General features: G+C 61.4%; 36 protein-coding genes and 1 pseudogene. 15 read left to right on the top strand and 22 right to left on the bottom strand.

What is annotated here, in order from left to right:
- A pseudogene (locus B2V90_RS05995) lies at positions 1–451 on the bottom strand (transposase); the annotation flags it as partial.
- A gap of 105 nt (positions 452–556) precedes the next feature.
- Between B2V90_RS05995 and B2V90_RS05990 the strand changes: the two are divergent.
- Together B2V90_RS05990 and B2V90_RS05985 are read left to right on the top strand one after the other, a co-directional pair.
- Entirely contained in the window at positions 557–958 is a 402-nt protein-coding gene (locus B2V90_RS05990; RefSeq protein WP_293920301.1) for a recombinase family protein, read from the top strand.
- 168 nt (positions 959–1,126) lie between these two features.
- The gene (locus B2V90_RS05985; RefSeq protein ID WP_293920299.1) at positions 1,127–2,116 is read left to right on the top strand and encodes a zinc ribbon domain-containing protein; all 990 of its coding nucleotides are present in this window, start codon (positions 1,127–1,129) and stop codon (positions 2,114–2,116) included.
- 397 nt (positions 2,117–2,513) lie between these two features.
- On the opposite strand, the gene B2V90_RS05980 is transcribed toward B2V90_RS05985, so the two are convergent.
- The gene (locus tag B2V90_RS05980) at positions 2,514–3,362 is read right to left on the bottom strand and encodes an oxidoreductase (protein WP_293920296.1); all 849 of its coding nucleotides are present in this window, start codon (positions 3,360–3,362) and stop codon (positions 2,514–2,516) included.
- Positions 3,363–3,410: 48 nt separating this feature from the next.
- Between B2V90_RS05980 and B2V90_RS05975 the strand changes: the two genes are divergently transcribed.
- Positions 3,411–4,010 (top strand): TetR/AcrR family transcriptional regulator, encoded by a 600-nt coding sequence (locus tag B2V90_RS05975; RefSeq protein ID WP_293920294.1) that lies wholly within the window; start codon positions 3,411–3,413, stop codon positions 4,008–4,010.
- 201 nt (positions 4,011–4,211) lie between these two features.
- On the opposite strand, the gene B2V90_RS05970 is transcribed toward B2V90_RS05975, so the two are convergent.
- From B2V90_RS05970 to B2V90_RS05945, 6 genes are all read right to left on the bottom strand, one after another.
- Entirely contained in the window at positions 4,212–4,514 is a 303-nt protein-coding gene (locus tag B2V90_RS05970; RefSeq protein ID WP_293920292.1) for a polyhydroxyalkanoic acid system family protein, read from the bottom strand.
- Positions 4,515–4,750: 236 nt separating this feature from the next.
- Complete coding sequence (locus tag B2V90_RS05965) at positions 4,751–5,053, bottom strand: hypothetical protein (RefSeq protein ID WP_293920289.1); 303 nt, start codon at positions 5,051–5,053, stop codon at positions 4,751–4,753.
- Positions 5,054–5,096: 43 nt separating this feature from the next.
- The gene (locus tag B2V90_RS05960) at positions 5,097–5,942 is read right to left on the bottom strand and encodes a hypothetical protein (RefSeq protein ID WP_293920286.1); all 846 of its coding nucleotides are present in this window, start codon (positions 5,940–5,942) and stop codon (positions 5,097–5,099) included.
- A gap of 615 nt (positions 5,943–6,557) precedes the next feature.
- Positions 6,558–8,507, bottom strand: coding sequence for a TonB-dependent receptor (locus B2V90_RS05955; protein ID WP_349681209.1), 1,950 nt, complete (start codon positions 8,505–8,507; stop codon positions 6,558–6,560).
- A gap of 62 nt (positions 8,508–8,569) precedes the next feature.
- Positions 8,570–9,652, bottom strand: a complete 1,083-nt coding sequence (locus B2V90_RS05950; RefSeq protein WP_293920284.1) for an amidohydrolase family protein — start codon at positions 9,650–9,652, stop codon at positions 8,570–8,572.
- A 25-nt stretch (positions 9,653–9,677) separates the two neighbouring features.
- On the bottom strand, positions 9,678–11,417 hold the full coding sequence (locus B2V90_RS05945) for a sulfatase-like hydrolase/transferase (protein ID WP_293920281.1): 1,740 nt from the start codon (positions 11,415–11,417) through the stop codon (positions 9,678–9,680).
- A 246-nt stretch (positions 11,418–11,663) separates the two neighbouring features.
- On the opposite strand from B2V90_RS05945, the gene B2V90_RS05940 reads away from it, so the two are divergent.
- Positions 11,664–12,311 (top strand): TetR/AcrR family transcriptional regulator, encoded by a 648-nt coding sequence (locus B2V90_RS05940; RefSeq protein WP_293920278.1) that lies wholly within the window; start codon positions 11,664–11,666, stop codon positions 12,309–12,311.
- A gap of 38 nt (positions 12,312–12,349) precedes the next feature.
- Here B2V90_RS05940 and B2V90_RS05935 read toward each other — a convergent pair whose 3' ends face one another.
- From B2V90_RS05935 to B2V90_RS05915, 5 genes are read right to left on the bottom strand one after another with little or no spacing between them, the layout of a single operon-like run.
- Positions 12,350–13,930, bottom strand: a complete 1,581-nt coding sequence (locus B2V90_RS05935; RefSeq protein WP_293920275.1) for a bifunctional 3-(3-hydroxy-phenyl)propionate/3-hydroxycinnamic acid hydroxylase — start codon at positions 13,928–13,930, stop codon at positions 12,350–12,352.
- Between the two features lie 3 nt (positions 13,931–13,933).
- Complete coding sequence (locus tag B2V90_RS05930; RefSeq protein WP_293920272.1) at positions 13,934–14,665, bottom strand: SDR family NAD(P)-dependent oxidoreductase; 732 nt, start codon at positions 14,663–14,665, stop codon at positions 13,934–13,936.
- Between the two features lie 14 nt (positions 14,666–14,679).
- The gene (locus B2V90_RS05925; protein ID WP_293920269.1) at positions 14,680–16,632 is read right to left on the bottom strand and encodes an acyl-CoA synthetase; all 1,953 of its coding nucleotides are present in this window, start codon (positions 16,630–16,632) and stop codon (positions 14,680–14,682) included.
- Positions 16,629–17,588 carry a fumarylacetoacetate hydrolase family protein gene (locus B2V90_RS05920; RefSeq protein ID WP_293920266.1) on the bottom strand — a complete coding sequence of 320 codons (960 nt, stop codon included), beginning with the start codon at positions 17,586–17,588 and terminating at the stop codon, positions 16,629–16,631. Before B2V90_RS05920 ends, B2V90_RS05925 begins: the two co-directional genes overlap by 4 nt.
- 35 nt (positions 17,589–17,623) lie before the next feature.
- Positions 17,624–18,700 carry a VOC family protein gene (locus B2V90_RS05915; RefSeq protein WP_293920264.1) on the bottom strand — a complete coding sequence of 359 codons (1,077 nt, stop codon included), beginning with the start codon at positions 18,698–18,700 and terminating at the stop codon, positions 17,624–17,626.
- A 293-nt stretch (positions 18,701–18,993) separates the two neighbouring features.
- On the opposite strand from B2V90_RS05915, the gene B2V90_RS05910 reads away from it, so the two are divergent.
- From B2V90_RS05910 to B2V90_RS05885, 6 genes are all read left to right on the top strand, one after another.
- The gene (locus B2V90_RS05910) at positions 18,994–20,541 is read left to right on the top strand and encodes an amidohydrolase family protein (protein ID WP_293920262.1); all 1,548 of its coding nucleotides are present in this window, start codon (positions 18,994–18,996) and stop codon (positions 20,539–20,541) included.
- A 143-nt stretch (positions 20,542–20,684) separates the two neighbouring features.
- Positions 20,685–20,945, top strand: coding sequence for an EF-hand domain-containing protein (locus B2V90_RS05905; protein WP_293920259.1), 261 nt, complete (start codon positions 20,685–20,687; stop codon positions 20,943–20,945).
- Between the two features lie 131 nt (positions 20,946–21,076).
- The gene (locus B2V90_RS05900; protein ID WP_293920256.1) at positions 21,077–21,802 is read left to right on the top strand and encodes a response regulator; all 726 of its coding nucleotides are present in this window, start codon (positions 21,077–21,079) and stop codon (positions 21,800–21,802) included.
- A gap of 20 nt (positions 21,803–21,822) precedes the next feature.
- Positions 21,823–23,157, top strand: coding sequence for an ATP-binding protein (locus B2V90_RS05895; RefSeq protein WP_293920254.1), 1,335 nt, complete (start codon positions 21,823–21,825; stop codon positions 23,155–23,157).
- A gap of 71 nt (positions 23,158–23,228) precedes the next feature.
- Positions 23,229–23,729: an RcnB family protein gene (locus B2V90_RS05890; RefSeq protein WP_293920252.1), complete on the top strand. Its 501-nt coding sequence runs from the start codon at positions 23,229–23,231 to the stop codon at positions 23,727–23,729.
- A gap of 185 nt (positions 23,730–23,914) precedes the next feature.
- Positions 23,915–24,773 (top strand): IS5 family transposase gene (locus B2V90_RS05885; protein WP_293920250.1). Its coding sequence is split into 2 segments (ribosomal slippage): positions 23,915–24,340 and positions 24,342–24,773, totalling 858 coding nucleotides; the frame shifts between segments, so codons are not numbered across the junction.
- Positions 24,774–25,148: 375 nt separating this feature from the next.
- Here B2V90_RS05885 and B2V90_RS05880 read toward each other — a convergent pair.
- Genes B2V90_RS05880 through B2V90_RS05870 form a run of 3 tightly spaced genes read right to left on the bottom strand, consistent with a single transcriptional unit; the run spans position 25,149 to position 26,112 of the window.
- Entirely contained in the window at positions 25,149–25,391 is a 243-nt protein-coding gene (locus B2V90_RS05880) for a carboxymuconolactone decarboxylase family protein (RefSeq protein WP_293920248.1), read from the bottom strand.
- A 46-nt stretch (positions 25,392–25,437) separates the two neighbouring features.
- Positions 25,438–25,626: a carboxymuconolactone decarboxylase family protein gene (locus B2V90_RS05875; protein WP_293920246.1), complete on the bottom strand. Its 189-nt coding sequence runs from the start codon at positions 25,624–25,626 to the stop codon at positions 25,438–25,440.
- Between the two features lie 30 nt (positions 25,627–25,656).
- Positions 25,657–26,112, bottom strand: coding sequence for a carboxymuconolactone decarboxylase family protein (locus B2V90_RS05870; protein WP_293920243.1), 456 nt, complete (start codon positions 26,110–26,112; stop codon positions 25,657–25,659).
- Between the two features lie 174 nt (positions 26,113–26,286).
- Between B2V90_RS05870 and B2V90_RS05865 the strand changes: the two genes are divergently transcribed.
- Positions 26,287–27,198, top strand: coding sequence for a sigma-70 family RNA polymerase sigma factor (locus B2V90_RS05865; RefSeq protein ID WP_293920240.1), 912 nt, complete (start codon positions 26,287–26,289; stop codon positions 27,196–27,198).
- 38 nt (positions 27,199–27,236) lie between these two features.
- On the opposite strand, the gene B2V90_RS05860 is transcribed toward B2V90_RS05865, so the two are convergent.
- The 3 genes from B2V90_RS05860 to B2V90_RS05850 all read right to left on the bottom strand — a co-directional run bounded on the left by B2V90_RS05860 (position 27,237) and on the right by B2V90_RS05850 (position 33,231).
- On the bottom strand, positions 27,237–28,466 hold the full coding sequence (locus tag B2V90_RS05860; RefSeq protein ID WP_293920236.1) for a tyrosine-type recombinase/integrase: 1,230 nt from the start codon (positions 28,464–28,466) through the stop codon (positions 27,237–27,239).
- Between the two features lie 392 nt (positions 28,467–28,858).
- Positions 28,859–29,770, bottom strand: a complete 912-nt coding sequence (locus B2V90_RS05855) for a DUF5655 domain-containing protein (RefSeq protein WP_293920233.1) — start codon at positions 29,768–29,770, stop codon at positions 28,859–28,861.
- The gene (locus B2V90_RS05850; protein WP_293920230.1) at positions 29,767–33,231 is read right to left on the bottom strand and encodes a class I SAM-dependent DNA methyltransferase; all 3,465 of its coding nucleotides are present in this window, start codon (positions 33,229–33,231) and stop codon (positions 29,767–29,769) included. The genes B2V90_RS05855 and B2V90_RS05850 overlap by 4 nt, the downstream gene beginning before the upstream one ends.
- Before the next feature lie 103 nt (positions 33,232–33,334).
- Between B2V90_RS05850 and B2V90_RS05845 the strand changes: the two genes are divergently transcribed.
- Positions 33,335–34,165 (top strand): DUF3883 domain-containing protein, encoded by an 831-nt coding sequence (locus B2V90_RS05845; protein ID WP_293920228.1) that lies wholly within the window; start codon positions 33,335–33,337, stop codon positions 34,163–34,165.
- Positions 34,166–34,362: 197 nt separating this feature from the next.
- Here the strand turns inward: B2V90_RS05845 and B2V90_RS05840 are convergent, their stop codons facing one another.
- Both B2V90_RS05840 and B2V90_RS05835 read right to left on the bottom strand, forming a co-directional pair.
- Positions 34,363–35,796 (bottom strand): serine/threonine protein kinase, encoded by a 1,434-nt coding sequence (locus B2V90_RS05840; RefSeq protein WP_293920225.1) that lies wholly within the window; start codon positions 35,794–35,796, stop codon positions 34,363–34,365.
- A 186-nt stretch (positions 35,797–35,982) separates the two neighbouring features.
- Complete coding sequence (locus B2V90_RS05835; RefSeq protein WP_293920223.1) at positions 35,983–37,245, bottom strand: phospholipase D family protein; 1,263 nt, start codon at positions 37,243–37,245, stop codon at positions 35,983–35,985.
- Positions 37,246–37,887: 642 nt separating this feature from the next.
- Between B2V90_RS05835 and B2V90_RS05830 the strand changes: the two genes are divergently transcribed.
- From B2V90_RS05830 to B2V90_RS05820, 3 genes are all read left to right on the top strand, one after another.
- On the top strand, positions 37,888–39,180 hold the full coding sequence (locus B2V90_RS05830; protein WP_293920220.1) for a SidA/IucD/PvdA family monooxygenase: 1,293 nt from the start codon (positions 37,888–37,890) through the stop codon (positions 39,178–39,180).
- A gap of 69 nt (positions 39,181–39,249) precedes the next feature.
- Positions 39,250–39,516 (top strand): CopG family transcriptional regulator, encoded by a 267-nt coding sequence (locus B2V90_RS05825; RefSeq protein ID WP_293920217.1) that lies wholly within the window; start codon positions 39,250–39,252, stop codon positions 39,514–39,516.
- Positions 39,509–42,406 carry a YecA family protein gene (locus B2V90_RS05820; RefSeq protein WP_293920214.1) on the top strand — a complete coding sequence of 966 codons (2,898 nt, stop codon included), beginning with the start codon at positions 39,509–39,511 and terminating at the stop codon, positions 42,404–42,406. Before B2V90_RS05825 ends, B2V90_RS05820 begins: the two co-directional genes overlap by 8 nt.
- Before the next feature lie 580 nt (positions 42,407–42,986).
- Here the strand turns inward: B2V90_RS05820 and B2V90_RS05815 are convergent.
- On the bottom strand, positions 42,987–43,306 hold a 320-nt coding region (locus B2V90_RS05815; protein WP_293920211.1), incomplete at its 5' end, for a hypothetical protein.

Genomic DNA, 43,306 nt, shown 5'->3' with positions numbered 1-43,306 from the left:
TATTGCTTTGCCAGTGCGATGATGTCCTCCGTCAGCGCCTGCTCGTCATCCGCCCCGCGCGGCACCTTGCGCTGCGTCGATCGATGCTGACCCAGCACCCGGCATATCCGTCGCTCGGATACCGGAAACTCTCGTCGCACATGATCAATGCAGCGTCGCCGCCGCGCGGGGCTTAGAAGTTTCCCTTGGCCGCCTCCTGCAGGATCAGCTTGTCCAGCGTCAGGTCCGAGATCGCCCGGCGAAGACGCTGGTTCTCTTTCTCCAGATCCTTCATCCGCCGCGCCTGATCGGTCTTCAGGCCGCCATATTCCTTCCGCCAGCGATAATAGGTCTGCTCGCTGACCGCGATCCGGCGGCAGGCTTCGGCCGTGCTCGCTCCCTGTGCCAGCACAATCTCAACTTCACGCAGCTTGCCGATAATCTCTTCCAGCTTGTGCTTCTTGCTCGGCATTCATCGTCCCTTTCGTGGTCCAGACTATCATAGTCTTTGGGCCACTCAGCAGGGGGCAGATCACAATGACGCCGCCACAGGAGAGGCAGCGAGAAAGAGCCGCCTATGAAACCTTCTACCAATCTACAAAAATGCATTGCTTACTGCCGCGTCTCCAGGGCCGACCAAAAGCTGAACGGTCATGGGATCGTCGGGCGAGCGACCACAGCGCGGGAATATGCCCAGCGGCGCGGCTATGAATTCGTCCGCGTCTTTGAGGACGATATAACCGGCAAAGTGCTCAAGCGCCCCGGTATGGATGACATGCTCACTTTCCTGCGCAAGCAGAAGGAACCCTACGTCGTCATCATCTACGATCTCGCGCGCTTGGCGCGTGATCTCTACGTCCACTTGGCTCTCCGTAAAGCGATAGCTGAAGCAGGCGGCGTTCTCGAATCTCCCACGCTTGAAATCGGCGACGATCCCGAACGCGAGTTGTCGGAGAATATCCAGGCATCGTTCAACTAGCATCATCGGCGGACTAACGCGCGGCAGACAGTCAGCCGGATGCGGGCCCGGACGCAGAACGGCTATTATTGTCTGCGGCGTCCCATTGGGTACAAATATGAGCTGACTAGGAGCGAGGGTAAAATCCTCGTCCTCGACGAGCCTGTCGCGTCGATCATCCGCGAGGGCTTGGAAGGTTATGCCTCTGGGCTGTTTGAAACCGCGACAGAAGTGCAGCAATTTTTCAAAGAGCATCCCTCCTTCCCGGAGCACCGCCGAGCTTCTCTCGGGCGTAACGCGACCATGGAAATCCTGAAGCGTCCAACTTACGCCGGATACATCACCGCTCCCGAATGGGACCTGCATATGGTCCCTGCGCGGCATCCAGCGCTTATCATCCTTGCGACGCATCAACGCATCCTTGATCGCGTTTCCGGCCGTGCGAAAGCGCCCGCTCGGAGCGATCTGAAAAAGGAGTTTCCGCTTCGTGGTTTTATTAACTGCGTCTGCGGCAACCCTTTGATGGGTTGCTTCTCCACGAGCCGTTCGGGAGCACGTCACGCATACTATCTCTGCCAGCGAAAAGGATGCACCGAATACGGCAAGTCGATCCGCCGTCAGGTCGTCGAGGATGAGTTCGAGCGGCTGCTTACCCAGATGACGCCAACTCCGGGATTGATCAGAGTCGCTCATCATATGCTTCAAGACATGTGGGATTCTCAGGCGAGCCGCGTCAGGGAATCGGCGAAGATCATCAAGGCAGAGCTGGCCAAAATCTCGCAGAGCATCGAGCAGCTTGTTGATCGGGTGGTCGAGGCGAACAGCCCTGCCCTTGTCGAAACCTATGAGAAGCGCATTCAGGCGCTTGATCGCAAACGCGCCCTTTTGGTCGATGAACAGGCCAACCCGCGAGGCTCACGCGGCAGCTTTGACGAACTTTTTAGAACCGCCCTCGATTATCTCGCAAACCCGCAAAAACTATGGGTGTCTGACCGCATTGAGGACAAACGGGCAGTCCTGAAACTGACCTTTGCCGACCGGCTTACCTATGCGCGAAATGAAGGCTTTAGAACCGCAATTCCGACCTTACCTTTCGGTATGTTGGACACGCTGAAAGGGCCGGAAATGGGAATGGTGCCAGAAGAGCTTGACTGGCGTTCAGTCAAGCAACTGATCTGACAAGCAGAATCATTGATCCTTTTGATCGCCGGAGCCCCCTATAGCACATTCTTTATTCGTGGAAAAGGCTGGATTTACTTGGACGTTAAGTTCGAGTCCTGACCGTGTTACTTTGATGTGAAGGCGATGACCTTCTGTCAGGACAGTCGGGACGTAAGATAGGTCGGTTGGGGACAGGCAGCGGTGAGGCAATCAACCTAGGAGAGCTGCTCTCGCGGGCTGTTGCCGGGCACGGCAGCTACCGACCACACTACGACGTTCCGTAACGGCGCTGTGAGCGGCAAGTTTTGCTAAAACCTGCCGCCTACTTCACGAAATCGGTATGGCAGCGACCCGCCATATATCTGGCGCTTTGGCCCCCAGATTCCTTCCGCGAATTGGAATCTTTTCGGCAGCCTCAAAAGGTATCGAATCCGGTCGATCGAGAAAGTGCCTCCCATCGAATAACTTCCGTACGCATATCGCCGAGTTTCTGCTCCACCAGTTCAACCGCATCTTCGCCCAGAAACAACCTAACCGGTGGATTCTTCTCCTCAACGATTGCCAGCAACGCTTGGGCCGCCTTGGCCGGATCGTTCGGCTGGTTGCCGCTCTTGGCATGCCGCGCAGCCCTTATGGGGTCCATCACCGCGTCGTAATCCGCGATGCTACGCGGCGTCCGATCCATCGAGCGCCCAGCCCAGTCGGTGCGAAACTGACCGGGTGCCAGCGTCGTGACGCGTATGCCAAATGCCGCGACCTCCTTGCCCAGCGCTTCGGAAATCCCCTCCAGCGCGAACTTGCTGCCGCAATAGAAGCTGATCCCCGGCATGGTGATGAACCCGCCCATGGAGGTGACATTGACGATATGCCCGCGACGACGTTTACGCATGCCTGGCAAAACCGCCTGCATCATCGCCACCGGACCGAACACATTCGCGGCAAACTGCCGCTGGAGATCGTCCATCGACGATTCCTCAAGCACGCCTTCATGGCCGTAGCCAGCGTTGTTTACCAGCACATCGACAGGACCGACATCGCGCTCGGCCGCGGCCACTACCTCAGGGATGGAGGCAAAGTCTGTCACGTCAAGCAGCAGCGGGCTTGCGCGGTCCGGCGCGAGTGAAGCGAAGGCGTCTGCGTCTTCCTGACGTCGCACCGTCCCGATAACTTGGTGGCCGGCCGTTAAGGCACCTGCGGCAAAGGCTCGGCCCAGCCCGGAGCCGACGCCACTGATGAGAAAGACTTTCTGGCTATCGTCTGTCACGCATACACTCCTACAGTGCAAATAATTATATCATGATATATATAACTGATGAGTGAAAACAAGATGGAAACAGGGAAGAAGCGCAGGGGTGAGCCGGTGCGCCAGCGCGTAATCGATGCGGCAGAGCGCCTCCTGCGCGATGGCAGGGCAGAGTTCTCGATGCGTGACCTTGCCTGCGAAGCCGGGGTCAGCTTCGCGACGCCATTCAATCAGTTCGGCAGCAAGCCAGCCATCATGCACGCACTGTCGGCGCGACGGATCGACGCTATGTTGACGCGCTTGGACGCGTCGCCACAGCCGCCGCATGCCGCCGATCGTGTAGCGATTGCCGTCGACATTGCCGTCGCGGTCATGCTCGACGAGCCCATCGTGAACCGCGCGGTGATGGCGTGGATCGGAACCGGCAGCGTAGCGTCGGGCGAAGTCAGATCCAACTCCACCGCCCTTTGGGCACAAGCCCTGGGCGACGGCGCGGGGCTGACTTCGCTCCGCCGGGATGAGGTATGCCGAATCCTGCCCGCGCAACTCGCGCTCGCGTTCCGGGGTGCGCTGTCTTTCTGGACCGCTGGCGAACTCGCCGATGAGGAACTTGGCCCGGCTGCGCGGCAGATCGCTGATACGCTTCTTCGCGCCTACTCATGCGATTGATGCCGGCCGACCAAAACGAAACTGGCCATACCCGATGCATATCGCTCTCTGAGGCCAGCAGCCTAGTTCGCGACTGACGACCAATCTGCCAGAGCAGCAGAGCATCGTTCCCTGAGGTCGATCAATGGGATGGCGGTCCAGGGAGAAGTTCGTGTGGACAATGCCTGGACCGAGGCAGTGCTCTCTTTAGCCAGACGACCGTCAGGTTGGCTTGTCGAGCATCTTTTGCGCGCTGCTTTTCATGAAATCGGAGATCGGGCCCGACATCATTTTGAGCATCATCGGGACAGAGACGGTGCCGCGCACCAAGGCTTCTTCCACGACAAGATGGACGGGCACGTTTTGGCCCATGGCGGTGATCGTCATGTCCAGCATGGTTTCGGAAGTCCATGTCGCATCCACCGTTCCTCCGCCTGGAATATGCTGTTCCAATTTGGGCAGGCCCGCATCGATGCGGCGCTTGGCTTCGCTCGCGCCTAGGTTGTGGGGGATTTCGATATCCATGGTTGATCTTTCCTGTCAGGTTTGGCGGATGGGTAGTAGCCAGCTCAGCTGCGAGGCCACGTTACTGACATCAGTGTAAGTTGTCTAGCATGCCCTAGATGACGTGTTTTGGGCAGGTGCTTGCGCATCTTCCTCAATACGCCAACGGATCGACAGCCGATAAACGCACGGCGGCATGTGCAGTGCCAAGTCCCGCGACGAGGCGCCACGCGTGAGGAAGGACAGAGGAAAATAGCTCATTGGGAATAGCGTTCGCTTTCCGCCATCAGCGGGTTGATGCGATGCTGGCTCATAAACTGGTAGAGGGCGCAGAGCAGAGACTGTGCCGCGGGGACCGGCATGCCGACCCTGCCGACGACCACCCGTTCCAATGCCGGATCGGGACGGGCATGATCGGCTCGAGGATTTTCCAGCGTGATGGTCACGATGCCGTTGACGAACGAAAGACCTGACAGGCCACCAGCGAGGATTTCTGGGGCGAACATATTGTCGATCAGCGGCGCTTCTGGCTCCGGCTGGATCGGCGGATGCATTTTCATGATTGTGCCTTTTACGAGAAAACCAGACGATGGTGGCCGCCGATCACCGGCCGCCCCGATCGCCCGCCATATCGGCTGGGGGTGCAATGACAGGAGCGATCGTGTCGGCTCTGGTGGTAGCGGGAAAATCGGCGGGGATGGCCATGCCCGCAAGGGCGAGCCGAAATGCGAACGTATAGGGCCTGCCGTCGAAGCGAATGGTGACGCGGATATCGGCCGGGCTTGTGGCCCGGTGCCCCAAGGGCAGGACGACCATGCCGCCAAAACTGCTGTCTGGATCGACCGTGGTGGTCTGGAGGATCTGCGTGCCCAGTTGCGCCAGCGTGTAGTCCAGCTTTCGATCGATGCCGCGGATCACCACCGCGCCGCCAACCACCGCCGCCGTCGCGCCGATGATGGCGGGCGTATCATCCTGCCAGTGGATGGCTTGGGTGTAGCCGCCTCTTGGGCCGCGCACATGGCGATAGTAGGTGCCCTCGTTCGAGGCGGTCGAGGCGACACCTGCCAGGACGCCGGCGAACAGCGCGGTTCCGATCTTCGCATTGCGCGCCCGCCGTTCCGCGTCGTCGGCGAGTTGGGCATAGGTGGGGAGCGGCATGGGAACGCCGTTCACCATCGCCCCGATATTTTCGATACCCAGATTGGCCGGGCGCGGGCCATGGTTGAACACGGCCACGGAGAAGGCGACCTGCCCCTTTTCGACCGGCAGGGGCCGAATTTCGATGGTGGCAGTCGGCGACCGGAGCGAAATGGTCGCGCGGCCGCGATCATAGCGCGCGGTTTCGACGCCAAGATGCTGGGGATAAAGGATGAGGGGCGGCGTGGCCTCCGCCATGGAGGATAGGCTGGCAAGCAGCATCGTCGCAACCGCGACAGAGCGATGGATCATGATGGGGCCTTTCGGAAATGGGGGACGCGATGCGGACAGGGGTCGGGGTCCGCATCGCGTCGGCGCAGGTCGTCCAGGGGGAGGAGCAAGGGACAACGACCCGCGCGAGCGGAAACTGGGATATCGAGGGGCGCAGCCGTAAGGCGCTTGAATGTTCTAATCGCTGTCGTGAATGCTGGGCCGCATGACCGCCTCCTTCATATCTGGAGCGGTTATCGTGCCCTTGCGCAACCGGCGTTTGCGGCCTTTGTAAATCTTTGTGACACAGCCATGATGGCAGGCGCGCAGGACAATGGCGGGGCCGAAGATCGGCGGCGCGCGACAAGAATGAAGGCGCGCCGTTGCAGGGCGCGCCCATGGAGCATACGGGTTCTAGAAGGCGAAGCGGACGCGCACACCGAGTTCGCGCGGGCGCCCCATATCATATCGGACGACCCCGACCAGCGCGAGGAGGTTGAGGCCGCCGGTCAGATATTCTTTGTCGGTTAGATTGGTGCCGAAAAGGGCGAGTTTCCAGCGACGATCCGACGAGCTATATTCGATCTGCCCGTTGAGAAGGCCGTAGGGCGCGAGGCGGACGGCATCAACATCACTGGCCGCGCCATATTGAGCGCTTCACCAGCTATAGTCGAGGTTGAGGCGCGTGACGGCCCCCGACGCGTGATCGACATCATAGGCGGCCCCGATGGAGTAGAACCATTTGGGCAGGCGCGGAAGCGGACTGTCGAGCGTGACCCCGACACCCGGATTGAGATTGTCGAATGCCCCTTTCATATAGGCGGCGGCCAGTCGCAGGCGCAGGTGCCGGGTGACAGCGGCGAACCCCTCCAACTCCAGACCATAGATGTGCGCCCGACCGGCATTTTCGAGGATGGAGGTAGGCAATGGCGCCGCCGGCGGCGGCGGGGTATATTGGCGATTGATCTGCATATTCTTGTAATCGGTATAGAAGATGGTCGGATTGATCGTCACGCGGCGATCCATGAAGGCCATGCGTGCACCGCCTTCGTAGGAGGTAGCGGACTCGCTATTGAAGCCGATCGCATCGGCATTGGACGGAATGATGTTAAAGCCACCCGACCTGGCGCCACGACTGACCGACAGGTAGCTCATGATGTCATCGGACCAGTCATATTGCAGGCGGGCCATCGGCAGGACGGTGGTTTCGCTCAATGATCCTGAATCGGAAGCACCCGATACCGGCAGCAGATTCTGCGTCCTGATCGAGATGTCTTCGGATCCTACCCTGACGCCTCCGGTCAGTTTCAGTCGCGATGTCAAGCCATAGGTGACATTGCCATATCCCGAAATCGATTCCCGCTTGTTGGTGTAGGCCGACCGGCTTTCAACGATCAGGCCTGCGGCATTGGGCGCCAACTGACCGGTCGTCGCTGAATATTCCTCATGATAATAGAAGACGCCCGCGACATATTGAAGGCGATCGCCCAGCAGGCTGCCCTGCGCCTGGAGTTCCTGCGAATAGGACACCACCCTGCTGTCGCTATACTGACGGCCGCCGGCGGGTGTGCCGTCGAGATCGTTGCTCCAGGTGTCGTCAATGGCCGAGCGGCCGCTCAGCAGTTTGAGCGTCAGATGATCATTGACGTCCCATTGTCCGGTGAAGCGAAGATGTTTGGCGCGCGCGTCATCGAAATCATCGACCGGCAATCCGCCATAGTTGCAATATACGCACGGGGACGCCAGCGACTGATCGAAGCGCGGCTGGTTGGTCGGACGCGCGTTCCAGCGGGCGGCCAGCACGCCGCTCGTCGATATGGTCGGGATATAGGCCGTCGATCCACGGCTGGAACTGTCGGAATCCTCATAGGACAGATCGAGCGTCAGCGTGTCGATGGGGCGATAGCGGGCCTGGATGCGGATCAGGTCGTTCTTGGTCGATCCGCCCTTGTCGTCGTCGGCGACATGATCGACATAGCCGCCGGTTTCCATATGCGCGCCCGACAGACGCACCGCCAGTTTGTCGCCGATCGGGATGTTGAGAGCGCCGATGATGTCCTTTCGATCGAAACTGCCAAGGGCGCCCTCGACAAATCCGCCAAATGCCTGCTCCGGCCGGGTCGTGGTATAGCGCACGGCGCCACCGATGGAATTGCGCCCGAACAAAGTACCTTGTGGGCCGCGCAATACCTCCACCTGCTCGATATCCATCGCCCGCAGGACGTTGCCCGAAATACCGGGATAGTAGAAATCGTCGATGTAGAGCGGCACCGACGGCTCGCTGCCATTGCCCGCGCGCATCTGGCCCAGGCCTCTGATCCAGAAGGTAGCGCTGTTGGCGCCCGGACCGTTCGTCTGGGAACCCACCGACAGGCCAGGCACCAGCGTTTCCAGTCCCCTGACGGATTGCACGCCCCGTGACTGAAGTTGTTCGGCGGTGATCGCCGTCACTGCCACCGGTGTATCCTGAAGATTTGTCGAACGCCGTTCGGCCGTCACCACGATGTCTGGCACTGTGGATTTGGTGGGAGACGTGGCCGTTTGCTGGGCATGGGCCAGTCCAGGAGCCAGCAGACAGGCCGCCGACGCCAGCAGGTGCGTGCGCATGATTTCATCTCTCCATGTTCTAGTGGCGCCAGCGCTCCGGTGGCGCTGGGGTCATTCTTTGGTTAGCGGTTGCGTATTCGATCCACGAAACCCAGCATCGGTCGCAAAGCCGCGCCGCGCATGCGTTGTCCGAACGTCATCGATCGGTGCATGTCGGGGGCCAAGGGCGTTTCTCTGGGGGTTGCAAAGCGGGGGAACAGCGACAGGGCGTTTGCGCGGTAGACCGCGTTTCGTTCCCCCATGTGCCAGAGAGGCAGCGTGTCGATCTGATTGACCTGAAGCGCAGTGACAGGCGCGGGCGCGAAAGGAAAATCGCTGCCGAACAGAATGTGGCTGTGATCGACAAGCTGGCCTAGCGCCGCCATTGCGAAGGGAGAGGGCGACAGCGCAGTGTCGAAATAGAAGCGGCGCATATAAGTGAGAACGCCCTGCGGCGCGCGATCGGCAAAGGCGGGCATCAGGTTGGCCAGCGACAATCGCCAGGCCGCATAGGGCAGGAAGCCACCGGCATGCGCCAATATCCAGCGGATCCGCGGATGACGTTCCAGTACGCCCATCAATATGAGGTTGAGCGCTGCCCGCGTGGTGTCGCAGAGAAACTCCATCAGGAAGCCGGGCATATCGAGACCGAGTATCTCGCTGCTCGGGTGAAGATTGGGGTGGATGAAGACGATGGCCGACCGCCGGTCGAGTTCGGCCATCAACTCCTCAAACCGCGGGTCACCCAGGAACACGCCGTCCACGCTGCCCAGCAGCACGATGCCGTCCGCGCCCTGCACGTCCAATGCATGGATGGCCTCTGCACATGCGGCGGCAGGAAAAGGCATCGGCAGGATGGCGAAGGATCCAAAGCGACCCGGATGACGCACGGCCATGTCGGCGGAAAAGTCGTTACACGCCCGCGCCAGTGACTGCGCCGCCGCTTCATCGGCGAAGCGGACGCCCGGAGCGGACACCGACGTAATGGCCCTCCCGATGCCGTGGAGGTCCATGATGTCGAGCGATTGCTGCGGACTCCATCTGGGCACCGGACCCCCGGCCATGTCGGTCACGCCATGGCGTGCAAGCGCGTCCAGCAGGGCCGGGGGCAGCACATGGTGGTGGACGTCGATGCGGCCGGAAGAATGCGGTTGGGCGGGCGTCATGCGTGTCTCCGCGTCTAGGTCCGTTTTATGCGCGCCAGATGAAGTCTGGACCCGGCATGTGCCGGCCATCGTCGATACCGATTTCGCGCGCGATCAACCGACCAAGCTTGGCGTTCATCTCCAGGATAAGATCGCGAACGGCTTCGGGCCTTGTCGCGAGATTGCGGGTTTCACCCGGATCGGCCTGGGTATCGTAGAGTTCCAGATCGTTGAGCGCGACGAGATCGTCCCAGGATAGCGGGCTGTTATGTTGGGTGGGCGCGAAGTAGCGCGCGAATTTGTAGCGCCCGTCGAACACGCCGCGCATCTGGCCGCGATTGGACAGGACGCCGCGAAATTCCGGCTTGATCAGCGCCATCATACTGAGCGATCGGCCTTGCCTGCGCTCCGCCTCGAACGCCAGCGCGGCCTGATGATCCTGATAGATGAGGCTGGTCCAGTGCAACAGCAGTCCGTCGCTTCCGGCACGCGGGTCGTGACAAGCCGCATCGGCGATGACGGCGCTCAGATCCCTTCCGACAAGCGCGGGAACCTGCTGCCGCACGGTTGCAGAAGGAACCCCGGCCAGCCCCAGCAGGGTGGGCGCCATGTCTACATGGCTGGCGAGCGTGGCGGTCGATTGGCCGCCCGGTCGCGCCGGATGACGGACCAGAAGCGGAACCTGCGTCGCTTCCCGATAGGGCAGGACGCCCTTGCCCCTGATACCGTGGACGCCCAGCATCTCGCCATGATCGGCGGTAAAGACAACGATGGTGCGATCGGCCTGGCCGCTGGCGTCGAGGGCATCGAGCAGGCGCACGATGTGCGCATCGCTCTCGCGAATGCAGTTATAATAATAGTTCACGAATTCGGCGACAGCCGCTGCGTCCTGAAAATTCAGATGGCCCAGCGAATATTCGTCCGTCAGCGCATATTCGATCGCGGCTCGCAAACGTCCGTCATCCGATACTGGCCCGAAATTGGCGGGCAGAGAATAGCCAAGCGCTTCCTGATACACCTTGGTTTCAGGCGGGCGTGCGAGCGTGTCGGGATAGAGAATCTTGCGCGTGGCGGTCATTTTCGGACCGGACGTGTAGTACATGATGTCGTGGGGGTTGAGGATGTTCACCGCCGCGAACCAGGGCATGGAGGCCGACTTGGATCGCTCGATAAACGCGACGGCTCCGTCGATCGTCCTGCCATCTTCCTCATGCCCTCCAAGCGGGCCGTCAATCTCATGTTCCGTTCCGGTTTCATCAAAGCCATAGCTGCGAATTTCGGCCTGGACCTGACCCTTGGTCAGCGTCTTGTGATGGCGGGCGTAAAGTTTGCTCAGGTGCCACTTGCCGAAATAGGCGGCGTGGTAGCCAGCCCCGCGCATCAGCGTGCCCAGCGTCGGCACGTCCTTCTTCAATGCTGGCGCATAGGGCAGCGGCATATTCTCCCACACGCCGTTTTTCTGCGAATGCTGGCCAGTGTAGAGGATGGCGCGGGCTGTCGCGCACACCGGCGACGGTGTGAAAGCGCGGTCGAACGACAGGCATTCGCGCAGCAGGCGCGCGCGACCGGGGCAATGATCCTCGATGAAACCGGGCGGAAGAAGCGACCAAGCCTGTTCCTGATCGGTGGTGACCAGCAGGATATTGTAACGGTTCGCGCCCGGCGTGGCGGGCAACCGAAGATCAGGCTGGACGCCCGGGCGCGTCGCCGACCAAGTCGCGGCAGCGCCGGCAGCCGTCAGCGCGCCGACGCCCGCCAACACCCTTCGGCGCGACCATCGCGTCATGCGCTCATGCCCTTGATTATGACAGATTGTATGCCCTGCCCTTCTGCGTCCAGGCGAACCATCGGCGGTCGGTTGACCGGCCGGGTTGCGGCGAGACTCGATAACTGGACCATATTCTCTCCAAAAAAAACGTAGTTTTGACTATATGAAGTATATTTAGACAGATGTGATCAAAAATATCAATAGTCTATCCTGTTGGTCTCGGATTACTAATTCCGCTTGATGACAGCCCAGCCCAAACGCGCCATGACCGCTGCACGCCGCCGGATGCGTGAAGCCGCAATTCGCCTATTCGCGGAAAAAGGATCGACCCAGGTTTCCATGAGCGAACTGGCGCAGGCCGCCGGAGTCGCGCGCGGTACGGCGCATAATAATCTGGAGTCGCCCGATGCGTTTTTTCGGGAGATTGCCAGTGAACTGGCCGATGAGATGAACCATCGGATCACAATCAGCTCCGAAAATATTTCCGATCCCGCGCGCCGTCTGGCGCTGGCCATCCGGTTCTATATCCGTCGTGCGCATGAGGAGCCGGACTGGGGACGGTTCCTGCTGCGATTCGCCATCAACGAACAGGCGCTCCAGGCGTTCTGGCTGGGACAACCGGTCCAGGACCTGGCTAACGGGCTGGAGAGCGGCGCCTTCCGCTTCAGGTTCGATCAGATTCCTTCGGCTATCGGTTTTATCGCCGGCAGCGTGCTGAGCGCCATATTGCTGGTGCTGGACGGCCACAGAACCTGGCGCGATGCAGGACAGGATGCGGTCGAGTTTGCGCTGCGCGCCATCGGCGTGTCAGATGAAGCCTCGCGGGACATGGCGATGAGCGACCTGCCACCGCTGAGAGAGCTTAACCCGCCAGCCGCCCGATCGCGCAAGAGCACCGCCGCTATCGGCTGACCCCCAACCCCATCGCATGCCGATTAGTCGGGGTGCGCCTATGCTTCTCCCAGCAGGTCCAGCGTGGCGTGCACAAGTTCCGCCACGGCGCCTGCCGGACCATCGGCAAGCACCACGCGATCGGGGCGGACGATCGCCACCCAGCCGATCGGCGCGGTGCGGGGTGTGAGGGTGCCGTCGACATCCTCGAACATGGTCTGACCTGCGCTGGGCTGGCCCGCCTGGCAGAATTGGATGATGCCATATCCGCGCGCGGACCATATTGCCCGCAGGTCGGGCGGAAGGGTCGCCATGGGATCGACACCAAATCCCACCAAACAGAAAGCGGCGCCCAAGGCATCGTCGCTACGCACCAGCACGCCATTGCAAGACCTGACCCAGGCCTGCGGGATTTGCCCGCCCTTCGCCAACGCGCGATGGCCGCGTCCTTTGATGAAAAGTCCCTTACGAAACCGGTTTTGTGGCTTCACGCCGAGCTCATCCAGAAACTGGCGCAAAGCCGGGATCCCGCGCAGCCCGCGTATCAGGCCGTGGGTCAGGATGGCCCGAACCGCGCTGCGGGGCATGACTAGGCCACCCATGAGCTTGGCAAGGCTGATCATAGCCTTGGCGTGCGGGCGCCGTTCGCTATCATAGCTGGTCAGGATGTGCGGCTGCGCCTGGCCCTTAATGATCGCGGCGAGTTTCCAGGAGAGGTTGGCTGCGTCCCGCAGGCCCGCGACCAGCCCCTGTCCGACGAAGGGGGGTGTGATATGGGCCGCATCGCCTGCCAGCACGATCCGACCGCACCCGAACATGTCGCAGCAGCGGGCGTGAAAGCGATAGACGGCCCGCCGCTCGATATGCATTTGCTCGGGCTTGAGCCACGGCGACAGAAGTGCGGCTACACAGGCGTCGCTTTCCATCATCTCGCGGGTTTCGCCGGGGGCGAGCATGAACTCCCAGCGCTCGCGCCCGCCTGGCGAAGGCATGTGGGGCGTGGGCCGTTTGGGATCGCAGATAAACTCGATATGGTCGATCGGCGCGGGCACATTGAGCGCATCGACGATCAACCAGTCCTCCGCATAGGTCTGACCCGTGAAGTTCTGCCCGATCACCCCGCGAACGAAGGACGCGGCGCCGTCCGCCCCAACCAGATAGTCGCAGCGGATGCGGCGCACCTGGTCCTTTCCATCGCGCACTATCGCGATGACGCTCTCATCGTCCTGCGTGATCGTCGTCGCTTCGCATCCCGTCAGGACGCGCGCCGATGGCAGGGTATCTACCAGTCTTCGCAAGGCGGCCTCAAGGTCGGGCTGGGCGAAGGTGACGAGCTTGGGATGGCCGTCAATGGCGCCAGCGGTGTTGATCTGACCAAATTGTCCGACGAACGGCGAGTGCATCTTCACATAGGGAATGGGCAGCCGGGGAAAGGCATCGTCGCCGAGGCCCGCCATTTGCAAGATACGCAGCGCCTCATTGTCGAGGGCAATGGCACGCGGCTGACGACTCATCGCGTCGGACTTGTCGATGACGATGGTCGCAATGCCGTATCGACCCAGCAGGCACGCGATCGCTGCGCCGACAGGCCCATAGCCCACGATGAGCACCGCCGTTTCAATCTCGATAGGGTTGGTCATTGCTCAGCTTTTTGCCACGATGCGTTCGGCCAGCGTCGGCGCGAGCCGGTTCAACAGGGGAAGGAAGCGGGTTTTGCCGGGGTAGACGGTGGCCTTGCCTCTCCGCGCGCCGGCGAGCGCCTGCGCGACGACATCGTGCGGCGGCATCTTGCGGACCTGCCGATGCTGAACGGATGGCGTATCCACGACCGGCGGGCAGACTTCGGTGACCGTGATGGCAAGCGACGCCCATGTGCTGTGCAGGGTCTTTGCCAAGCTGTGCAGAGCGGCCTTGGACGCGGAATAAAGCGGTACGCGCGCGGAAGGGACGAGGCCATAGCCCGACCCGACGATGACAAGATTCGATGGTGCGCCTGCCCTGAGCAACGGAAGAGATTCGGCGATGAGATTGACCGCGCCTTCATAATTGACCCTGATCTCGCCCGTCAGGTCGGTGCACAGGTCCAGCCGCGCCAGGTCAACCTCCCGCGATCCGCCGGCGTTGCTGACCAGCAGATCAATGCGATCATGCGCGTTGCGTATCGTTCGGAAGAAGGCCCTTACCGACCGGCGATCCGTCACGTCGCAGGGTATGACCTGCGCCGTCGGAAAGGCATCCTTCAATCGCGCCAGGCGCCCGGCGTCGCGTCCACAGGCATAGACCAGATAGCCTTCGTCCAGCAGCGTTTCGACAAAGGCCCAGCCGATGCCCGACGAGCCGCCGCTCACTACCGCTACGCGCGGGGTTGCCCGCATGACGTCATTCCCGGTCACGACCCAAGTCGCACTTCATGGTGGAACGGCAGGCGACCCAAGCTGCGCTTGGCAGTTTCGATCTGCCGTGCATCTGTTACCGCGGCCTGGATGATGATCCCGCGCCTGGGATCATCCACGACGTCCACATCCTTTACATTCAGTTTGGCCTCCAAAAGTACCGACAGCGCCGCCTTGCGGATCGCGTGGCGCTTCAGGGCAGGCTTGAACACCTTGCCCACTGGTGTGAGCGGCATTTCATCGATGATGTGGATGTCCTTGGGTGCGGCGGCCCGTTCTGTGATTTGTTGCTGGGCAAATTGCAGCAACTGGCTTTCGCTGATCGCCGTACCGGGCTTGAGCTGGACGTAGGCGACGGGCAATTCGCCGACATGGGGATCGGGACGCCCGATCGCCGCGGCGAACTGCACCGCCGGGTGGCGGTGCAATGGCTCCTCGATCGCTGCGGGGTCGATATTGTGGCCGCCGCGGATGATCAATTCCTTCTTCCGGCCGGTGAGCCAGAAATACCCCTCCCCATCTTCCCGCCCGAGATCGCCGGTGTTGAGCCAGATCCGCCCTTCGCCCGCGTCTATCCAAAGTCCGGCATTCTGATCGTCGAGCCTGTAGCCATCGAAGAGATTGGGGCCGCTCACGACCATGACCCCGACCTCGTTGACGAGGCAATCGCGCACATAGGCCCCGGCTTCATCCAGAATGACAGCCTTCATCGGCTGGCCGGGGAGGCTGAGGCCGATCGAGCCTGCCCGTCTTTCACCATTGGGCGGATTGACGCTGGAAACGCACGTGGCTTCGGTGAGGCCATAGCCCTCCAGAATCCTGAGCCCCGTCTGCGCCTCGAAATCCTTCATGAGCTGGACCGGCATGGGCGCGGCGCCGCACAGGCCATATTCGAGGCAGTCGATGTTGCGGCCCTCTACCGGGATTGCCATCAAAGCTGCATACAGCGTCGGCACGCCGCTGAAGAAGTTGATGCGATGGTGCGCGACGATGTCCCAGAAGCGCTGCACCACGCCTTCGCCGCGATAGCCCTGCGGGGTGCCCAGGACGACATGCGCGCCCTGAGAGAAGGGGACGAGTCCGGTGACCATGACGCCGTTGACATGAAAGAGCGGCAAACCGCAGAAGACGGTCTTGCTGCGTCCGAACCCGCTGCCCATGAATTGGGCGATCGCCCAGGCATTGGCGGTTTCGGCGCCATGGCGGCGCATGGCTATCTTGGGTGCGCCGGTGGTGCCGCCGGTGCAGAAGAAGGAGGACGGATCGCTCGCCGATATGTGCCGGCCGCTGACGAGGCGGTCGGCCGGCTGCCGCTGCGTCAAGGTTCGAAAATCATGAACCTGCACATGGGCTGGCACCACGCCGCGCAGGCCGCCGGGGCCGCACGCCTGGCGGATCGAACGCCGTTGCAGCAGGCGCGCGCCGATCCCTTTCAGCCCGTGGACGCGATCCGCCAAATTGACGAGCACCAGATGGCGCAGTGAGGGCACTTTGGGCGCGATCGTGCGCACCTTGTCCCAGAAATCGACCTTGGGAAAGGGCGCGAGACTGACCAATATGGAGGCGCCCGCCGCGTTCAGGATATCGGCGATCGCATCGGGTTCAAGCAGCGGATTTATCGCAGCGACGATGCCGGCCGCTTCGCCGCCCCACAGAACGAAATGGGTTTCGGGCAGGTTGGGCAGGAGGAATGCGATGACCGTGTCGGGGGTCGCGCTCAGGGCATGGAAGGCGTTCGCCGTCCTATGCACCTGCTCCATCAGGCGTCGATAGGTCCAGCATTCCGGCCGGGCGTGGTCCTGCGCGGTCAGGAAGAAGCTGAGCGCCGGAGCATCGGGATCGATGGCGGCGCCCCGACGCAGCAGGTCATAGGTGCTTTCGGGCCAGTTGGCGGGCAGCCCCTGGGCCTCGATGGCCCGCACGTCATCGATGGTGGCGACGCCCGTCATGCCTCGCCCTCCGCGACGATACGGTTTTTCTGGGTGCCAAGGTCGATGCGCCCGTCCGCGCTGCAAATCCGCGCCTCCACGACGTCGCCGGGCTGTAGATATTGCGATCGTCTAGCCTGTATCCGGAAGAATATCTTCCATTTGAGCGCCTCCGGCAGAAGCGCGCCCAGCCGCTGGCGGGCGGGGGACGGCACGGCCAGGGCGCACCCGGCCGGCGTGCCCGTGGCCAGAAGATCGCCTGCGGCAAAATCATGGATGCCGGACAGTTCAGTCAGGGTTTCTTCGGGGCTGAAAACGAGGTTTCGGCTGTTGTCCTGCTGGCGGATCTTGCCATTGACGCGCAGGGCCAGGTCCAGATTCATGAGGGCAGGCATGTCGTCGCGTTCGAGCAGGCATAAATAGGGGCCGACGGGGCCGAAGGTCCGAAAGCTCTTGCCCTTGTGAAATTGCATTTCGGGGATCTGGATATCCCGCGCGGAATAATCGTTGACGATGACCGCGCCCGCGACGAAATCGAACAGGTTGTCTTGTGTCACCCTTACCGGGCCGCTGATGTCGCGGCGCAGGACGAGGCCCAGTTCCACCTCATAATCTAGGAACCGCACGCGACGCGGGCGAACCACATCGGCATCGGCCGGGACGATGCAGCTTGGCGCCTTGGTGAAGATCATGTTGTATTGCTTGGCCATGGGATCGAGCCCGGATTCGATCATATGCTGGCGGTAGTTCGCGCCCTGGCAGACGAAGCGCTGGTTTTTGGTGACCGGAGACAGCAGGCGCACTCGTCCGAGCGGGACTCGAGGACCGTCCAGCGCCTTGAGGCCATCAAGCGTCGTTCCGCGCAGGAAATCTCCGGTCGTTTCGAAGCGTTGCTCCATTGGTATGACGTCGGATCCATCGATGACGCCCCAGCAGATTGTTGAGTCGAGCAGATAGCGGATGACGGTGACGGGCATGAGGATATCCGATGGTGAAGAGGGGCGCGCGGCGCTCAGCCGAAAAGGCGTGCGAGCGTAACTAGTTTGCGAAGGGAGAGGTCGGGGCTGCGTCTGAGATTGCGGATGAGCGCGATGATTGCGGAGAGGCTCAACTTGGGCTTGGTGAAGCTGGGCGGCATTTTTTGCCCCCATTGAGACATTGCGTCTCGGGTCGCGGGATGGAAGCCGGTTGGACGATCAATGGTGTATAAATCGCCGTCGCAATAATGCTCGTGCTTGTCGCCCCATGGATCCCGCCAATAATCGAATATCTGGCTGCCAAGAATGTGGCGCCCCACGCCCCAGGCATGTTTCCAGCCGCGTTCGTGCAGCACGCGTTGGCCCATGCCGATCGCGTCGGTATCGACGACTTCATAGGCGCTGTGGCTGTAGAGTGGGGCAAATCCCTGCGCCAACGCCAGGCTGTGGTGGTCGGCGGGCTGCGCGCGCAGGTCGAGGCGCATGAAGGCCACGGCCGGCGAACCGTCCGGCAGCAGCAGCACGTCGCTGGGCACCAGGCCCAGATGCTCGCAATACCAGCCGCTGGTCCGCTGGAAATCGGCGACTTCGAGCACGACATGCCCCAATCGCAGGATCTCTGGCGGCTGCACCGGTGGCCTTTGTGGCGCATCGATGCGGACGCTCCCTCCATTGATGTTCAACGGCAGCGCATCGCGATTCGCCAGCGCCGGTTCGCACGCCTGCCCGTGGACGATTTCGACCCGAAAGCCCGAGGGGTCTGTTAGGATGACCCGATGTCCACCGGCATGATCCGATATCGGTTCCACGTCGGACGCCCCCGGCACTGCGTTGGCGACATGCGCAAGCTCGGCGCTGGACGCCACTTCGAACCCCAAGCCCACGAAACATGCCTTGCGCCCGCGTTGCAGGCGGTAGCAGTAGGGCGCGCTGCCTACGCCCCGCAGCAGGACAAGGTCATCGCTGCGAAAGCAGACTTCAAGCCCGAAATCGACAAGGAACCGGACGGCGAGATCGAGGTCTGGGCGCTCGAAAATCAGAAACGCCAAACGCTGAACCCTTACCGTCGGAGACAGGCTGCGGGCAGGCTGGTTCGTGGTCATGGAAGTCATAGGTTCAACATCTTCGACGATCCGTCTCCTCCCGACCTCCGAACGATACAACGTAAGGACATGGCATAATTTGAACATATATGATCAAATAAAACGTACATGTCCAGTTTAAACAGCGTTGAGGTGGAGGCATGATGCATCCGATGGCGCCAGCCCCTCCGCGATCACCCCAAACGCCGCACCATATTAAACATTAATGTTCATTTATAGAACGATATGTGCAATATGGGTCACGATTGAATCAACTGCGAAGCAAATGGAGCGCCGGAAGTGCTCGCGAAGGAGAATGTCCCGTGCATCGGACCGCCAAGATTGTTCTGTATGTCAGCGGCGCCGTCGTTTTTGCGCTTGCTGTCGCCATTGCCTGCGTTTTTTGGCCCGAACCCTTGCCGGCGAGGCAGCATATGGAGCCAGCCGCGCCTTTGCGCATCGACCATGTGACAATCGTCGATGTCGATACAGGACGCCTGATCCCCGACCGGTCCATCCTGATTGAGGGTGGCAGGATCGCTCAGATCACCGGATTCGGCTCTGTCGCTGATCATCCGGGCGTGCGCCGGATAGACGTCGCCGGGCAATATGTCGTGCCGGGCTACAACAACATGCACAGCCACGTCCTTGCCGCCGCCCATCCAGCAGCGGGGCTGGGTTTGATGCTGTCGGAAGGCGTGACGGGCTTTCGTCAGATGAACGGGTCCGATCGCATGTTGAAACTGCGCCGGGAAAACCGCTTACCCCTGAATAAAGACACGCCGGCGTTGTTGGCGATGCCCGGCGACTTGGTGCTGCCGTTTAATGTGGCGTCCGAGACCGACGCGCAAACGCTCGTGCGACATCAGAAGAAGAAGGGTGCCGATTTCATCAAAATCGGCGCAACGACGCCGCCATTGCTCTACGCGATATTGTCCGCCGCCCGGAAGGACGCCATGCCGGTTTTGGGGCACCTGCCCGAGGGTATAGATCCGGTCCAAGCGTCCCGAAGCGGGTTTCACTCGATCGAGCATCTAGGGCCGGGCGATACGATGTGGATCGGCTGTTCATCGAAGAAGGCGGCGCTGATGGCGGAGGCGGAGCGCCACCCGTCCGTGGGCGCCCCGCCATTCCCGATCCCGGCCTTTGCGCAGAAACTGCTGGCGCCCCTGCTGCCCAAGCTGATGGCGCGCCGCCTCCTCAATCCGGCCGCGTTCGAAGAGGAAGAGGATGTCGCCCGCCTCCAGCGTGCTTTCGACAGCTACGAACCGCGTCAATGTAGCGCCGTCGCACAGGCATTGGCGCGTAACGGCACCTGGATGGTCCCGACGCTCGTGAGATTGCGCTCCCAATATCTTCAGGATTCGCCGGAATATCGCACCGATCCCCTGATCCCCTATCTTGAACCGCAGGCCTATCGCGCCTGGACCAAGGTGGCTGACATCTTCGCGGCGCTGCCAGAACGATCGCGCCGGACCTTCCGCGAAGGCTATGACCGGAGCCTGGCACTGACGGCCTTGCTGGCGGATGAGGGAGTGCCGATGATGACGGGCACCGATGGCAGCTACCAAACGCCCGGCATGAGCATGGGTCAGGAATTTCATGAACTGGCCCGCGCGGGACTGTCACCGCTGAAGATTCTTCAGATGACCACGCGCGATCCCGCCATATTCCTCGACCGAACTGCAACCATGGGATCGGTAGCAGTGGGAAAAAATGCCGACCTCGTCATCCTGTCCGGCAATCCCTTGTCCGACGTGTCGAACCTTGGCCATATCTTTGGCGTCGTTCGATCAGGCCATTATCATTCGCGCGATGATTTGCAGCATATACGAGAGCGTGTCGCCAGCGCCCATGGCCGTTTAGACTAATACTAGGCGAGAGCGGACAAAAGGCGCGGTCGCTTACAATCTGACACAATGGATAACATGCTGCGCGCATGTGGCGCGTGTGGGATCGGTATAGGTTTGAACCTCACACTTGTTCAAATCTGGTTTTCACCTGGAGATTTATCATGCGTATCATCCACCTCCTCCCGCTGTTCGCTGCTTTGGTCCCCGTATCAGCCATGACCCAGACGCCACCAGCTCCCGACCGCGCGCAGGCGGCGTTCGACAAAGCGGACAGCAACCGTGACGGGTCGCTGACGCTCGCCGAGTGGACGGCGGCGGGAAGGCGTGAGCGGGGCTTCAAGATGATCGATGCCGATGGCGACGGAAAGGTGACGCCGGGCGAACTGCGGGCCGCGATGGCGAAATACGGACGCGGCGGCTGAATGGATGACGGGATACGGGCGGCCCTGCAGGCAGCCATCATCATGAGTGCGAGCCTGCGTAATTACGCGAGCGTCGTCTTCATCAGGGGAGCCATGCCTGGGCATCGCTCCCCGCTCGCCATGGGCAGACCATGACAGAGAAGACCGGTACCGTTGCGATCATAGAGGATGATCCCGGCATTCGCGCGTTGGTGACCGGGCTGCTGGAGCGCGAAGGGTTCAGCGTGCTGTGTTACGAGGGATCGACCGACCTGCTCGCTGCAGGCAAGCTGGAGCGGATCGATTGCCTGATCCTAGACCTCATGCTGCCGGGCGAGGACGGTCTCGATATCTGCCGGACGCTGCGTGTACATTCGCCGAGACTCCCGATCCTGATCGTGACGGCGAAGACCGATCCCGTCGACCGGATCGTGGGGCTGGAGCTGGGCGCGGACGATTACCTCGCAAAGCCGTTCAATGCGCGCGAGTTGCTGGCCAGGCTTCGATCGATCATCCGCCGGACGCGCGATATCGCTACGGTGCCCACCGGCGGCATTGGAGAGAATTTTCAGTTCGGCGGCTGGATCCTGCGAGTCGCGCCACGCGACCTGATCGATCCCGACGGCGCCCAGGTCACGTTGACAACAGGCGAGTTCGACCTGCTCAACGCGCTTGTCCAGCATCCCCAACGCATCCTATCGCGCGAATTCCTGATTAGTTGGACGCGCGGCGGGATGGCATCTCCCCTGGACCGAGTGATCGACGTCCAGATAGGCCGACTGCGGCGGCGGCTGGGCGATCATCCGCGCGAGCCGCACATGATCCGCACCATTCGTGGCGATGGATATCTGTTCGCGCCCCAGGTGTTCCGGTGCTGACCTGGCTAAGGCACGCCCGATTGCGACACCGCATCGGCGCAATCATCGTCCTCCACGCCCTGCTGATGGGTGGGACGCTGATCGGGTTCGCGCGGTTGGGACCGAGCCATGGTGATCGCCTTTATCTGATGCCTGATCCCGACAGGGTTGCCGCCATCGTGACGGCGTTCGAGCGTGCGTCGCCCGACACCTACATGGATCTGTTGCGCGCCTTTCAGGACGACCGGCAAAGCGTGCGCCTGCTGGACCGCTTTACCTTTGCCGTCGATGACGAAGCGCCGCTTCCCGATGCCGCCATGAAGGCAGCGATGCCCTATCGGCGCGCGCTTCGCGGGCGACCGTTCCGCGTCGAAACACAAGGCCAGGACATCCTGTCGCGACTGGAGGATCAGCCCCGCTTTTCTGACAGCCCATTCCGGGTGATCGTCGCTCTGCCCAACGGGAAGGCGGTTGAGATGCAGCGCGCCATGCCTGCACCGATCAGCCGGGTGCTCAATCGGCTGACGATCATCGGCTTTGTCGTCGTCCTGCTCGACATCCTGATCATCTTCTGGCTGGCATCGCTTACCACCGGCCCGGTCGAGCGGCTTGCCCGCGCCGTGCAGAGCGACGACCCGCAAGGGCTGGTCTCCTCAGGACCCAGAGAAATGGTCGAACTGAGCGACGCTTTTCGCCAGATGCGGGCGCGTCTTCACGAATTGCTGGAAGAGCGGACCCGTATCCTGGCGGCGGTCGCGCATGATTTCAGGACATACCTCACACGCTTGCAGTTCAGGAGCGATTTCATAGACGATCCCGAGCAGCGCGAGTTGGCCGAACGCGACCTCAACGAGATGGGGATGCTGATCGACGATGCCCTGACCTTTGCCCAGCCAGGCCCCGAGTGGGGTGGCCCGGAGGCGATGGTCGAGTTGAGCGACGAAATCGAGGATGTCGTCCTGGTCCGGCGGGCGCTTGGAGAAACCATCCTGCTGGCGACCGATTGCACGGGCTGGCGTGCGCGAACGACGCCGCTCGCGCTACGCAGAATGCTTGCCAACCTGCTCGACAATGCCAAGCGTTACGGCGGAGGCATGACGACAATCGTCCTGACGCGACAGGACGGCGCGATCATCCTTTTCGTGGAGGACGATGGGCCGGGGGTCGCCGAGGAGCGATTGCCCGAACTGGTCGAGCCATTCACGCGGCTGGAATCATCGCGCGCGCGTCACACCGGCGGGGTGGGACTGGGCTTGTCGATCGTGCAGGCACTCGCGCACCGGTTCGGGGGCACCTTGCGACTGGAGAACCGCCGAGAGGGCGGATTGCGCGCTATCCTGGCGCTGAAGGACGCAGAAGGGCTGATCCAGGCTTGAGCGGCAGGGCAGCTTCGCCGACACAAAGGCTTACATTGGCACCATCGCCCCTTTGCAAAAGGCGTGCAGACATGACCGAAGCAAAGGAATTGGTCATGAGAAACTTTTACAGCAACCGCCTGGCTCTCACCGCCCTTGTCGGCCTCGGCGCCGCGCTTGTTTTCCCCGATATCGCCAGCGCGCAGCCGGGGCGGCGAGCGCCCGTCCGTCATGACCGCATGGTGGTAATCGATCGCGGGCCGAGGCGACCGCAAATCATCGTCATCGATCGCAGCCGTCCGGGTTGGTGGCGCGACAATCCCGCTTTCGTGGGATATGTCGGTCCGCGTCCCGGCTATTATTTTGCGCCCGGGCACGGTTATTATGCCGTGCCACCCGACTATTACGGACGACCGTTCGTGGCCGGCGTGGTGATCCCGTCGCCCATGCGGCGGTATGTGGTGGTCCAACCAGCCCAATATGGCCTCGCGCCGCCGCCGCCCGGCTATGCCTGGTATTATGCCGGCACCAGCCTCGTCTTGGCCGCCATGACCACCGGCATGATTGTCCAGTCCGTAGCAGGTGGCTGGTGACCTGCTACGCCCGGTCGGTTGCACGCTCCCGTTCCAACCGGCGTTCTATCACGGAAACATGACCGATCACCAGCTACTAGGGATGCAATTTAAACTTCGGAAGGCCCGGTATGTTAGTGTCTGATCCGAAATTAAGGTGAGTTATATTAATAGGCTAGCTCGAATCCTATGCCTGTCGTTGATTTATGGGTTTTGCGAAACTACCAAGGATCATCGATGTGGACCGCGCGCTTCATGCGCGACGCGGGCTGATTTTGCCAAGTGATTTAACGGATGCCGAGTGGTCGGTGCTGGAGCCGTTGTTGCCGCCCGCCTCGCATGTGGGGCGACCCCGCAAATGGCCGATGCGCTGGATTGTCGAAGCAATGTTGTACCTGCTGCGTGGTGGCTTGCCATGGCGGATGCTGCCCCCATGCTTTCCGCCGGTCTCGACGGTGCGGCGCTGGTTTTACCTCTGGCGTGACAACGGCTTGTGGCTGACGATGAACCACGTTCTGCTTATGGCGTCGCGCGAGATGATCGGCCGCGAGGTCTCGCCATCGGCGGGCGTGATCGACAACCAGAGCGCCAAAACCACGGAAAGCGGCGGCCCTTGTGGCTATGACGCTGGCAAAAAAGGTCAAGGGCCGCAAGCACCATATCTTGACTGACACCGAAGGAAATCTGGTGCACGCCGTGATCCATACGGCTGACATTCAGGACCGCGACGGTGCGCCAATGGTTCTGCGCGAAATCATCCGGCGCTTTCCCTGGCTGCGGCACATCTTCGCCGATGGCGGCTATGCCGGTGACAAACTCAGGGAGGCTCTGAGGCGAATGGGGAAGTGGACCGTCGAAATCATCAAGCGGTCAGATACAGCCACAGGCTTCGAAGTGCTACCACGCCGATGGGTTGTTGAACGCACGCTGGCATGGCTCAATCGAAACCGACGTCTCGCCAAAGACTTTGGGCAAACCATCGCATCGGCAACGGCTTGGCTCTTCATTGCATCCATTCAACTTTTCACTCGCTGCATCGCAAGGTCAGCAAATCACACCGAATAATTATGAATCAGACACTTAGCGCCTGCTGACACCGCCGCTGGCTATTGCAGATATCAACTCTGCTGATTGCTCCGCTTAAAAGCTGACGAGCAGAAAAGGGTTTAGCTCCTGTCGGTCTGGGCCGTACCCGGACATAGGCTGAGCGTCTCCTTGTAACAGAAGCTACCGTTCGGCATGTCGCGGATATATGACCGCTTTGTCCCACCTGCCGCCTCTCCAGCTGCGTGGAGCTACATTCGCTTTCGCACTTGTCAGACCCCTTTAACTGTCTGAGATGCAGGTGCTTAGGTGTCAAAGGGACGTCGTTCTGCGCGCGGGCGCTTGCTGTGATAGAAGCGCCCGCTCGCGGCACTTGGCGGGAAGCGATGCATTCGGTCAAGACAGTCCCGCCTTATCGAGTCCGAACGCCTTGTCCTGCGAGCCAGGCACAGACTGGAAAGCGATCGAGGCGCGATTCCAGGCATTGATCACCATCACCATGTAGGTGAGGTAGACTATCTCATCTTCGGAGAATTGCGCTCGCGCCTTAGCGTAGACGTCGTCTGGTACGCCGTGTGGCAGCAACCGCGTGAGCGCTTCAGCCCATTCCAGCGCAACGCGCTCGCGATCGCTGAACAAGGGCGATTCACGCCAGATGGCGACATGGTGAAGTCGAAGCTCGCGCTCACCATGAAGCCTGGCCTGCTTGATATGCATCTAGGCAGAAGGCGCAGCCGTTCAGCTGCGACGCGCGTATCTCGACCAGGCTCAAGATACTTTGCTCGACGGGCCCCTTCTTGAGTGCAAAGGTGAGCTCTGTCAGTTTCTGCGTCAGCGCCGGCACCTGGCGCATGTGACCGATGCGGTCGGACATGTCGTTTATCTCCAATTCGAGGTGAATGACTCAGGCCTTGGCCTTCACGGGCAACCGGAACGGCGCGCCGAGCCGATTGAAGGCATTCATTGCCGCGATCGCGATCGTCAGATCGACCAGGTCGCGCGGCTCGAACACCGCCGCTGCCGCGGCATAGGCCTCGTCCGAAGCATGAGTCTCGCTGACTCGCGTCACCTCTTCTGCCCAGGCGAGGGCCGCGCGATATTGCGGGTTGAACAGATGCGGCACCTCGGCCCAGACCGGCAGCAGCACAACCTTGTCGAGCGGCATCGTCTTGAGGAGGTCACGCGTGTGCAGATCGATGCAGTGCGCACAGCCGTTGATCTGCGACACCCGCAGAAACACCAGATGGATCATCTCCTCCGGCAGGTTGGTGCCCGTCGTGACATAATGATGCACCCCAAACAGGGCCCGCGCACCGTGGGGCGCCACTTCATGCCAGACCAGCCGCTCAATCTCGCTCATGCTTTCATCCTTCTTTGCAGCAGCGCCCAATCGACGCTCGCTACTCTGACGAGGCAGGTCACGGGCATGTGACATGGCGGGCGAAATTTCAGATCTCCCGGCAAGCGTGTCACACTGCGATGGGCTGGCTCGTCAGACCCAAGAAGCAAAAGAGGCGGCGCAAGATGACGGGCGATGAAAGTAGAAAAGCGTCAGGTTCTGCGGTCGGGCCAACTGCGCGCCTCGACGATTTCCAGCGAGCGTAAGCGGCTCGTGCGCCTGGCCTATCGAATGCTCGGCTCGTTCAGCGAGGCTGAAGATGTGGTGCAGGATGCTTGGTTTAGATGGGAAAAGGTCGATGGCGGGATCGATGCGCCGGCCGCCTATTTGACGCGCATCGTCACGCGCCTGTGCCTCGACCGCCTGAAATCCGCACGCGCGCGTCGCGAAACCTATATCGGCCCATGGCTGCCAGACCCGCTGATGGGGTCCAGCGATCCGGACGAGACGATCGCCGACGACATCACCGTCACGCTGATGCTCGCGATGGAGCGTCTGTCGCCACTGGAACGCGCAGCCTTCCTGCTTCACGACGTGTTCGACATCGCGTTGAGCGACGTCGCCGTGACTCTGGGCCGCGAGCCAGCGGCTGTGGGCCAACTGGCCTCGCGCGCGCGCAAGCATGTCCAGGTCGCCCGGCCGCGCTTCAGCGTCGAGGCAGCCGAGGCGAGCCGGATAACGCAGGCCTTCTTCGTCGCCGCGCGCGATGGCGATACCGCGGCGCTCGCCTCGCTGCTTGCGCAGGAGGTCGAAATCCATTCGGACGGCGGTGGCAAGGTGCTGGCCTTCCGCAACATCATTCGCGGTCTCGACCGCGCGCTCCGTCTGTTCGCCGGACTGCGCCGCAAGAACGCGCCAACCGCACAACTTGTGCGCACCGCCGAAATCGACGGTCTGCCCGGCTATGTCAGCATTGATCGCGGCGTCTTGCAGACCACCGCGCTCGACATTCGCGACGGCAAGATCGCGGCGGTCTATATCGTTCGAAATCCCGACAAGTTGCGGCACCTAACGACGGCCCTCGCGGCGCAAGCTCATCCGCGGTGAGCGCCGATGACCCGGCCACCGGCGCTACCCGAGGTCCCCTAGGTTGCTTTCCGCAGAACCTGGAAATCAGCCCGGATTACCTTTCCGCCGTCACGTAGTTCGTCAAGGTAATCCGACCAGCGCTGCATCATCCTCACACGCTCGTCCCAACATTCGCCGCGGGCATAGGCGCGTCGGACCTGGTTGGTGTCGACATGCGCCAGTTGCCGTTCGATCGCATCGGGATGCCACTCTCCCATCTCGTTCAAAAGCGTAGCCGCCATCGCCCGGAAACCATGGGCGGTCATCTGGTCGCTGGTATAGCCGAGCCGGCGCAATCCCGCATTGACCGTATTCTCGGACATGCGCTTGCGCGGATGCCCAAGGCACGGGAACAGGTACTTCCACCAATGGGTGTGCTCGTGGAGTTCCTTCAGCATAGCGAGGACTTGCCGCGACAGCGGGACCCGGTGAGGCCGCCGCATCTTCATCCGCTCTGCCGGGATGAACCAGATGGCTTCCTCCCAGTCGATGTCGGTCCATTCGGCCGCCCGCAACTCGCCCGGCCGGAGCAAGACGTGCGGAGACAGTCGCATCGCCATCCGCGTCACCGGATAGCCCGTGTAGTCATCGAGCGCTCTCATCAGCGCTCCAACTTCCGAGGGCCTCGTGATCGCAGCGAAATGCTTGGGCTTCGGGGTGGCGATGGCGCCGCGCAGGTCCGCGGCCACGTCCTTATCGCACCGGACCGTGGCAACGCCGTAGCGGAACACCCGGCTGAGCACGCTGCGCATGCGCCGGGCGCTCTCATACGCGCCCGTTGCCTCGATCTTGCGCAGGACTGCCAGCGCCTCGTGAGGCGTGATCTGCGCGATCGGCAGGTCGCCGATGACCGGATAGGCCTTCTCGAGCAGCCATCGGATCTTGTCGATCGTGACCGGCGCCAGTCCATCGCGTTCGCACTTCACCAGCCATTCCTTCGCCACCAGCTCGAACGTGGTCGCTGCCGCATGCCGGGCGGCGATCCGCGCGCGCTTCTTTTCGATGGCGGGGTCCATTCCGGCGGCAATCTGCTCGCGGGCCTCGTCCCGCTTCGCACGGGCGGCGGCGAGACCGACTGCAGGCCATTTCCCCAGGTGAAGCGTCTTCTGCTTGCCCAGGAAACGGTAGTTCATGCGCCAGAGCTTGGAGCCGTTGGGCTTGACCGCCAGATAGAGGCCGAGGGTATCGTGAAGCTTGTAGAGTTTTTCTGAGGGCTTCGCGAACGTGATCTTGATGTGAGTCAGCATTGGATTCATCCCAGCAAACCGGGTCGATCCGGGGCCATCAAAGGCACCCCAATCGTGGGGGTGCTGTTGGTGGTCCTGGCCGGACGTCACCGGAAATTTAGCCGGCGATCATCGGTCGATTTATGCTGTGAAACCAGACGCTTGCTGGACGTTGCTGGACGCACTTAGCGCCAGAAAGTGGTGCCAGAAGAGGAATCAATAACTATTCATATGATTTTGATAAGAAAATCAATATCATATGGCATGAAACTGATGACCCCATTTGTGGCCCAAGGCAGGGGATATATTCGCGGTTCGAGTCATATTTTCTCTCACCTAGCGACAATCATTATGTACCATAGAATATCAGGCTGGCTCAAGGCAGATACTCTATGCCCCCTCAGTTGGACTGCTCATGAGGCGTTGTAGGACGCTTCGAGCAAGGGCTTGGCCTTCTCGAAGTCGGCAAGGGTCGTGATCGTGATTTCCAGGTCGCCGGTTCCGAAGTGCCCGATCGATTTCACGTTGCGAGTGAAGCCCTCCTCCAACTGGATCGAGGCCGGATCGACCTTGACGTAAACGAGGAGCTTGCGCGCCTGATTGCGCAGTTCGACGCTCGCGAAGTTCTTGATGCGGCGAAAGGCAATGTAATAGGCGGTCGTCTTCGCTTCGACATCATCGCCCAGCGCCAGCATGAAATCGGAAATCAGGTGATAGAGGTCCAGAAGCTCCTGCGGAGCTTCAGCAAGGTGTTCGGAGATCGTCTTGTAGTTCGGCTTGGCGCCAGAGCCGGCGGTGGGCGCCACAGGTGCATTGGGCTGTTTGGCGCTGGCAGAGGTCAACTGCTCAAGCAGGAGTAGATCACCCTCGAACCGCCGGTATCGGATAAGCGCAATGTTGCGGTTCATTTGCTTGACCGCATGTTCATCGTACTTGCCGAAATCACCTGCGATGCAGATCAGCCTCGGACCGGACCAGTCGACTGCCTTGGCCACTTCCGCGCCGAGCTTTTCAAGGACCAGCCATTCGAAATCCTTGCGGTGGCCCATCAGCCAGTCGAGATAGTAGAGGCCTTGGTTGATGACGTTCTCGTTCGAGGAGCGCTTGTACTCGATGACCACGGGGCTGTTGTTTTCATCGATGCCGAGCGTGTCCATCCGACCGCCCTCGTTGGTCGAAAACTCGCTGGCGAGGAAGCGCACGCCGATCAGCGCATCGAGATTCTTCTCGAACACCGTCTGCAGCGACTTTTCGAGCGCCATCGCACCGCCGGCCAGCTCGGTGACCTGCGCGGCCCCCAGCCGATAAAGCTTGATGTCGCTCATGCGGCGTACCTCCCATCCTCAAGCCTGCGCGCCATGCCGATGCCGGCGAGGGCTTCCAGCACCGGCCGCACGGTGGCGGCGCGTTTGCCCTTGAAAGCGCGTGCGACGTCTTGCGGGGCGAGCGGCGCCGATGCTGCCGACAGCACCTGCTGTACGGCGCTGACCTGCTCTGGAAGCGCGCTGGGCCATGGAATGACATTGTCGGGCACCACCACAACCGTCTCGCCGAAATCGAGCGTCTGGGTGACAGGCGCCTTGTATTCGGGCGCTTGATAGTCAGGCCGCAGCCAGCGGATCAGGCCCTTGGCCTCCTCGGCCGCGCGCAGTTTGTTGAGCGCGACGAGGCGGGTGAGGATCTCCTCGTCCGACAAGTCGGCGGGCCAGCCATAGGTCTCGGCGACGAGCGCATCGATCGCGTCATGGTGCTGGCGGATCAGGGTGACCAGACCGCGATCGTGAAAATCGCGCTCGGCCTCCGTCAGCGCGCGGCCTTCTCGCAGGGCTTCGAGGACGTTGTAGAGTTTGGTCAGAGTGAGGTCCGCGTGCTCGGCAAGTACACGCTTGCGCAGCCTATCGAGCGCTTCGGCCTCAACGCGGACGCGAGCCCTGAGCGGCTCGGGGACGTCGGCAGGAAACGGGAATTTTCCGAAGCAATCCGAGTGATTATAGTTCGAGTCATTTCCCACACCCAGCCATGCGCCCGTGCGAAGTGCCCAGACAAGATGAGTCCGACTGCTGAGCACGCCAAGATAATAAGCATCAGACAAGGCAATGCCGATAATCTTGGCGTCTAGGATAGTGCCTGTAGGTACGAACGTAAAAATTCGGTGCTTCGAGGTCCGGCATGTTGCTATCGCGCGATCTAATCCAGATACAGCGCGTCGAAGAGTTGGTGCATTTTCGCCAAAAAGCCACCAATTATCGCGCCTTGTCGATCTGCGGTTCTGGTCTCGTTCGGGCTTCACTGCATGCAAGATGTGCTGAAACAATTGAGGTGAAGCGGATTCCGCTTCTGATGCCGACAATCCGTAAAAATCGATGACCCATTTCTTCTCATGGCGTTGAACAATATCGCGACCGATCAAATAGGGCTTCAGATTGCCTGGAAGAGCATTTTCACTGATCCTGTAATGAGCAAGTTCCGCCTGGCTTAGCCGGAAGCCAAGTCCAAGGGGATTCATTCCTTGAACCGCCAATCCATGATTAGCGCGGAGTTCCACGGCATCGTCGACATCTGCGCCTAGAGTAAGATCGCTATTGATACGCTCGCCTAACGAAGTCCGCAATGTTACCCATCGCTCGCCATATCCATCCGAAATAAGTCCTTCCTCTTCGACTACCTGCAAGACCGGTTGACCCTGGATTCCGCCACAGGTCATGGCAATTCGAACGTCGGCACCGTCCGTTCCGTCCACCCACGGATGATCTGGAATTGCGAAGAGAAGCTTGCACTTTGCTGCTTCGATTACCGTGCGATTGAATGTTTGAGTGATTGAGTTGGTCGTGATGAAACCAAAGCGCCGCGTCCCTGATTTTGCCAGAGCGGCGGCTGATATTGCCCACCAATACATCACGAAATCCACCGATTCGCCGACTTTCGTAAAGGATGAGCGGATGGCTTTGGTGTAACCGTCGCCAAGCCGTTCCCTCATCCTCTTGTTGCCGATGAAGGGAGGGTTTCCGACGATGAAATCTGCTTTGGGCCACTTAGTTGCGCGCGGCTTTATGTAGCGATAGACCTCCAGTCGTCCCGTTTCGTCTGGCACCAATTTTCCGGTCACGGGGTGCTTCTTGAAACTGATACCATCCCAAATACTTACGGGTGTCCCGGCCTCGTCCAGCTCCAGCACCTTTTCATCATAGTCGATCAGCGCGTCGCGGTTTTCGATGGTGCGCACGTCGCGCAGGATCGGCTCGGGCGGAGCCCGGTCTGCGCCGTTAACCCGGAAATGCCATTGCAGGTAGCCGATCCACAGCACCAGTTGCGCGATCGCAGCGGCGCGCGGGTTGATCTCGATGCCGAGGAAGTTCTCGGGCGTGATCGTGTGCCCGGTGATCTCGGCCACGTACTGGTCATCGCCCAGCTCAACCAGCAGATCGAGCACTTCGCCTTCCAGCTCCTTCATGCGTGCCATGGCGACATAAAGGAAGTTGCCGGTGCCGCAGGCGGGATCGAGCACCCTGGTCTGCGCCAGGCGTGCATGGAACGCCTCGACATGCGCGCGAGCCTCTCCCGCCTTGCCTTCGTCGATCAGTGTCGCGGCGGCACCGCGCACGCCGTCCCAGTCGGCGCGCAGCGGCTCCATGATGGTGGGGCCGACCAGCCGCTCGACATAGGCGCGCGGGGTGTAGTGCGCGCCCAACTTGGCACGTTCCTTCGGATTGAGCGCGCGTTCGAGCAAGGTGCCGAAGATTGCCGGCTCGACTTCGGTCCAGATATGTTCGCCTGCCTGGATCAGCACCTCCAGTTCCTCGGCGTCGATCGGGATCGCGCTGCGGTCCTTGAACAGGTAGCCATTGAACTGCCGCAGCGGCACGCCGAGTGCTGGCGAGAATGCGCCCTTGTCCATCGCCGCCCACAAGGCGGAAAGCTGGTGCTGGAGGTGTTCGGGATGCTCGCGCTGGCCTTTCAACAACGTGGTGAAGCTCTTGTTCGGGATCAGCCCCGTGTCCTCGGCGAACATCGTGAAGAGGACGCGCATCAGAAAACCACTGGTCGCCTCAGCATTGTAGCCGCGCTTCTCGATCCGGCGCGCGACGGTAGCGAGCAGTTCGGCGATTTCGCGGGTAACGCGCGCGGCCTTGGCGGCGGGATCGAGGCCCTTGGGATCGGTCCAGATCGCGCGCAGCCGATCGCGCACGTCCTTGTCGCGCAAGTCCTCCAGCATGATTCGGTAGCGCGCCCGGTCGGGGAACTGGGCATAGGCCTTCCCGGTGCCGGTGAAGTCGGCATATACTTCGATGCAATAGCCGATGTCGGCCACCAGCAGGAACGGCGGCCAGCCGTGCTCGACCGGCAGTGCCTTGGCATAACGCTCGGCCTGTCCCTTGGCCTGGACCATTGCCCGCGCCCAGCCCGGCGTGCCGCGCCTGGCCGTGCCGCGCTTCATGCGGGTGCTGGCGGTCTGACCGAAAAGATCGAGGTCGTCTTCACCTCGATCGGCCGCCGCGCGGTCGGCGTCGCTGCCCTGCTTCGCCTCAAGGATGAAGCTGTCGCGCTTGTAGCAGTCGATCCGGCCGAAGCTCTGCGAGCCGTCGCCATTGTCCTGAAAGACACGGCGTTCGAAGACATAGTCGTTACGCGCATCGTCGGCCCGGCTGCCGGCCGGAGCGTCAACGCCGATCAGGGCGCACAGACCGTTGACGAAACTTTGCGTATTCGCGAGTTCGGAGCCGCCGGTCTCGCGCCAGTGGGCGATAAACCCTTCGATCCGCTGCTGTTCGTCGTTATCCCCCTGCATGGTTTCCGTTTAAGCGGCTCGATCCGGGCAGGGCAATCGGAAAGCATCGGCCTGGGCATCAGAAAAGTTCTGCCTATAGTACTCCGGCACGAGGGGGGCTGCATTGGCAGAAGTCTGGAGCGATGCCGAAATTGATCTGATCGTCGCGGATTATTTCGCGATGCTCCAGGACGAACTCGCCGGCCGCCAATTCGTGAAGGCCGAGCGAAACAGGGCGCTCCAGCAACTGCTGCCGCGAAGCCGGGGATCGATAGAGTTCAAGCACCAGAATATCAGCGCAGTCCTGTTGGGCCTGGGGCAGCCATGGGTCGAAGGGTACAAACCAGCGGCCAACTTCCAGAACGCGCTCGTCGATGGTGTCCTGCGCTGGCTCGACGCGCGGCCCGATTGGCTGATGCCGAACGGAAGAGCGTCCTCTCCTTCGGGCGTTCGGGAAGAGCAGCCGCTCTGGTTCGGTCCGCCGCCAAGCCAGCGCAACGAGCCGCCTCCGATCGATGCCAATTTCATGGCAGCCATCGGCCGCAAGTACGACGTCGCGGAACGCGATGCCCGAAACCGCACGCTGGGAAAGGCCGGGGAGGAACTCGTGTTGCGTCACGAGCAACGGTCATTGCGCCAGCTCGGCCGGGACGATTTGGCGGACCGGGTCCGTTGGACGGCGGAGGCCGATGGAGATGGTTTCGGCTTTGACATTGCAAGTTTTGAACCGGACGGAAGCGAACGGCTAATCGAGGTGAAAACGACCTATGGCTGGGACCGCACGCCGTTTCATATCACGCGCAATGAGTTGGCGGTTGCGGAGACCAGGCGCAACGAATGGCATCTGGTTCGGCTCTGGAATTTCGCGCGAGAACCCAAGGCCTTCGTACTGCGCCCACCGTTGGAAGCGCACGTCGAACTTACGGCAACGAGCTTCTTGGCTGGGTTGCGTTAGCGCCCAAGCGTATTGTCATCTGCGCGTGACGATTTCCGCCGACATTGCTGACATTCGAGCTTCAAAATCTGCCTTCCAAAAGCCGCTCTTCGTTCATCGGATGCCTGACAACGGCCCTTGGCCAACAGCTATCGTTTCGGAATGCGTTAGAAATGGCCGAGCTTGGCCAGTTTCCGTCGTGGGATCGCATCACCATCCTAAGCGTCGAACAGATCCTTCTGCCTCTGGATGTACCGACGAAAGTCGTCCTCGCTGAACTTTTCGTGGCGCGCGTCGTAGGTGGCAGGGTCAAGATTGTACGGCGATCGCGTGCTAAAAATCACGAAGGATCCTTTCAGATAGCGTGAAAGCGGCCTCGCGCCCGTGGGTAGCGGCTCACCCTCATATTCGCCGTATTCCCAGGCATCAATTTCAACATACTCGCCTGGCCTGATCTCGCAGATCGTTTCCTTGTATCCCGAGTCTGGAAGGTACGCGCCCTCGGTGCCGGTGGGCGATACCGGGTCAGCCTCCAGACGGAAGTAGCTCCAAGGAGATCCGCTGCCGAAAGATTCAAATGTCAACTTCAGTGGTTTCACGACGAACTTCAGGTCGCAGTCTAACCTGATGGAACCCCGTTCGAAAGAATGGTCGATCTTAGAGATTGTCAGTCCTCCACCATCCGGGAAGAACATGTGATTCAGGCCGTCGGTCTTTGACGCCTGGCGCAGGACGTGAATTATGTCATCGGGATCGAACCACGTCGCCCGGGATGGGGAGGCAAGGGGAAACAGCCGGCTCTGCACTTCGAGCCATTCGCCGAGGTTCCTGCGATGGAAGTCCGCGTCGAGCGTGATCCAGTCAGTTAGCCGCTCCGTCACTTCAGCCATCGTCGGGCGCCTGGCGGGATCGTTGTCGGTGCATTGGGACAGCAGCTTGTCCAGCGGCGCCGTAAATGCTTTGCGATGGTAAAGGTTTAGAGCGAGTGCACCTTCCGCGGAATACTGGCCGTCGAAGCCCCAGGCCTGGTTGGTTAGTGCTATCCACATAGTCTTCGCGAAGGAGTAAACGTCGGCGGGGCCGCCATTTGCCTTCGACGCTTCGCGGCGCATCTCTGGTGCCATCGTGAACTTGGCGCCGACGTCGGTCCGCGCGGGCGTGATCTCCTTGCGGCGCGGATACTTGACCAGTCCGAAGTCGGAGAAACATAGGCGACCCCCAAGCCTCAGCAGGTTGGCAGGTTTGATATCGCGGTGGTGTATGTCGCGCTCATGCAGCCGAGCCAGTGTCTCGGCCAGAAGTCTGAATTCGGTCACCACTTTCTCCGGCGGAGCTTTGCCGAAGGTGCCGGCGGCTGGAATCGCGAGCGGCATGACGAACCAGCGCGGCCCTTTCGCTGGATCATGCGGCAGGTCGTGCTCCAGGAGGGGAATGACGCCTTCCACGTCTTCGGCCAGCTTAAGCGCCTCAATTTCCGCAGCGATTCGGTCCCGGGCCGTTTGGCTAAGATTGCGGAGTATCTTGAGCGCCCGATCCACTTGGCCGGCACGCGAAACCCGCCACACCACGCCGTTGCCGCCGCTGCCGATGAGTTCTTCAAGCGTCCAGGGGCCGACCTTGTCGCCGGGTCTGAGTCTTGCCGCTTTCGCCATTGGATGGAGGTAGTGCCCGTCACGATCCGAGAGAAGAGGATATTGCGCCGACGAAGCGGTCGTTCAGTCCTGATATCACGCACTTGATTTCTGACATACATTCACTTGTGACTTGTCACGCCAGATCTCAGCACCGCGCGCTTCTGATGCTCAGCCAGACGGTTCGTCGACAGCTCGCCAAGTCAATTAGTCCTCCGGTATATAGCCGACAGCGCGCAGGCGTTTGCGCGCCATGGCCTGCTCGTCGGGATGGAATAGCGCGCGCCAAGTGGGTTTGAGGATCAGCGCTTCGACCGAGAGATCGAGGCGCTGTTTCTCCCACAAGGTCTCGAAGCCAGACGTCGCTGCCCCCCGGATCAGCCGCCGCGCGGTCTCAACGCCACCATGGTCGGCGAGCATGCGACGGAAGGTGGTCGGGCGATAGCCAATCGCGACAGCATCATTGTAAATCTGCTCCATTGCCATCGTGAACCCCTTGTCGCTCGGCGCCATCTGCGAGGCCGCGACCAGCGCCATCGCAGAAGTAAGATCAATTAGGGCGCCATTCCCAGAATGCGCGGCAAGAACCGCTGGTGCTATGGAGGTGAGCTTTCCTTCATCAGCCTTGGACAGTGTTAAGCGGCCGAGCGCAGGGAAACGCACTTGTTTCGCCGGGATGACGAGACGCAGTCCGGGGCGTCCCGCCTCTTCCGGCAGCGCTCGCCAGATCCCACCATATATGGCTACTTTGCCCGAAACATCGAAGTCGAGCACCCAGTCATTTGGAGCAATACGATCGTTCCACCCTGCATAGGCATCGGTTGTTGGCGCGATATGGCCTCCTCTTCTCTCGGAGTTGAGCCATTTTTTGTCGTCGGTCGATAGGTCGTCCTTCCAATAAGCGAGCTTCACCTGGCCCCAGGCCGGATGCGTGGGTGCATTCTTGAATGCCTCGAGCAGGTCGCTGACCAGGCGGGTACCGGTCGGGGCCATTTTGGCACGCGTCTTCCAGACCTGCTCTGCTCGCTCGAGGTCATCGTCGAGAATTGGATTGCCTTGAGCGAACAGAGCATCGAACCAAGTGGCAATGTCGCCAATCATCGTGGGATCGTCGAGCCGGACATTTGCCTCGCGCCATCCACTTGCTGAGTCGCCTTCGAGCGCGAGTCCGTTGGCCGATGCATTAGACGAGCCGAGTATCGCCCCGGTCGGGGTCCAATAAACCTTGGCATGCAGAGACGGATGCGATTTGAGCGTGATGCCGGGCAAGGCGCGGATGCGACGTAGCTCGGCCGGATTGCACGCGCCAGAATCGAGATTGCATAGAATCTCAGCCGTTATCCCGCGATCAAGCCCAAGTCGCTCGATAGCGCCCTTACCCCAGAAGGCGACCGCGAGACGCGCGGTCTTGGCCTCGGCAAGTAGGTCGCGGATTTCGGCCAGGGCCTGGGTTTCGTCGAGCAGTTTCATTGCGGCACTCCTTAGACATCAAGCGCGTTGCGCCAAATTGACCGGTACCCTCCCCGGCCTACGCCGCCAATCGCCTTAAACCCGGTCATTCACGCGCAATTTTGACGTGATTGATTCTTGCCGTTCGTTCAGCGCGCTGTAGCAATGGCGGAAAGACTTGGGCTGGGACGAAGCGGCCGTTCTTAGCAACGTATTGAACGTCAGGTTATGTCAGAAAACGACGTTCTGCGTTCACCTGACCGGTATCTAAGAATGACAGGCAGTAGGTGGCGCATCAGTAAACAGAACGCACAGCCTGCTGTACTTGTCGGCGCGGCGCGAAGACATCCTACGAAGCTTTCAGTGCTGGCGACCCGTCTGCGCTCGGCTCGGAGGGGCTTCGGCAACGGCGCGTGCGGATTTCACACCGCCGGAATTTCGGTGCGTTGCCGGCGCAGGGCTGGTGATCCTGAAGGGGGGCCCGCCAAGTTGACGTCGCGCACCGGGCTGTCCATCAATCGCTCGACTGTCACAGGACTCCCTAGTGCCGCGTGGCCCCGGAAGTCTAACATCCGGCGGCGATCGAGAGCGCTGGACACGCGAGCGACGCCGTACGAGATAGCAGCCAGTCACAGTGAAGAAGGGTGAAGGCGAAGCGCTACGATGCCACAACAAAATATCGCCGTGGTCGGAGCCGGCCCGAAGGCGGCGGCACTCGCGGCCAAGGCCTATTGTCTTCAGCAGGAGGGCCATGAAGTCGCGGTAAATGTGTTTGAGCGCTCAGAGATCGGTGCCAATTGGTCGGGCAACCATGGCTATACTGATGGCCTTCAACGGCTTTGCACGCCCGCCGAACGCGATCTCGGCTTTCCCTACGGCACGACCTTCGGCACCGGTGTCGTCGAGCTGATGCAGTCGCGCTTTTCCTGGAGCGCCTTTCTCGTCGCGCAGGCAAAGAATTCTGACCGCTATTCTGAATGGGTCAATCGGGGGCGGCGGCCGCCCAGCCATGGCGACTTCAAGAACTATCTGCGATTCGCCTTCGAGCAGGCGCTAGTCGAACCGGCGCTCGGCCGCGTTACCAAAGTCCTCGAGGATGGCGGCACCTGGACGATCCGACAGATTGACGCCGCCACCAAGGACATCGTCGAGTGGCCGGGATTTCACGGGGTCGTGTTCACCGGTCCGGGCCCGGCGTCGAAGAAGCCGCCGCAGGTGAAGGATAGCCGCGTGCTGTCCGGCGTGGACTTTTGGAGCCACCTTGCCCGCGTCCGCAAATTGCTCGCAAAAATCAAGGACAAGCCGATCGTTATCGTCGGCGGCGGCGGGACCGCCGCAGCGATCACGGCATGGTTCGTGCGCGAGGGGGTGCGCAGCCAGCCGATCAACCTGATCAACAGCCAGGCCATGCTGTTCACGCGCACGACCAATTTCTTCGAGAACAGCCTGTTCGACGATGAGGAGACCTGGTTCGCGCTCGACCCCAGGATCCGCAACGAGTTCACCAAACGGCTCAATCGCGGCGTGGTCTGGGAAACGATCAGCAGCCTGCTCGCTGATGCGGAGAACCTGACGCTGCTGCCTGGAACGGCGACAGATATCCGGCACACCGCTCCGCCAACGCCGCGCGCGCTACCCGATCTCGAAGTCGAATATGCCAATCACAAAGGAACGCATCCCCTACCCGCCGGCCTTGTCATCGACGCGACCGGATTCGACCCTTGGGCATTTGAAGTGCTTACGCCGCCCGACGTGCGCGCTGCACTCATCCAGCCGCGGCGCGAGACGCTAGCGAACGACATTCGCGACGACTTGTCGCTACCGATCCCCGGCTTCCCGCGGATCCACACTCCCGGGCTCGCCGATGCGCAGGGACCCGGCTATGGCTCGCTGATGGTCCTGGGGGCGATGGCCGACAAGATCCTCAGCCCCTATTATGATGCAGCAACATCTTGAATTCCCTGTCGCCATATGTACATATGTACAGGTATCTGGAGGTTCCAAATGGCAGACGATACAAACAATATGGTGCTGCGCACGATTTACCTGCCGCCCGATGTCGATCAGGCGCTGAAGTCGGCTGCGATCCGCGGCTCGCGCAGCAAGGGCGACCTAATCCGCGAGCTGATCAAGACCGGCCTCGAAGCGAAGCGGAAGGAGGCCGGAAGCTATTTCGCAGAACCGTCGGGAAACAGGCAGCCGGTGCGGCCGGCGGCGGTGACCCGGACGATCGTCGGCAAGGCGAAGTCCCCCAAGCCGCGTGCGAAGCCCAAGAAGGCGGCGCTTGACTGATTCGGCGCCCGGGGGCGAATCACGGGGAAAGAACGGCGCTGCAGGAGGCGAGGCTCGGGCCATCGTCCTCGATGCCAGGCAGCTCGCGCGCATTGAAAGCGTGCATCGCGGCTTCCTCTACCAGCATCTGTACGCAGCGCTTTGCCTGCTGCTTGCCGGGCCTGCGGGGGTTGATCGAATCGTTGTCGAAGGCGATGAGGATGTCGAACTGCAGCGCGGCGCTGAGCGAATCTATGTCCAATTAAAGTCGCGCCTCGAAGTGCTGACGTTCAGCGATATCGAGGACGCGCTGCTGCGTTTCGGCGCCCTTCGCGCCGAACATGCGAACGGGGCCCGGCAGGGTTCGGCACGGTTCGTCATCGCCACCAATGCTCCGCCCGGTCCAATGCTTTCTGAACAGATCAAAGCATGGCCGAGCGACGTTCAGCTGCACTGGCCGGGTGGACCTGCGGTCGATGATCCGGCGCTGCCGTCCCCGCCTGGCGACGTTAATGCCGCGCTCGCCGCCTGTAATGCGGTTGCCGAGCAACTCCCGTTCGCGCTGCTCCGCCCCGAGACGCTGACCTGGAAGCTAGCAGGCCTGGTGCTGCTGGCGGCCTCTGGCACTCCGCCGCGGCAGGATCACGCATTCGGGCGGGGGGAGTTGCCAGCCTTGTTCGAGCAGCTGGTCATCCAGATGCAGGACTTTCCCTCTCCTCCCGCAGACTACCGCGTCCAGATCGGCGAGCCTGATCTGATCGGCGAGGACCGCATCCGCATCGTCGCGGCGCTGTCGGGTGCCGGAAAAACTGCATGGGTTGCCGAGGCCGCGACGCACCTTGCGGTCCCTGCCGTCTACATGGATGTCGGGGACATGCCGGGGTCCGCGCTCGCAGCGGCGGTCGCGCGCGAAGTCACAGCCAAGATGTTCGGTCGCGGCCATGGCACGCTCGGCGAGATCCTGCTGCCGGGCGCCTCGGGTCTGGACACGTTGGGCGTGCTCAGTGCGAAGCTTGGTCAGGAGGGGCTCGTCGCCGATATCGTCATCGACAATGCCCACCGTCTTACCGCGGCCGACCTCAAGCCGATCGTCGAGCGCGCGCCGAACGTCCGCTTCGTGTTTCTGTGCCAGCCGGGTGCGGAGACCCAGGAACTTGCGTCGCTGCTCGGTGTCGAGCTCGAGACGCTGGGCGGCTGGGACGAGGACACGATTGCCGCGGCGGTCAGCGATGCCGGTTGTGTGGCTGACTTTGCCGACTGCGAGCGTCTGTCGCGCCTGACGGGCGGGCTGCCCTTCTATGTGCTCAACGCGGGGGAGGTCGCGCGGCGCGAGTATGACGGATCGATCGCCCGTTTCTGCGCCGACCTAGAGGCGCAGACCCATCTGGTGGCCACTGCCCAAGAAATCATCCTGCGGCGCGCTTTCGAGACGCTGCCAGAGCGCATGCTCGGCATGATCTCGGTGCTGAGCCTGGCGGACGTGCCACTCTCCAAGGACGAAGCGGTGGATCTGCTCGTCGCCGCGTGCGGCCTGACTCCGCAGAAAGCCGCGGCCGCAATCCGCCGCCTACCCGAAAGCGGTATGGTCGAACTGTTCAGCAATACTGGGATCAAGGTCCATGACGCGGTCCGTGTGCTGGGCCGCGCGCATATCGCCGCGATGGGCGCCGAGCGTGAGCGCGAGATCAGGACGAATTTGCGCGACCGAATCATCCGCACACTCCAGGAGAACTGGAGCATCGGGCGCGTCGCGCTGCTCGTGCGGCTTCTCGGCCAGCTTGGCGAAGTCAAAGTCCTGGTCGAGTTCGCGACCGATGAGATCTTCCATGAGATGGGCGTGTGGCGCGAGATCGAGCCGTTCCTAGTCGTGATCGCGCAGAACCCGAGCGAAGATCCCGAGACTCGGTTCTGGGCGCTTGACGGCCTGGTGTTCAACGACCTCAGGGAAGGCGATGTCGATCGCGCGATACCTTGGATTGATGCAATGCGCGCGCTGCTCAACGACCAAGAGCTGGGTGCGGACGAATGGCTCGCTTGGGGCATGAAGCGGATACTCGCTTTGTCTCAGACTGGCGATGCCAGCGGAGTCGATGCGATGCTCGCCGAAGTTGAGGCGCGGCTGCCCGCGAGCGGCGAGCATCAGCGGATCTTCCGATACAATCGTGCGGTCGCGATGTTCAAGCTGGAGGCGTATGACCGAACGCTCGAAGTCACCGAGCAGCTCGGTGACGAATATTACGGCCTGCTCGGGCTGAACCCGGCGGACATCTTCGCACGCAATCCCAAAGAAATCCGGCCGATGCTCCCCAAAGGCCGCGACAATACTGACACTCTCAAGCATCTCGCAGATGTTCTCGATCTCCATGCGCAGGCGCTGCAGAAATCCGGCACGCTGGCCCCGCTCGCGCGCATCCATGCGATGAAATTCTACGACCTCGCGCGCGCGCCGCAGTCGGTGGTCCGCGTTGGCCAGGACCTCGTCGAAGACTATCTCGAGAACCGCGACTATGCCGGTGCGCGCGACGTTGTCGAGAAGACCTTGTTGCCGACGATCCAAGGACTTGGGCTGGTCTCCTGGGTGGTCCCGATCCGCGCACTATATGCCGTAGTGCTCGCGTATGACGGCGATCTAGCAGGAGCCGACCGCGAGCTGCGCCGCCTCGCGCCCTACGAACCGGGCCTCGGCCAGGAGGCGAGGCGCCAGCTGTGGCACCAGCGGCAACGTGTCTCGGAGATCCGGCGGTTCGGTGCTCCGCCGCAAGTGCGAGTCAACATCACGCCGCAGATGCAAGCATTCCTCGAGTCGCGCCGCGGCCCCGCGCCGACCGCGCCGCGCAGGGCCAAGGTCGGGCGCAACGAGAAATGCCCCTGCGGATCAGACCGCAAGTACAAGCATTGCTGCGGGCGCTGAGCGCGCCCGCCAACCAGCCAACCGTCAATTGAAAGCAACTAGCGCGCGACTTCCGTGCACGAGACGCAGGCTTCTGCGATCGAGGCGCACGCGGCATCGATAGAACCAGCACAGCGAATTGCTGACACATGACCGCAGCGATCATATCCGCGCCCGCGATAGCTTGGCGGCGATCCCTTGCCGATCGACAGCTTTGGCCACCGCGACCGACCGCTTCCAGTGTGAGCGGACATTCGAGGCCTCGCATCGGAACGGCGCATGTTGGTCGACGGCGGACGTCAGCGGGACTGTCAGCACCCGCGTGAACGATCGTCGGCTTACTACGGCTCGGCGCCCGAAAGCGGCCAGGTCGCAATCCACCACCGACGGGCGTTAAGCGCCCCTGCCCTCCCCGATGAACGAACGTCTGCTTACCGGAACCCCCGCCCGTAAGCGGCCATTCCGCTTTCCACCAGTAGGCACCACAAAATTTGCAGATATCGAAGCTGACCAGTAGGCTTTTTCCCGAGGAGGCACTGCTTGGCACTAGTTACTGTGGTAGGCCGAAAAAAATTGAGGGTGAAAACGGAATCTCATCCCATCAGGTCGATCGCACGGTATATACGTCGGTACAAAAGGCCGGCTGGTCGTTAGCAACCATTTCAGATTGCTCGTAAATGGCGCCAGAGTTCGATTCCGTCCCCGGCACCATAATTTCTTTTTCCCTCATCCCGCAGCTGTCCAGCGACGGCTTAGGCGGGTTTTGAACACAGCGTCGTTTAAGCGAGGGATTGCCCGGTAACCCCGGCTCAGGAAAATAGGGGTATCGCGCCGGTTGGTTCATTACCATGCCCGCAACCTGCATATCGTTCTTGGCTGATGCCTCGACAAAATCGATCGTGAAGCGTCCCGGGTTTTCCG

The organism is Sphingobium sp. UBA5915, from assembly GCF_002431195.1.
GTDB classification, from domain to species: domain Bacteria; phylum Pseudomonadota; class Alphaproteobacteria; order Sphingomonadales; family Sphingomonadaceae; genus Sphingobium; species Sphingobium soli.
This window is presented reverse-complemented; position numbering and strand designations above follow the sequence as displayed.

What these genes read in the sequence shown, in the direction of transcription:
- B2V90_RS05990 (WP_293920301.1), top strand. Translation starts at nt 557, where the DNA reads ATGAAACCTTCTACCAATCTACAAAAATGCATTGCTTACTGCCGCGTC.
- B2V90_RS05975 (WP_293920294.1), top strand. Translation starts at nt 3,411, where the DNA reads ATGAGTGAAAACAAGATGGAAACAGGGAAGAAGCGCAGGGGTGAGCCG.
- B2V90_RS05970 (WP_293920292.1), bottom strand. Translation starts at nt 4,514, where the DNA reads ATGGATATCGAAATCCCCCACAACCTAGGCGCGAGCGAAGCCAAGCGC.
- B2V90_RS05965 (WP_293920289.1), bottom strand. Translation starts at nt 5,053, where the DNA reads ATGAAAATGCATCCGCCGATCCAGCCGGAGCCAGAAGCGCCGCTGATC.
- B2V90_RS05960 (WP_293920286.1), bottom strand. Translation starts at nt 5,942, where the DNA reads ATGATCCATCGCTCTGTCGCGGTTGCGACGATGCTGCTTGCCAGCCTA.
- B2V90_RS05955 (WP_349681209.1), bottom strand. Translation starts at nt 8,507, where the DNA reads ATGCGCACGCACCTGCTGGCGTCGGCGGCCTGTCTGCTGGCTCCTGGA.
- B2V90_RS05950 (WP_293920284.1), bottom strand. Translation starts at nt 9,652, where the DNA reads ATGACGCCCGCCCAACCGCATTCTTCCGGCCGCATCGACGTCCACCAC.
- B2V90_RS05945 (WP_293920281.1), bottom strand. Translation starts at nt 11,417, where the DNA reads ATGACGCGATGGTCGCGCCGAAGGGTGTTGGCGGGCGTCGGCGCGCTG.
- B2V90_RS05940 (WP_293920278.1), top strand. Translation starts at nt 11,664, where the DNA reads ATGACCGCTGCACGCCGCCGGATGCGTGAAGCCGCAATTCGCCTATTC.
- B2V90_RS05935 (WP_293920275.1), bottom strand. Translation starts at nt 13,930, where the DNA reads ATGACCAACCCTATCGAGATTGAAACGGCGGTGCTCATCGTGGGCTAT.
- B2V90_RS05930 (WP_293920272.1), bottom strand. Translation starts at nt 14,665, where the DNA reads ATGCGGGCAACCCCGCGCGTAGCGGTAGTGAGCGGCGGCTCGTCGGGC.
- B2V90_RS05925 (WP_293920269.1), bottom strand. Translation starts at nt 16,632, where the DNA reads ATGACGGGCGTCGCCACCATCGATGACGTGCGGGCCATCGAGGCCCAG.
- B2V90_RS05920 (WP_293920266.1), bottom strand. Translation starts at nt 17,588, where the DNA reads ATGCCCGTCACCGTCATCCGCTATCTGCTCGACTCAACAATCTGCTGG.
- B2V90_RS05915 (WP_293920264.1), bottom strand. Translation starts at nt 18,700, where the DNA reads ATGACTTCCATGACCACGAACCAGCCTGCCCGCAGCCTGTCTCCGACG.
- B2V90_RS05905 (WP_293920259.1), top strand. Translation starts at nt 20,685, where the DNA reads ATGCGTATCATCCACCTCCTCCCGCTGTTCGCTGCTTTGGTCCCCGTA.
- B2V90_RS05900 (WP_293920256.1), top strand. Translation starts at nt 21,077, where the DNA reads ATGACAGAGAAGACCGGTACCGTTGCGATCATAGAGGATGATCCCGGC.
- B2V90_RS05890 (WP_293920252.1), top strand. Translation starts at nt 23,229, where the DNA reads ATGACCGAAGCAAAGGAATTGGTCATGAGAAACTTTTACAGCAACCGC.
- B2V90_RS05875 (WP_293920246.1), bottom strand. Translation starts at nt 25,626, where the DNA reads ATGTCCGACCGCATCGGTCACATGCGCCAGGTGCCGGCGCTGACGCAG.
- B2V90_RS05870 (WP_293920243.1), bottom strand. Translation starts at nt 26,112, where the DNA reads ATGAGCGAGATTGAGCGGCTGGTCTGGCATGAAGTGGCGCCCCACGGT.
- B2V90_RS05865 (WP_293920240.1), top strand. Translation starts at nt 26,287, where the DNA reads ATGAAAGTAGAAAAGCGTCAGGTTCTGCGGTCGGGCCAACTGCGCGCC.
- B2V90_RS05860 (WP_293920236.1), bottom strand. Translation starts at nt 28,466, where the DNA reads ATGCTGACTCACATCAAGATCACGTTCGCGAAGCCCTCAGAAAAACTC.
- B2V90_RS05855 (WP_293920233.1), bottom strand. Translation starts at nt 29,770, where the DNA reads ATGAGCGACATCAAGCTTTATCGGCTGGGGGCCGCGCAGGTCACCGAG.
- B2V90_RS05850 (WP_293920230.1), bottom strand. Translation starts at nt 33,231, where the DNA reads ATGCAGGGGGATAACGACGAACAGCAGCGGATCGAAGGGTTTATCGCC.
- B2V90_RS05840 (WP_293920225.1), bottom strand. Translation starts at nt 35,796, where the DNA reads ATGGCGAAAGCGGCAAGACTCAGACCCGGCGACAAGGTCGGCCCCTGG.
- B2V90_RS05835 (WP_293920223.1), bottom strand. Translation starts at nt 37,245, where the DNA reads ATGAAACTGCTCGACGAAACCCAGGCCCTGGCCGAAATCCGCGACCTA.
- B2V90_RS05830 (WP_293920220.1), top strand. Translation starts at nt 37,888, where the DNA reads ATGCCACAACAAAATATCGCCGTGGTCGGAGCCGGCCCGAAGGCGGCG.
- B2V90_RS05825 (WP_293920217.1), top strand. Translation starts at nt 39,250, where the DNA reads ATGGTGCTGCGCACGATTTACCTGCCGCCCGATGTCGATCAGGCGCTG.